Genomic DNA, 56,875 nt, shown 5'->3' on the forward strand with positions numbered 1-56,875 from the left:
CATGGCGGCTACCACGCAGATGGGTTACGTCGAGCATGCGGCGTGCTCCTCGGGGGATTTCCTCAAGCCTACCGCGAACAGCGTTGAAGTGCAGGTGGGGGCTTGAGTATGCAGGCTCACGGATTTAGCCCTTGATGATCGACACCTGGATCCCGTGCCTTATTCAATGTTTGAGGAAAGTGCGTCGCTGACAGATACCAAAGGGCATCAGGCCTAAATACGTCAGAGATAGCGTGAGGTGAACAAAGGGGGATAAAGGATGGATAATAGAGTGTTACAAAAGGGGGCAGATAAATGCTGCTTTTCATAATTTGCCGTCCCATTGCTGAAAGCAGTTACCCTATTCGTCCCCTTATACTGTTTTCATTCCTTTACCCCACTGGAGGTAGCGTCCCATGAGCCACACCCCAAGCCGTCAGGATTTCGATCACTATATGGCACCCAATTACGCCCCGCAGCAGGTCATCCCGGTGCGAGGTGAGGGGAGCCGCTTGTGGGACCAGCAGGGGCGCGAATATATCGATTTTGCCGGGGGCATCGCGGTCAACTCCCTGGGGCACTGCCATCCGGTACTGGTCGAGGCGCTAAAGGACCAGGGTGAAAAGCTGTGGCACCTTTCCAATGTGTTTACCAACGAGCCAGCGCTGAACCTGGCCAAGGCGCTGGTCGATCGCACCTTCGCCGATAAGGTCTTCCTGTGCTCCTCCGGCGGTGAAGCCAATGAGGCTGCATTGAAGCTGGCTCGCCGCTGGGCAGTGGATCACCACGGTGAACATAAAGATAAAATCATCTCGTTTTATCAGTCGTTCCATGGCCGCACTTTTTTCACCGTGAGCGTGGGGGGGCAGCCCAAGTATTCACAGGGCTTTGGCCCGGTGCCCGGTGGTATCCTGCATGCCGACTACAATGACCTGGAAAGCGTGCGCAAGCTGGTCGGCGATGACACCTGCGCGATCATGGTCGAACCGATGCAGGGCGAGGGCGGTATCGTGCCTGGCAAGCAGGACTTCCTCCAGGGGCTGCGCGATCTGTGCGACGAGCACAATGCGCTGCTGATTTTTGACGAAGTGCAGACCGGTGTTGGCCGTAGCGGCGAACTCTACGCCTACAAGAATTACGGCATTACGCCGGATATCCTCACTAGCGCCAAATCGCTGGGCGGTGGTTTCCCTGTGGGGGCAATGCTGGCGACGGATGCGGTGGCAAAATCATTGGTCATTGGTACCCACGGTTCCACCTACGGCGGCAACGCGCTGGCATCGGCTGTTGCCCTGGCGGCGGTCGAGTTTATCGATACCCCCGAGGTGCTTGAAGGCGTCAAAAAGCGTCATGACCTGTTTCGCGAGCACCTTGAAACCATCAATCGCAAGCACGGCGTGTTTAAAGAGATTCGCGGCATGGGCCTGCTGATGGGCGCCCAAATGTCCGATGCCTATGAAGGGCGTGCCAAAGATATCCTCCCGCTGGCGATTGAAGAGGGATTGATGGCGTTGATTGCCGGGCCCAATGTGCTGCGCATGGCGCCTTCCCTGGTCATTCCGGAAGCGGACATTGCCGAAGGCATGGCCCGCCTGGAACGTGCGATTGAACGGTTAGTTGCCGCCGCATGAGTGAAGCCGCAGCAACAACCGTCTCAAATGCTGAGGGAGCGTTGAGGATGCTGGTAATTCGACCGGTGAAAATGGCCGACCTGTCGGCGCTGGAACAGCTAGCCGAGCACGCCGTGCCCAAGCTTACTAATCTACCCGCCAACCGCGAGCGTCTTGAAGAGCGCATTGTGCGCTCCGAGGCCGCCTTCAGCGGCGAGGTGGAGTTCCCCGGCAACGAGCACTATACGTTCGTGCTGGCGGACGACGCCAGTGGCGAGGTGCTGGGAACGGCGACCATTCGCGCTCAGGCAGGCGCTAATGAGGCCTATTACACCTATCGCCAGGAAACGCTGATTCACGCCTCCCAGCAGCTCAACGTGCGTCGGGAAGTGCAAACCCTGGCGCTTTCCCATGAAGTCTCGGATGCCACCCTGCTGTGTGCCTTTTCGCTCAATCCGCGCTACAAGGGCACCAGTGCCGAAAGCTTGCTACGCCGTGCACGGCTGATGTTTATCGCCCAGTACCCTGAGCGCTTTTCGCGCATTCTGGCGGTGGCATTCCCTGGCTATCTGGATACGTGCAGCGAGTCGCCGTTCTGGGAGAGCGTGGGGCGGCACTTTTTTGCCCGCAGCTTTCAGGAGATGAATCATATTGCCGGGGTGCGCTCGAAAAGCTTTATTGCCGAAGTCATGCCCCAGTTTCCTCTCTATTTACCGCTGTTAACGCCCCAGGCGCGGGCGGCGATTGGCCGTGAACACCCGGCCCACGAAGAGGCCCTGGAAGAAATGCTGGCGGAAGGCTTTGTGCGCTCGCGGCATGTGGATATTTTCGACGCCGGGCCGATTGTCAAAACCGAACGCGAGCGGCTGGAAACCTTCCGCTCGGCAGCGTGGCACCCGGTCCGGGTTCGCCCCGAGCACGCCTTGCCCGATGCGGAACCGGCGATGATTGCCAACCAGAAGCTGGGGGGCTTTCGCTGCATTGTGGCGCGCTATGCGCTGTCGCCCACCGGTCAGTTGATGCTGTCCCCCGAGCACGCCGAACGCCTGGGCGTGGAAGAGGGCCGCGCGGTGCTCGCCGCGCCGTTAACCCTGCCCAGCGCGGTAGATGCGCTCGATGAAGGAGAAATGTAATGCGCATTCGACCCATTGCCCGGGATGATCTGGATGGTCTCCAGGCGCTTGCGCAGCAGGCCGGTGTGGGCTTTACCTCGTTGCCGGATAACCGCGAGTTCCTGGCTGGCAAGATTGAAGCGGCCGCCCGCGCCTTTGAAGAGCGCACCCCGGTGGATGACCGGCTGTATTTCTTCGTTCTGGAAGACGAAGACAACGGCGAGCTCGCTGGCTGCTGCGCGATTGAGGGCCAGGTCGGTCGCGAAGTGCCGTTCTACAATTACCGGCTGGGCACGCTGGCGCATTCCTCCATACAGCTGGACTTGCACCGCACCATCGACACGCTGTTTTTAAGCTCCGACCATACCGGCGATGCCGAGGTGTGCTCGCTGTTTCTGCGCCCGGAATACCGCGGCGAAGCCAACAAGCATCTGCGCAACGGTGCACTGCTCTCCAAGGCGCGCTGGCTGTTTATCGCCCAGTTCCGCGACCGTTTCCCCGATAAAGTGCTGGCGGAAATGCGCGGCGTTTTTGATGAGCACAACACCAGCCCCTTCTGGGAAAGCCTGGGCAAGCACTTTTTTCCCATGGATTTCAACGAGGCCGACCGCCTGACCGGCCTGGGGCAGAAGAGCTTTATCGGCGAGCTGATGCCCAAGTTTCCGATCTATACCACCTTTATGTCGGAAGAGGCGCGGGCCTGCATCGGCCAGGTGCATCGGCATACCCGTCCGGCCATGGAAATGCTCAGAAAAGAGGGGCTGCGTTGGGAAGGTTATATCGATATTTTCGACGGTGGCCCCACGGTGGAAGCCTACATTGACGATGTGCGCGCCATCCGCAACTCGCGGCTCTGCCAGGTGGAAGTGGCCAATAGCGCGCCGCAAGAGAGCGTCAGCCGCTGGCTTGCCGCGACCACCGACATGCTCAGCTTTACCGCCAGCTGGATAGGCCGTGCACCCAGCGACGACAACACCATCGTGCTTGGCGAACAAGAAGCGCAGCGCCTAGGCGTTGCCACCGGCGATACCCTACGGCTACTCGAGACCTAGGCGACGTTTACAGGAGAGTTTTTTATGCACGCCCAACAGCAGCAACTGATCAATGGCGCCTGGGTAGCTGGCGAAGCAGCCATCTTGACCAAGGTCGACCCGGTGGCCGGGTCGCTGCTTTGGCAGGGGGCAGAAGCCTCCGGTGAACAGGTCGCCTCGGCCGTCAGCGCCGCACGGAGCGCCTTCCCCGACTGGGCGCGTACGCCGTTTGCCGAACGCCAGGCGCTGGTCGAGCGCTTTGTCGAGGTGCTGACCGCCCGCCGCGAAGCCTTGGCCGTCGCCATTGCCTCCGAGACCGGCAAGCCGCTCTGGGAAGCGCGCACCGAAGTGGGCGCAATGATCGGTAAAGTGGCGCTTTCCCTCAAGGCCTACCATGAGCGCACCGGCGAAAGGGAAAAGGACGTCGGCAGCGCCAAAGCCGTGTTGCGCCACCGCCCCCACGGCGTGATGGCGGTTTTCGGCCCCTACAATTTCCCTGGCCACCTGCCCAACGGCCACATGGTACCCGCGCTGTTGGCGGGAAACTGTGTGGTCTTCAAGCCCAGCGACCAGACACCGCTGACCGCGGATTTGACCCTGCAGTGCTGGCTGGAAGCCGGTCTGCCCGCCGGCGTCATCAATCTGGTGCAGGGTGGCGTGCCGGTCGGCCAGGCGCTGGCGGGCAGCCCCGATATCGATGGACTGCTGTTTACCGGCAGTGCCAAGGTGGGCGGCATGCTCCACCAGCAGTTTGCCGGTCAACTGGATAAAATCCTCGCGCTTGAGCTGGGTGGTAACAACCCGCTGGTGGTGAAAGATGTGGAAGATGAGCGCGCCGCGGTGCTGAGCATTTTGCAGTCGGCGTTTCTATCCGGTGGCCAGCGCTGCACCTGTGCGCGGCGCTTGATGGTGCCAAAGGGGGAAATCGGTGACAGGCTGATCGACGCGCTGTCTGACGCGATCGGCAAGCTGCACGTGGCGGGCCAGTTCGAGGAAGAGCCCGCGCCGTTCTTCGGCGGGTTGGTCAGCGTGGCGGCGGCAGATGGCCTGCTCAAGGCCCAGGATGAGCTGGAGTCCATGGGCGGCACGGTGATCAATCGTATGCAGCGTCTACAGGACAATACCAGCCTGCTCAGCCCCGCGCTGATCGATGTGACCGGCTTGGACGTGCCCGACGAGGAGCACTTCGGCCCGCTGCTGAAAATCCATCGTTATAGCGACTGGGATGAAGCGCTACGGCTTGCCAACAACACCCGTTACGGTCTCTCGGCCGGGCTTATTGGCGGCGAGCAGGCCGACTGGGACGACTTCCTGCTGCGCATCCGCGCCGGGATCGTCAACTGGAACCGCCAGACCACCGGCGCGTCCGGCGATGCGCCTTTCGGCGGCGTGGGTGACAGCGGTAACCACCGTCCCAGCGCCTACTATGCGGCGGATTACTGTGCCTACCCGGTGGCCTCCATGGAAGCCGACAGCCTGGAAATGCCCGATACGCTGCCGCCAGGAGTCAACCTGTGAGTACCCTCGATATCAGCAGCGTCAGGGAAGTCAATTTCGACGGCCTGGTCGGCCCGACCCATAACTACTCGGGCCTGGCGGTGGGTAACGTGGCCTCCATGAGTCACGGCGGCCTGGTGTCCAGCCCCAAAGAGGGCGCCTTGCAGGGGCTTTTAAAGATGAAGTCGCTGATGGACGCGGGCTATGCCCAGGGCGTTCTGCCACCCCAGCAACGGCCGGATATCAGTGCGCTACGCGATCTGGGCTTTAGCGGCAGCAATAGCGACGTGCTGGCCCGCGCCGCCAAAGAGGCGCCTCAACTGCTGCGAGCGGTCTGCTCGGCGTCCAGTATGTGGACGGCTAACGCGGGTACGATTACGCCAAGCCTGGACGCGCAGGATAGCCGGGTGCATTTCACCCCGGCCAATCTTCAGTCCAGCTTTCACCGCTACCTGGAACCGCAAACCACGGGGCGCGTTCTAAGGGCGATTTTCCGCAACGAACAGCACTTTGCCCACCACCCGGTGCTGCCCGCCACCCCCACCTTTGCCGACGAAGGCGCGGCCAACCATACCCGTCTATGCGGTGAGCACGGCGAGCCGGGCGTTCACCTGTTCGTGTATGGCCGCCAGGCGTTTGGCGGTGAAAAAGAGCCAAAACGCTATCCTGCAAGGCAGACCCTGGAAGCCAGCCAGGCGGTGGCGCGCCAGCATGGGCTGACGGACGCACAAACGGTGTTTGCCCAACAGCACCCGGATGCCATCGACGCGGGTGTTTTCCACAACGACGTCATCGCCGTGGGTAACGGCCCCGTGCTGCTTTACCACGAAATGGCCTTTCTGGATGAAGAGGGCACGCTCGATGAGCTGCGCGCCAAAATGGCCACACCACTCATTCCTGTGCGAGTGCCTCAGGAAGCAGTGAGTATGGAAGACGCCGTGGCGTCTTATCTGTTCAACTCGCAGCTGCTTTCCAACCCGGACGGCACCATGACCCTGGTGGTGCCCGGCGAATGCCAGGAGCGCGAAGCGGTCTGGCGCACCATTCAGGATTCGCTGCTAGCGGGCAATAACCCCATCAGCGACGTGATCGTCAAAGACGTCAAGCAGAGCATGCGCAACGGCGGCGGCCCCGCCTGCCTGCGACTGCGCGTGGTTCTTTCCGAGGCAGAGCGAGCAGCGCTAACCGGCCGCGTGCTGCTCACCGATGCGCTCTATGATGAGCTGACCGCTTGGGTGAACCGCCACTACCGCGACCGCCTTGCTGTGGACGACCTCAAAGACCCGCAGCTCGCAGAAGAGTCGCTGACAGCACTGGATGAACTCACCCAGCTGTTAAAGATCGGGTCTGTTTATCCGTTTCAGTTGGGGTAGGGGCTTAAGCTAAGCTAGCAACCAAAACGCCAAGGCAATGCCTTGGCGTTTTGCATACTATAAGTCCAAGATATCTCAGGTAACTAAAGCCTAGAGATACGCATATGGAAGCCATCATTCGTCGAACTGACGACAAGGCGTTCGCGGAAAGCATCATTCGTCAGAACATGTCGGCCTACTATAAGCAGTTGGATATGCACTGGGATACAGCCCTGTTTGATAAACAGTGGGATGAGTTCGAAAGCTACGAGTTAGTCATAAATGCTTCACGAGTGGGGCTGCTATGCATAAATCACGATGAAAATGCTTACTATATTCGCGAACTACAAATTGATCAGCAGTGGCAGCGTCAAGGCGTAGGTACAGCGGCAATCCGCTACACGGAGGCAATTGCTAAACAAGCAGGCATTCACTTACTTCGGTTACGTGTATTTTGTATCAACCCCGCAAGTGCTTTATACGAGCGAATGGGATTTCGCGTGCGTAAAACCGAGGGCGGGACTCACTATATGGAGCGGAGTATCCTTTAACGATAAAACCGACCAGGAAAAGGCGCCACCATCCAAATGTCTACCTCGAACCCTCCTTTTTCCGATGCTGAGCGGCGTGGCCTCTACCGCGCCATATATGAGCGGCGCGATGTGCGCTCGCAGTTTCTGCCCGACCCGATTCCCCCTGAAGTACTAACACGACTGTTGGAGGCCGCGCATCATGCGCCTTCCGTGGGATTCATGCAGCCCTGGGATTTCATCGTGATTGAAAGTCGCGACGTCAGGGAAACGGTGCTGGCGATGTTCGAGCAGGAGAACCAGAAGGCCGCCGAGCGCTTTGAAGGCGAGCGAAAAGAGCATTATCGCAGCCTCAAGCTGCAAGGGATTATGGAAAGCCCGTTGAATCTTTGCATTACCTGCGACCGTAGCCGTGGCGGGCCCCATGTGCTGGGACGCAATAGCATTGTGGAAACCGACCTCTTTAGCACTTGTCTGGCGGTGCAAAACCTCTGGTTGGCTGCGAGGGTAGAAGGTATCGGTGTTGGCTGGGTGAGCATTCTTGACCAGGAACAGCTGAGCACGGCGTTAAACCTGCCTGAGCATGTTTACCCGCTGGCGTATCTCTGCCTTGGCTACGTGAGCGAGTTTTTAGATCAGCCAGAGCTTGAAGCCAAAGGCTGGCGCTCCCGCTTGCCATTAAGTGAACTCGTTCATGGTGATAAATGGGGGCAGCCGCTTGCCGGTCCCTGGTTTGACGCGCTATAGCGCTATACCTTATTTGTCGCTAATGTATTCGCTCATGCTGAATAAGAGCGTCATTTATGCAAAGTGATATCACCCTCAAGCGGCTAAGAGCCGACAATCCTAATGCTGAAATAGTCGCGGGCTGGACATATGAATCCTGGGGGCATTTGCATCCAGGCTTAACGCTGGAACAGGCTATTAAACGATTGAAAGCCGAGTGTGGGCAGGGCGGTGTGCCTTCAATCTTTGTGGCGATGCAGGGCGAAACCCCGGTGGGAACCGCCAGCCTGATTGCCGATGACATGAGCATACGCCGTGAACTTACCCCCTGGCTGGCCTCTGTCTTTGTCGTGCCCGAGTGGCGCGGGCAGGGCATTGCCTCTGCATTGGTGCGCCGGGTAAAAGCAGAAGCCGTTGAGAACGGCTTTGAGCACTTCTATCTCTACACCCCCGACCAGCAGGCGCTTTATCGGCGTTTGGGGTGGCAAGATGTAGAAAGCCTTGAGTACCGGGGCGAAACCGTCACGGTGATGTCACGACAGTTGGGGCTTTAAAGGCGTATTGTGGCTCCTGTGACTTAATCTCTTAACGTTTGTCGCCTACGCTTAGACAAGACAGCATTTATGCACCCACAAAGGCATCGCAATGAGTCATGCACTAACGGGACACAACCGCCCCCAGCAAGTGATTGAAGCCATCCAGCAAGCCAACGCGCCCTTGGACGCGGCGACCCGCCAGGCCAAATATGCCAAGATGGCGGCATCGACATATCGTTTCTTCCGCGGTACCAATCATATGTACTGGCAAGACGTATGGTACGACTGGCGCTTTTCGCTGTTTGGGGGGTGGCCCAATACCCAAACCTGGTTGCAGGGTGACGCCCATGTCTACAATTTTGGTGCTTACGGTCATCATGATGACCAGGTGCGCTACGGCATGGACGACTTTGACGATGCGCTAATCGGCGATTATCAATACGACCTGTGGAGGCTGGCCATCAGCGTGGTATTGGATGGTCGTGAAAATGCCGAGCTTAGCCCCAAAGCCATTGATAAAGCCCTTGGCAAGCTACTAGAGGGTTACTATTACACGCTGGCGGATTATACCGACGATGTGCCCATCGAGGCAGTCACGCTGGATAGTGCCAAAGGTCAGTTGAAGCCTTTCATGAGCAAGGTGGCGGATAAGCAGAGCCGTGCGCGCATGTTGGAAAAATGGACCACGCTTGACGACCAGCGAGGTCGGCAGTTTGCGGAGCGCCCCGGTAAGCTCGCTAACTTGCCCGCTGATATGGCCAGTCAACTGCGTCGACTGATAGAGCAGGAATACCAGCAAACCCTTCAAGACGCTGCAAAAGAGAGCGACCCCCGCCATTTCCGCGTCAAAGACACCGCGCGTCGGCTGGACGCAGGTACCGGTTCGCTCGGGGTAGAGCGCTACTATGTACTGATTGAAGGCGGGGTCGACCACGAGCACGACGACATCATTCTGGATGTCAAAGAGCAGGTAACCCCGGAAGCCTATCACTTCATGAGCAAGGCCCAACAGCAGGCGTGGCGCAAGCTATTTCCCAATGAAGGTATTCGCCATGCGGCGGCGTTTCATGCCATTGCGGAACACCCGGATGCCTACCTTGGCTGGTTAACCATGAATGACAAGGTGTTTTCGGTCCGCGAGCGCTCTCCTTTCAAGAAGGACTTCCCTACCCATAAACTTTCCAGCGGAAAGCCGTATCGCAAGCTCGCACGCCAGTGGGGGCAGATTCTCGCCCGGGAACACCTGCGGGGGGCAAAAGCGCTGAATAGCGGGGATCATAGACCTTTTGCCATGGCGATCTGCCAGCGACTTAAAGGGCGTGAAGAACAGTTTGTGGAGGTGCTATCGACCCTCGCGGTGGCTTACGCGGATTGCGTCGAACAGGACTATGGTGTGTTCATTGATCATTTTCTGGCGACCGATTCCCCCTAAGCCTCAGGCGCTGCTTGGATGAACGGAACACAGGTTAATGTGGTTGCCGTCGGCCAAGTATAAAGCCATGTTCCTCGAATGACGCAGACCATACAACGCAGCGGTTACGGCCGCTGCGTTTGGCGTGATAAAGCGCTTCGTCAGCGAGTCGAAGAAGCTTATGCGGGTTTGGAGCATGATCGGGGTAGGTGGCAATGCCGCAAGACAGCGTGATTGGCCTGAGCGGGACGCCTTGGTGAGCACAGGCGCATTGTGCGACGGCGTCTAACAGCGCATTGGCACTGGACTCGGCCGTATCGGCCGAGGCTTCCGGGAGCAGGGCAACAAACTCTTCGCCTCCGATTCGGCAGACCACCCCTAATTCCATAAAATGCTGGCTGAGTAACGCGGCCATTTTAACCAGCACCGCATCGCCTGCATCGTGGCCAAAGTGATCGTTGATGTCTTTGAAATGGTCCAGGTCCAACATGAGCAGAGAAAGCTGGCTGCCATGCTGTTGAGCGCGGCGGCACTCATGGTCGAATACCGTATTGAAATGGCGTCGGTTGTGAAGGCCGGTGAGAGGGTCTTCAAACGAAAGCCCCTCCAGTTCCTGAACAAGCTGGCCAAGTTCTGCTGTGCGTTCGGTAACTTGCTGTTCAAGGGTTTCGTTGGCCGTTGCCAGTTGCTGCTGGGTGCGTCGGTAGTGCCATAGAAATATAGTCGCAATTGCCAGAGAAAAAGCTAAGCTGCCATAGCTTAATGGCACCGTTCGCCAGGCCACGAAGCCATGGGCGACAACCATGTCGGCGAGCAGCAGGGGAGCAAAAAAGGTGAAGCTTAGCACCAGCAAGCGCTGTTCGAGATTGAGCCTGCGGAAGCGAAATAGCGCGAGCAGCAGCATGAACGGCATGGTCACGGCGAGCAAGACATCAAACACAGGGAAGGTTATCGATAGGCTGATAAAGCCTAACTGCACCAGGCCCATGGCCATCACCAGGTAGGCCAGGTGTAAGGCCCAGAGTCGCTTGATCCAGCGCTTGGCGGTGCCTTCAAGCCAATGGCTGAGCAACATCCCCAGCGCGATCGGAAGGGTATAGTAGCTGCCTGCTCTGAGCATATCCCAGGCCAGGGGGCCATCGGCGATCAATTGGCGGGCGGGTGCCTCGGCGAGCAGCATCAGCCCGGAGGCGTAGGCAAACAGCGCGATGGCCAGGAAGCCACGCCGTTCAGGCCCGATAAGGGCGAAAAGGGTGGCCAGAATGCCCAGCACCAATACGAGCGCACTGACGCCAAGATCCTGGGCGGACTCATGGATGACGTGTTTGAGTACATCGATACGCTCCATTATCTGCACTTCGCCCCAAAGCCCAATGCTGGTGTAGTAGGAATAGAGCCGGAAAGTGAGTACCTGGCCAGCCGCCCCTTCAGGCAGGTCGATCATATGCCAGGGCCAGCCAGCAAAATCGCCTCGCCCCTGGTCGTCAAATTCGCCGTACTGATAAATCAGCTCATCGCCGAGGTAGGCCTGGCCGATTAAATTGATACTGGTGATATAAAGGACGGGGTCATTCCAATCGCCCTCAGGCAAGGTTGTGCGTAACCAAAGGTGCTGATGCCCTTCACGGCCTGGTGGGTTGGAAGGGGAGGCTGTTGATTGCCAGTCGGCGGATTCATCATCTAACCACTCGGGCTCGCCGTTCGCATTCAGGGGGGAGTCGCCCCAACGGTACTCCCAGTCCATTAGCGGCTGGGGCAGGGCTTCCGCTTTGAGGCCATCAGAGAGTATCGCCAACACAATAAATGAGACGATCAGCAGAATGCGATGTCGTATGGCGAACCCACGGCGCAGCATGGCGAACGTCCTCGTATTATAGCGATCATTCCGCTGATGAAAGGCATCAACAAGATACGGCGAGAGGCTGATGCAGCGAGGTACAGTAGCGTTAGTACATTGGTCCCAATCTTAACTAAAAAGCGAGCCAAGGTGGTGCTGTTTCTTCAACGATTTTTTTGTCCCGGCCCCATGAAAAGGCCATAAAAAAACCGGACTGTCGCCAGCCCGGTCGGAACGCGTTGCTTCGGGGGCGCAAGGACCATCATCAGGCGCCTCCTTTTCTAATACCTACTGGCCGCTGGCAGCCCCGCCAACGACACCGCTCTGGAAGCCGCTTTCGCGAGTGCCGTTACGGTTTTTAAGGTGGCTGGCCACGGTGTCTTCCGGCGACCCCGCCATTTCGCGGAACATCCCCATGGAGCCAAGCAGGGCAGAGGACTCGTAGGGCACGAAAACCCGTTCGCCGTCTTTAGCCATGTTGGGCAGCCCCTTGATATAGCTCTGGCCCAGCAGATAGCCCACCACGGTGCGCTTGTTCTCTTCGCTATCGCCAATCGCGCTGAGCACCAGCTTGATCGATTCCTGCTCGCCCTGGGCACGCAAAATCGCAGATTCTTTATCGCCCTCGGCATTCAGGATTGAGGATTCACGCTGGCCCTGCGCCATGGCGATGGCGGCGGATTTTTCGCCTTCTGCCTCGGTAACGGTGGCACGACGCTTACGCTCGGCGGCCATCTGTAGACGCATGGCGGACTCGACTTCATCCGGCATGGCGATATCCTGCACTTCAACGCGGGAGATTTTGACGCCCCACTTGGAGGCAGGCTCTTCCATGGCCGCCTGAATCTCGTTGTTGACCTCTGCGCGGGACTCGAACAGCTTATCCAGCTCCATCTTGCCGACCACCGAACGCAGCGTGGTCTTGGCCAGTACTTCCACGGCCTGACTCATGTTCTCGACTTCATAGACCGCACGTTTCGGGTCGATAATCTGATAGTAGAGCGCGCCATTGATGCGCACGGTGACATTATCGGTGGTCACCACCGGCTGGCCGGGGAAATCCATCACCGTTTCGCGGCGGTCGATACGGGTCTCATCGGTGGTAATGGCCGTGTAGTCCTCGCCCATCTTGCGGTAGCGCAGCATGGTAATGGCGCGCGGCTGCTCGATAAACGGCACAATAATGTTGATGCCGCTTTCGAGCACGCGATGAAACGAACCGAGTCGCTCGATGACCATCACCTCGGATTGGCGAACGATCACCAGGCCTTTCGAAATGATCAGTATGCCGATCACGACAATGATCAGGCTTATCAGTAGGCCTGGGCTAATGGGTAAATCCATTTTAAGTTTCCTTGTGTTGATTCGTATCAGCCGAAGATGCTGAACTGGCTGACGTGTGGAGCTGTACAAGGGCCGTTGTGCCCTCGAAGCGTTTAAATACCACCGGAGTATCCGGGGGTAATTCGGTCTGGTCACTTTTGATAACGCGTAGGCGATAGAAATCCCCGTTGACCTTGATGCCGGTAGCGTTATCGAAGTCGCGTTTTAACGTGGTGTAGTGCTTGCCTTTTTCCACACCGGTGCCAGTGGTGCCGTAGTGTACGCCCTTGGGTGAGAAATGCGGGCGAATGACCATCACCCCCAGGGGCACCAGCACACCGGAAAATATCCCCATGCTGATCAACTGCCAGGGAAGTGTCAGACCAAGTGCTGTGACCGCTGCCGTGAACGCCGCGGCCACCCCCAGGGCAAGCAGCAACATCGCGCCAGAGGTTAGCTCCGCCAAGCTCAGTAGCAGGGCGAGTACCAACCAGCTATAAGCAGGGTTCCAGTCCATGGGCACTCCGTTGTCAATCGATAAAGGTATTACGACGACAGCCTAACCTAATGTGTATTAACACGCCTATCATAGGCGTTTTTATATTCGTGTTTGGCCCGGCAAGGCGGGGGCTATTCTGCCCGCATTGAAGGGCCGTGGATAAAAAGGAGCATCGCGTGTCGGGTATCGTTTATTGGTTGGATATGGCGGGGGTGATCGTGTTTGCCCTGTCCGGGGTTGTCCTGGCATGTCGCTCGCGGATGGATCCGTTTGGCATGCTGGTGCTGGCCGCCGTCACGGGGATAGGTGGCGGTACGCTGCGCGACTTGGTGTTGGGGGTGAGGCCGGTGTTCTGGGTGGCTGATCCAACCTACCTGTGGGTCATTTTTGCCACCGTGGGTGTCTCGCTGGTGGGGTTTCACTATATCCATCGCCTGTCACGCGGCTTTTTACCGATTGCGGACGCCTTTGGTCTGGCGTTATTTACCGTGATTGGCGCTCACAAAGCGCTATTGTTGGGGACATCCGGCGTTGTGGCGGTGCTGATGGGCATGATGACAGGGGTGGCGGGTGGCATGATCCGCGATGTGCTGGCCCAGCGTGTCCCCATGGTGCTGCGCGAGGAAGTCTACGCCACGGCGGCGATGGCGGGTGGCACTGCTTACGTGGTGCTAGATGCCCTGCAAGCGCCGCTGCCCCTGACCATTGCCGCCTCGTTGACGGTGACGCTGGGATTGCGAATCGCGGCGATTCACTGGCAATTGGCGCTACCGGTATTTGCCTGGGTGACCCTGCCTCCGAAAACTGCCGATGATTCGGCCGCTCCCCTTTCCACGCCGCAAAAAGCCAAACAGCGGGTCAGGATGATTCGCCGTGAGCGAAATCGCCGTTAAGGCCTGGGAAAACGCTTTGCCTCCCGCCAGCGGTCGAACCAGCGCCTGGGTTGCAGGACTTTCAGCTCAGGTTCGCTGTCGATCAGCTCGACGCCTGTTCCCAGGGCGCCGATACGGGCATAAAGCGCGCCGTTGGCCTGTTTCTCGGCCAGGGTGACATCGGCAAGCAGCAGAAGGGGCCCGCCGGTTAGCGTCAGGTCGTAAAGACGAATGCGCTCGCCGTCGATGTGCAACTGCGCATCACCGCTGATATTGCGCACGTTCAACAGTCTACCCAACCAGCCGCTTTCCCGGGCGCGCGCTAAAAAGAGGCGGGCGAGTAAGCCAGTATCTCGCATGCCAAGGCGGAGTTGACTGGTCAGGCTGATAGGGTCGCGCCATTCGAGTACTGCGTCGTCAAGGCTCAATTGAACCCACCACCCGGCATCCTGCGTGCCTTCTTCGCTCTGTCGAAACACGTTTTCCAGCCGCAGGAATGAGTCGTCGGCGTTAAAGCGCCGCGCTTCCAGGTCACCTTTGTCGAGTTGCAGATGGAGTTCGACATCGCCCCTGATACGTTGGTCGAGCAACGCCAGGTCGGCACCAAAGGCGCGCAGGTTGATCTCGCCCTGAGCGGTCAGGCCCTCCAGCAGCCATTCGCTGGTCAGGCTTGCCTGGCCCCCGAGCAGACGGATGCCTGCTTCTTCGGGGAGATAGTGGTTATAACGGGTGAAGTCAGGAACCTGGGTAGTGGGCAGCGCAATACGCGTAGTGAAGAAGGCAGGTTCGGGGGCTGCCAGCACCTCGCTGAAACGTTCGGTCTGGGTCGTCAGGGCAAAGTGGCGACCCTCCAGGTGGGGTCGGTCGTCGTCCCGGCGCGTGAGCGTAAAGTGCGGTATGCCCAGCGAAAGCTGGGCGTGCTCGGCGCTATCCAATTGAGCCGTCAACTCGCCGCGGCCCGTGGCCAGATAGTCCAGAAAACCGACCTCCAGCTGGTTGGCGTTGACCCTCAGGCGTGTGGGCGCCAGCAGGCGGTCATCGCGGAATGCCCCTTGAACAAATAGCTGGCCGTTTCCTGCGAGCTTTAATCCGTGGGCCTCGGGCAGGAAAGCATTCAAAAAGCCCAGCTGCTGTACGCTGCCCTCCATGGAAAACTCACCGCTGACGCGACTGGCGTCAGTGATTTTCTCTCGCTTGAAACGGCCTTCATTGAGTACCAGGGTACTCTGTAACGTCTCAGAGGTAGCGTTCGTATCCGCAACTTGCCAACGCAAACGCGATCCGCTGATATCCAGCGCGGAGCCGTCGAGCGCTGCCCGACGCATCGCCAGGCTGAGCTGGGCGCTGCTTTCCAGCGTGCCGTCCTCATCGCCGTACTGCCAGCGCGTGGTCAACTGCTCCCCGGCTAAATAGATCTCGCCGCTCATCTCCTCCGTCGTGAACGCCAGCTGGCCGTTGCTGGTGGCTTGGCCGTCAAGCAACTGCAGCGGGCGGGGGTCGGGTAATATTGCGCCCAGGTAGGGTTGCAGCACGCTGATGTCCGGCAGGCGGGCAGACTGCCAGGCCAGCCGGGCGGTGGCGTCCTCCCGGGCTTGCACAGGGTCAACCGGGCTGCGCGCGTTGAGGGTGATCGCGGCATCCGCCAGCAGCGTTTGCTCATGGTGGCTCAGGGTCCCATCAATGAACGTATGTGTCGCATCGATGACCTCGTCGGGGGTTAGCTGTGCCGTCAGGGAACCGCTTCCCCTGGCGTTGAAATCCAGCAGTTCCGCGGCCAGTTCGGGGGCCTGAATCGACAACGAGGCACGGTGAGGCTGGGCGTCACGTAGCGTTATGCTGGCGTCGACTTGACCCTTCCCGGCCAGGCGAACACCCTGACCGTCAAAGGTATCTGCCAGGTAGCGGTCAAGCATATCCAGTCGGGTCACCTGGCCTTGCAGCTCAAGGGTGGCGCTCGTCGGTAGGTCCAACTGGTCCAGGCGCTGGTTGGGAATGCCGGTCACCAGGCCCAGTTGGGTATCGTCAGCGTAAGGATGGCTGTCAGCCAACACCACGTTGTTTAACTGAGTGGAAAAGGTCAGCGTATTGTCCTGTGCTGCCAGACGGACGTGCCCTTCGCCGACGGCGGTATGAAGCGGCGGAGAAGAGTCGGGAGTCATCCAGCGCGGTGAGTCACTGGCATCGGGCGTCAGACGTTGCTCATCCACCGATAAGCGTAAGGCCGACGCCACCAGGGTGAGCTGGCTACCGTGCCGTAACCTGCCAGCATCAAGCGCAAGCTCGCCCGTCAGTGCCCCGCTGCCATCAAGCGTTAACCAGGGCAGTGCTTTCAGATAGGGCATGAAGACGTCCCAGGCGTCGGCCTGGGCATTGATGCTCAGCTGTGCTGAAAGGGCACCGAGCAGGCTGGCGATAAGCTCATCGCGGGGGACCTGTGCGGTGGTTACGCTTTCCAGATTGGCACTGGCGGCTAACCTGATATCGCGCGCCAGGGTGGCTTGGTCGCTTAGCCGTACCAAACGCCCTTGGTTAATATCCAGCGATACATGGGGCACGGCCAAGGCGTCACGACTGAACTGGGTGTCCGTTATCTGGAGTTGGCCCTCGGCTTCAAGCGCAATATCGCCAACGGTCAGGCGGCGGAGCCCACTGGCCTCCAGCGCCTTGATATGCAATTCGCCGCGCAGTAGGTCGAGCAAGGACAGCGAAAGGGTGGCTTGTCGGGCGTCAACGGTGACGGGCATCCGATCGTCTTCACGGGCGAGGTAGAGATTCTCGACTTCCCAGCGCCCAGGGTGCAGGCTTTGGGCATTTGACCAGCGCACCTCGACACCTTCGATCTTTGAAAGCTGCTGCGGCAACCATTGGCTATTGAGCAGCCAGGCACTACCGAGTAGCCAGATGAGCGCCACTGTCAAAACGCCTGCCAGGGTGATGAGCAGAGTGTGTGAAAGACGTTTTGATCTGGGACGCTGATTTGGCATACGGCTTCCTTGCAGGTGGCTCCTGTTGATCGACGTTTTATGGCATTATGCGCGTCGTAAGCCCACCTTCGACTTTTGATTTCAACGCTGAGCAGACAACCTAAGCCATGTTCAAGGAATTTTACACGCAGCGCGGAGAGTATGTGGTGATCTCCGCTGAGCAGGCCAGCCGCTTCGCTAAGGGCGTCGCAGGTGACTATAACCCGATCCATAATCCGGATGCGCGGCGTTTCTGTGTGCCGGGGGATCTCCTTTTTGCGCTGGTATTGGCAAAGTTTGGTTTGTCGCGGCACATGGAGTTTCGTTTTACCAGCATGGTGGGGGCCGATACTCCGCTTGTGTTCAGCGAATCTGAAAATGGTGAGCTGCACGTATACGATGAAGACGGTAAATGTTACCTACAGGTTAAACGGCGCGGGGACTGGACCGACGATGCCTCGGTGATAGAAGCCTTTGCTCACTGCTACGTGGCATTTTCGGGTAAGAACTTTCCTCACTACCTCAAGCCGCTGATGGAGGAGCACGGGGTGATGTTCAACCCCAAGCGCCCGCTGGTGATCTACGACAGCATGGGGTTCTCGCTTTCGCGCCTGAACGCTGTGTCGCCTGGGTTGACGCTCAGCCATTCGTCGTTGGATGTGCAGGGAAAGCGCGCCGACGCCCTGCTTGAGTTTGCCATTGAGTCAGCAGGTGAATCGGTGGGGGTTGGCTCCAAAAAGCTGGTTGTCAGCGGGCTGTGCCCCTATGATGCGGATGAAATGGCGGCGATTGTGGATGAGTTTTATCGGCTCAAGGCGGCCTACCTTGCGTCAGTCTGAACGGGGTTAATCGGAACGGCCTGGCTGGATGCGACGTTGGTGGTGATAGCTGCCCTCAACGCTTGGTGTAGGGTATTCTTAGCCTCATTCATCATAATGCGGTCCTGCGAAGCGACCGCGCCAATGACAAGAGGCGAGTTATGAATCACTGCAAACGGTTGACCCTTGCACTTACTGCCACCGCGTTGGCCGTAACGTCCTTCAATGCCCAGGCGCGTGATTTTCGTTTAGGCCTGATCACCCCCGCCCAGCACCTTTGGTCAACCGAAGCGGAAGCCTTTGCCGAAACGCTGAATGAGCGTTCCGGTGGCGAGCATAGCGTGTCGGTTTTTCCTGCTCAGCAGTTGGGTAATGAAGCGCAGATGGTCCAGCAGTTGCAGAGCGGCGCGCTGGACATGGCGTTCCTGACCATTGCCGAAATCTCCAATCGGATTCCCGACTTCGGTGCGCTTTATGCGCCTTATCTGGTTGATGACGTCAACCACGCCGCCCGCTTGCTGCGTTCGGACGCCGCCGGCGAGCTGCTCGACCTGATGCCGCAAGGTGTCGGTCTGGTCGGCGTCGGTTACGGTATGGTGGGCATGCGCCAGGTGCTCAGCCGTGACCCCATCGAAAGCGCCGATGACCTGGAAGGTCAGCGCCTGCGGATCACCCCCTTCGAGCCGATTCGTGATTTCTATACCGCCACCGGTGCAGCCCCTGCGCCCATGCCGTTGCTGGAAGTGTACGACGCTCTGGCCAACGGCCAGGTAGACGCCATCGACATGGATTTCGACTCCATCCTGATTCTCAAATTCTACGAACAGGCCGATAACCTGCTGATTTCCAATCACATGATGTTCCCCATGGTGGGAGTGGTGTCGGGTCGCGTATGGCGGGAGCTCTCCGAGGAAGATCGTGAGCTGATCGACACGACCATGGCCGAGCATCTGGAGAACGTGCTGGCAGGCTTTGAAGAAAAAGACGCTGCTCAGGAAGAAGAGATCCGCGCCCTGGATATCAACATCGTCGAAGCGGATGCCGAATTCTTCTCAGACGCGATAGCCGAGTGGGAAGCCATCTGGGCACCCAGGGCACCGATGCTGGAAACCCTGCGCGAAGAAGCCGAGCGTCTGCGCGAGTAACCCGCTGACAAGTCAACCACTCGACCACTGACGAGGATTCTCCACGATCATGTTGCAACGCCTTTCCTCGGGGCTTGCCCGCTTTGAAGAGACCGCCGCTGCCGCCCTGGCTGCGGCGGTAACGTGTTTGATCCTGATCAATATTGTCTTTCGTGTGCTGGGTAACCCACTTTACTGGATAAGCGAGTTATCGATTTACGCCATGATCTGGATGACGTTTTTGATTGCGGGGGCGGTGTTCAAGCGTCGCCAGGGAGTGGCAGTGACCTTGTTGAGCGATGGGCTGCCCCGTGCCGGACGACAACTGATAGGCCTCTGGGTCGACGTCATGGTGCTGGTATTTGCCCTGCTACTCGTTTGGCTTTGCTGGCGCTGGTATCAGCCATTCACGCTTGCTCGATTAGGCTTCGACACGGGGGCTTTTCAGGGGCAGACCTTCAACTTCATTTACGCCGAGAACACCTCGACGCTGGGTGTGAAAAAGTTCTGGGTGTGGCTGATCGTGCCGTGGTTTGCGCTATCCCTCAGCCTGCATGGGCTGGCCAACGTCTGGCAGTCGGTCACCCAGTGGCGCCACCCTGGCGACGAGACGACGGCCGAAACACTGCCATGAGGTGGGCGCGCTTATGACCATTGCCGTATTTTTACTGTTACTGCTGAGCGCTGTCCCGATTGCCCTGGTGCTCGCACTGACGGCGATGGTGTACATCTACGTGTCGGGCAATAGCGTGCTGTTCGAGTCTTATCCGCAGCAATTATTCAGCGCCATCGAGAGCTATGGGTTGCTGGCGATCCCGTTATTCATGCTGGCCGGCGAGCTGATGAACGAAGGCGGTCTCACCAGGCGTTTGATCGCCCTGGCACGAATTCTGGTGGGCGGTTTCCGCGGTGGTCTTGCGTATATCAATCTGGTGGCCAACATGATGATGGCGGCCATCATCGGCTCGGCGGCGTCGCAAATCGCGATCATGTCCCGGGCCATGGTGCCCGCTATGGAAGAAGAGGGCTACGATACCCCTTACAGCGCGGCGATTACCGCCGCAGGTGGCCTGCTGTCGCCGATTATTCCGCCCTCGATGCTGTTCGTGCTGTTTGGGGTGATGGCTCAGGTGCCTATCGCCGAGATGTTTATTGCCGGATTGCTGCCGGGGTTATTGCTGGGAGGGAGTTTCTTCGTCGTGATCGCGCTGGTCGGGCTGGTGCAGCAATACCCCAAGGGCCAGTGGCCCAGTCGCCGTCAGGCAGCGCACGACGCACTCTGGGGACTGCCAGCACTGCTGATTCCGGTCATCATTATTGGTGGCATTTTATTGGGCATTGCCACGCCCACCGAGTCGGCGGCGCTGGCCTCGCTTGCGGCCTTGATCATGGGGCGTTTTGTGTATGGCGAGCTGCGCCTGGTTCAAATGCCTCAGGTGCTCAAGCGCACGGCGGTCAATGCCGGTTTGGTCATCATGTTGATTGCCGCCGCCGGGGTATTTGGCTGGGTGGTGATCTACGAGCAGTTGCCGCAAATGGCGGCCGAGTGGATCGCCGCCCTCACGGCCGACCCCTTTGTGTTTCTGCTGATGATGATTGGCGCATTGCTGCTGGTGGGCATGGTCATCGACGGCATCGCCGCGCTGATTCTGGTGGTGCCTATCCTGATGCCGATTGCCGAGACGCAATTTGCCATTAGTCCTTACCAGTTCGGCGTCGTGGTATGTCTGACCCTGGTATTGGGGCTGTTAACGCCGCCTGTGGGGGCCGGGCTGTTTATTGCCTCATCCATGACCGGCGCACCGCCGCTGAAAATCTTCCGTGCCCTGCTGCCGTTTTTGCTGGCGACATTGGTCACCCTGGTCTTGCTAGCCTGGTTTCCCTGGCTCACCAACGCCTTGATTCAGCGTTAACCAACGCGTGTTAGACATGGTCTCCATCCTTTACTTTCCTGGTGGCTAACTTGGTGGCTAATCCATGCATCGGACAGGTAAAGGCTTGTCCCCATGGAAGGGCTAATTGACGCCGCCCGATAGATTCTGTTTACTCTTGCGTTAGCTCGTTGACGTTTACGTCAACTTTCTAATACAACGACAAATACAATGACAACAGGAGCAACGCCATGCCCATTCGCGATATCCCCATGTTTATCGATGGCCAGCCGGTCACGTCCCAGAGCCAGGAGTGGCGTGATGTGGTGAACCCAGCCACCCAGGAAGTCGTCGCCAGGGTGCCTTTCTGCACCGCCGACGAAGTCGAGCGCGCCATTGCCAGCGCCGCAACGGCTTTCAAGGAGTGGCGCAAGGTCCCCCTGGGCAAACGCATGCGCATCATGCTCAAGCTTCAGGCGCTGATTCGCGAGCACACGCCTGAACTGGCGGCGCTGATTACAGAAGAGCACGGCAAAACCCTGCCGGATGCTGAAGGCGAGGTTGGGCGCGGGCTGGAGGTGGTCGAGCATGCCTGCTCCATTACCTCGCTACAGCTTGGCGAGCTGGCCAATAATGCCGCCAACGAGGTCGATGTCTACACCATGCACCATCCGCTGGGCGTCGGGGCGGGCATTACCGCCTTCAATTTCCCGATCATGCTGCCTTGCTTCATGTTCCCGCTGGCCATTGCCACCGGCAATACGTTTGTCCTGAAGCCATCGGAGCAGGATCCCAGCTCGACCATGCGGCTGGTGGAGCTTGCCCATGAAGCAGGCATTCCGGCGGGGGTATTGAATGTGGTTCACGGCGGCCCCGAGGTGGCGAACCAGATTGCCGATCACCCGTCGATCAAGGCGCTGTCGTTCATTGGCTCATCCCACGTAGGCTCGCTCCTGTATAACCGCGCCGCCGCGGCGGGTAAACGCATGCAGGCAATGATGGGCGCCAAGAACCATTGCGTGGTCATGCCCGACGCCAATCGCAGTCAGGCCATCGACAGCCTGCTGGGCTCGGCATTTGGGGCGGCCGGGCAGCGCTGCATGGCCAACTCGGTGGTGGTGCTGGTGGGCGAAGCCCGTGAATGGTTAGACGATATTGTGGAAGGCGCTCGCGGCATGAAGGTCGGGCCTGGCACTCAACGCGATGCCGACCTGGGCCCGCTGGTATCCCCCCAGGCCAAGGAACGTGTCGAACGCTTGATTGGCGCAGGCGAGAAAGAGGGCGCCAAACTGATGGTCGACGGCCGCGGTTGCTCGGTTGATGGCTTTCCGAACGGGAATTTTGTGGGGCCGACACTGTTTTCCGACGTGACGGCCGACATGACCATCTACCGTGAAGAGATCTTTGGCCCGGTACTCTGCGTGGTCAACGTGGAGACGCTGGACGACGCGGTCGCATTCATCAATGCCAACCCCAACGGCAACGGCACCTCGATCTTTACCAACTCGGGCTGGGTGGCACGGCGCTTTGAAAACGACATTGACGTGGGCCAGATCGGTATCAACGTACCGATCCCTGTGCCGGTTGCCTATTTCAGCTTTACCGGCTCGCGAGGCTCAAAGCTCGGCGACCTGGGGCCTAACGGTAAGCAGGCGATTGCCTTCTGGACGCAGACCAAGACGGTGACCGCCCGCTGGTTTGAGCCCGAAAACGTCTCCAGCGGGATCAACAGCACCATTTCGCTTGGCTGATGTCACTCGCCGGGTGGTAGCTTCCTCGGCCTGAAGGGGCCGAGGGAGCGTCAATGCGGGGACTAAAAATCCTGAAACAGCGGTAAGCTTTCTTCCAGCAGCCGTTCAATCGGATCAAGCTGACTTTCGTGCAGCACCAGCATCGAGGGCTCTGAGGCAAAATGCTTGCCGGTCGGCACCAGCAGCGCAAACTCACCTTCTTCAAGATGAAATTCGTGCATCTCACGTAGTCCATCGGCGGTATAGCACTGTGTACAGCGGTATGCTTCGTCCTCGCCGTATACCAGGCGGTGGTACATCTTGAACAGTGTATAGAGGGCCAAACCGCCTTCAAAAGCAGGCCAGCGGGCCGGGATCGTGCGCGTTTCTGCATCCAGTGTTTGCCCGTCTGCCTCGGCATTGGCGATCGCATCGTCAAGCGGGGCTTCCAGCAGGGCGTCTTCATCGGCGGGGAAGGCAACGTTGTCTTTTGAGGCCTGGGTGAAGTCCTTTACGGCGCGCTTGAAGTCGGCCACGGTCTTAATGGCGTAGTCGACATGCTGCAAATCAGCTGGCTCGAAGCCACCATTTTCCCAGCCGTGTATGACACGCAGCGTCATCAAGCTGCGCTCCATGGGGCGTGCCAGCAGCAAATACAGCGCAATATGCAGATGCAGTTGCCGCTCGTCGGTATCGTTTTCAAACGCATTGTAAGGGTCAGCAAACAACGCATGTAGCCTGCCCGGCGTATGTTCCTTGGCTTCTGTATAGCGCATTAGAGATTTCCCTTTGAGCGAACCGTGTCGCTCCGGGCGCACGGTTTCTATAACGTTATTAGATTACCTACTGAGTATGGCCAGCGATAACGTGGATTAAAAGCCCCGGGCGTTTGAAGCGCCGGGTACTTGCGCGTAATGGCATATACTCGCCACTTTACGCTGGTGCGATTCTCGTTGAGAATAATACCTGTTCATAAAGTTATTTCACACACTGTCGCCAGGGGAGCCTCCAAGAGGCTGAGAGTGCGCTTGCGCTAACCCTGGAACCTGATCCGGATGATACCGGCGGAGGAAGCGCGACATGCCCTACCTGACATCCGCTGCGCTGGCCGCGGCACTCGGCATTTTTATCATACTTGGCCTGCGGGCTCGCTGGGCCGGTGGCACGGTCGATGATTACATTACGGCCCGCAATTCCCAGTCCGGGGCGACCCTCGGGTTATCGTTCCTTGCCTCCGGGATGGGCGCATGGATTCTGTTTGCGCCGCCGGAGATCGGCGCCTTCGTTGGCCCAGTGGCCCTTTCCGGTTATGCCATCGGTTCCGCGCTGCCGTTTATCGTACTCGGTCTTTACGGACCGGCCATTCGCCGCGCGTTGCCCGAAGGCAGAAGCATCGCCGAGTTTGCCCAGGCGTGTTACGGCACCAGCGTGCGCCGCTGGGTGTCACTGGTGTCGGTGGCCTACATGGCTTGCTTTTTGGCCGCAGAGCTGACGGCCATTGGGGCGATTACCGCATTACTCTCCGATGTGCCGCCTGCTCTGGTTGTTCTTGGCGTCGCCTTGAGCACGCTTGCCTATACCGTGCTCGGCGGGCTAAGGGCGAGCCTTGCCACCGACCGCTGGCAGGCCTGGCTGTTGATCGCTCTGCTGCTGATCGTCAGCAGTGTTGCCTTCACCTATTTACCCACCCTGCCAGAGGCATCGTCGATGCCGAGCGCCCCGCTGGGCGACGCACTGAGTGTGGCGGTGACACTGGTCATTGCCGTCACGGCGGCGAACCTTTTCCATCAGGGTTACTGGCAGCGGGTGTGGGCCGCGCAGGATTCACGCAGCCTGGGCCTAGGTGCCTGGCTGGGGGGTGGGTTGACCGTCGCTGTAGTGATGGTGATCGGCGGCCTGGGGATGCTTGCTGCGATGAGTGGCGTGGCGCTGGGTGAACCGCCTATCCCGTTTTTTGCTCTCCTGGGCAGCGCACCGTCGTGGCTCGCCCTGCTGGCCCTGGTGCTGGCGGTGACACTGGTGGCATCCAGTGTCGATACGCTGCAGAACGCGATTGCCTCGCTGATCGTCTCCCAGCATGAGCAGCGGGGCAGGTCGCTGACCACGGCCCGCTGGTGGACCGTCGCGCTGATGGTGCCGGTGGTAATCATCGGCCTGCAGGGGCTTTCCGTACTGCGGCTATTCCTGATCGCGGACTTGCTGTGTGCCGCGATCGTGGTACCGGTATTGCTGGGGTTATGGAAACGGATGTCCACCGCGGCGGCGATCGGCGGCGGCATTGCGGGGCTATTAGGCGCCGTGTTACCCGGCTGGATCGCCAGCGGCAGCCTTGCAGCGGGGCTCATGGCGGCGACCTTCCCTGCGGGCATTCCCACCCTGGGGCCTTTCCTCGGTGCGCTATTGGCTTCTTCACTGGTGAGTATCGGCTGGGCGAAAGTAGTCGGTCATCGGGCGTCTTGGGCAAAGCATGGCTGATCACGTTATGATGGTAGGTTATCGTCTACCATCATGGGCCACAGTCAATGAACTACCCTATTCTTCCCGACGAAGAGGCTCGGCTGGCGGCGCTTTACGAATTGGCGCTGCTGGATACGCCGGAAGAACCTGCATTCGATCGGGTGACCCGCCTGGTCACCCAATTACTGAATGTGCCCACCTCGACCGTCACGCTGATTGATGCAAAACGCCAGTGGATAAAGTCGCGGGTGGGGACAGAGCTGAGTGAAACGACCCGCGACGTGGCCTTCTGCGCCCATACCATTGCGGAAACCACGCCGCTGGTGGTCGAGGATGCCCGTGAGGACCCGCGCTTTGCGGATAATCCGCTGGTGGCCCAGCCTGGCGGGGTGCGCTTTTACGCGGGCATTCCGCTGCGCACGTCAAAGGGGCTGGCGTTGGGGTCGCTGTGTGCTGTGGATACAAGACCCCGTCAGCTTAGCGACGCCGAGCTCAACGCGCTTAAGGACCTTGGCGCGATTGTTACCGATGAAATTCACCTGCGCGAGCGCTTTCTGTTTGAAAGGCAGCGCCGGGAAGCGTCCCAGTCCTCCCTTGAAGCGCTGCATCTGGATCTCGAGAACCAGATTGAGCGGCGCACCCGGGAGCTGAACCTGGTGATCGAGTCGGCCTATGATGCCTACATCAGCATTGACGATAATGACATAGTGCTTGACTGGAATCGCGCCGCGACGACGATGTTCGGCTGGACGCGCAGGGAAGCGCTGGCGCGCCCCATTCAGCAGCTGATTTTCCCCGATGGCGTGCCGGAAGGCGACCAGCAGACGCCCGTCACCTACTACGCCGCGCGTCGTGATGGCAGCTCGTTGCCGGTGGAAATACGCATCAAGTCGCTCGATATTGAGGGACGCAATCAGCGTAGCCTTTTTCTCCACGATGTTACCGAGCGCATACAGCTTGAGCGCCTGCGCGACCTGGAAGCCCGTGAAGACGCCCTTACCCAACTGCCCAACAGGCGGGCCCTGGATGAACGGTTGCCAGAGGCGATGGCGCGCACCCGGCGCCAGCAGACCGCGCTTGCCGTGCTGTTCATGGATCTCGATGGCTTCAAGGCCGTCAACGACCTGCACGGCCATGCGGCCGGTGACGAGCTGCTGCGTGAAATTGCCAAACGTCTCGGCGCCGCCGTGCGCGAAACCGACTATGTCGCCCGCTGGGCCGGAGATGAGTTTGTCGTGCTGCTGGAAAACATCGCCCTCGATGCCGCCGAGCGGCTTGCCCGGCAGTTGGTTGATACCCTCGAGCAGCCGGTACAGTTGCAGGAAGCGAAGGTGCATGTCAGTGCCAGCATTGGCGTGGCGCTGTATAAGCCAGACGTAGGCGAAACGGCGCTGGAGTTGCTCAAGCGCGCCGATGTTGCCATGTATAACGCCAAACACGCTGGTAAAGCACAGGTCTATATGGCAGACGCGCCCGAGTGAACATGCCTGCCAAAACGTCATCCGTTAACCTTCAAGGACGATCATGATTCGGACACTGCTAACGACGCCCGAGGGGGACGTACACGAAGGCGACGAACAGCTCATCGATCTGTGGCGACAAACGCCGGGCAGCCATATCTGGGTGGATATGCAGGGCGAAAGCCAGGCCGTCGAGCAGCGTTTTCTGGAAGACTTCGAATGCCATCCGATGGCGATTCAGGATGCTCAAAAAGAGCGTCATCCACCCAAAATCGAAGAGTTTGAGCACCATACGCTGATCATTTACCGCGGTATTTCCTCGTTCGATGCCCAGTTGAACTTCGTGCCCCAGCAGGTAAGCTTTTTTGTCGGCGAGCGCTTCCTGGTTACCCTGCACCCGGGTGAGGCGTTAAGCATCAAGCGTCTGTTCAACGAGCAGGGCAGTGCACTGCTGGCTCACTCCCCAGAGCACGTGGCATTGCGGGTGATGTACCTGTCGGCCGGGTATTACATCGACAGCCTGCTGGAATTCGAAGTCGCCCTCAGCGATCTGGAAGATGAACTGCTGGATAACGGCAATGATGTCTTGATGCGGCGTATCACCGCCTACCGTTCGCGGCTGGTGAAAATGCGTCGAATCTTCAGCTACCACAAGGGCATTACCCAGGAGCTGACCGCCTACGACTATGCCCACCTGCCGCGGGATAAAAACGACACCCTCCACGCGATTACCGATGTGGACGAGCGCTTTGAACGGCTCTATACCCTCACGCAAATGTATTACGACATCTGCGGCGATCTGGTCGATGGCTACATTTCGATTTCATCGCATCAACTGAACATCACCATGCGCGTTCTGACGGTGATTACCGCTATCTTTGTGCCGCTCACCTTCATTGCCGGTATCTACGGCATGAATTTCGAGTACATGCCCGAGCTTGGCTATCGCTACGGTTATTTCTTTGTCTGGGGCGTGATGCTGGGAATCGGCGGGATGCTGATCTGGCTATTCAAGCGCAAGCACTGGTTTTGACACCCTCGGTGGCCTGATGGAGACGGCGCAAAAGTTTGTTATGGTCATTATCAGGCAGATCATCTTGTCTCTTAGTTAGGAGGAGCCCAGCGAATGGCAGACGCGACTACTCGTTCAACGCCGCCGACCATGGCGGCCATGCTGCTAACCGGGCATGGCGGTATTGAAAAGCTCGAGTACCGTCAGGATGTGGCGACCCCCGAACCCCAAGCGGGTGAGGTGCTGGTGCAGGTAACGGCGACGGCGAAGAACAATACCGACCGTAAAGCCCGCGAGGGTCTGTACCCCACCAAGGACAAGGGCGACGTGACCTCCTTTGCCATGGGCGGCGAGCCCACGCTGACGTTCCCACGCATTCAGGGCGCCGATGTGGCAGGCCGTGTCGTGGCAGTGGGCGAGGGCGTTGATACCTCGCGAATCGGCGAGCGGGGGCTTCTGGATTTCAATCTGTATGCCGATGATCGCCGCGATATCAACCTGACCCCGGACTACTATGGCCACGGGGCAGATGGCGGCTATGCCGAGTACATCGCCGTACCGTCTGATCAGTTCCACCACGTGCCCAACCCGGAACTGCACGATGCCGAGCTGGCCGCCATGGGGATGTGCTCCTACCAGACGGCCTACCACATGATGACATCCGCCGGGGTCGGCGCCGGTGAGCGCGTGCTGGTCACCGGTGCCAGCGGCGGGGTAGGCACGGCGCTGATTCAGCTTTGCCGGGTGGTCGGCGCGATTCCCTACGCCGTCAGCCAGCCCGATAAAGCCAATGCGTTGATCGCGTTGGGGGCCGAGGCCGTGATTGACCGCGGCGACTTGCCAACCTTTGTCGATCGCGTACTGGCCACCACCGACGGTCAGCCCATCGACGCGGTGATGGACCTGGTCGGCGGGGAGATGACCAACCTGTTTATCGACACCATGATTGTCGATATGCAACACCGCAAACGCTACCCGCGGCTTTCCATCGCCGGGGCCAGCGGTGGCAACCTCAGCGAGATCATGTGGACGCGTATCTACCTCTACCAGGTGCAGATCTTTGGGGTTTCCCACGGCACGCGGGAAGAGGCCCAACAGCTCATTGCGTGGATTCGTAGCGGCGAGTTGAAGCCCGTCTTGCATGCCGCCTTCAAGCTGTCCGAACTCCATGACGCCGAGCGCTATTTCGTCAATCGTGGCAGTAACTATCTAGGCAAGATCGTGATTGTCCCGGATAGCCAGTGGGAATCCCACGGCGCTCCGTTTGCCCTTAACGCTTCCTAATCCCAAAGAGTCCGGCGAATGAATACTCAGCATACTATCCAGTTAATGGACACCCATGCGGGAGGCGATGTCAGCCGTATTGTCACGGGGGGCATCGATCATCTCCCAGGCAAGAACGTCCGCGAGCAGATGGAATACCTGCGTGATGATGCCGACGGTCTGCGTCGGCTGTTGCTTGAAGAGCCCTACGGCATCCCCGAGATGTCCGTGGACCTGCTGGTGCCACCCTGCGACCCGGAAGCCGTCGCCGGTTACATCATCATGGAGGTCATGGGCTATCCGATTTATTCGGGGTCCAACACCTTGTGTACCGCCACCGCGGTGCTGGAAAGCGGTATCGTTCCCAAGCAGGAAGGTCTTCAGCGCTTCAAGCTCGAAGCCCCCGCGGGTCTGGTGCAGGTAGAGGCCCGGGTGCATAACGGCGTGGTGGAGTCGGTCACCTGTGGCGGACTGCCGAGCTACATCGACACCTACCGTGAGACGATCGACGTGCCCGGCATCGGCCAGGTGACCTATTCGGTCGCTTACAGTGGCGGCTTTTATGCGCTGGTGGATGCCGCTGAATTAGGCTTCAAGCTGACCCTGGAAGAAGAGTCGGCGCTGGCGCTGTGCGCGCATAAAATCGTCGAAGCCATCAAGGCGGAGCGCGGTTTTTCCCACTACACCCTGGGGGATGTCGGGCCGCTGCCGTTCCTGCATTTCATGGGGCCTGAAGAACAGGTCGCTGAAGGTTATGTACGTTCTCGCTCAACGACCTACGTGCATCCTGGCGTTATTTGCCGCAGCACCACCGGTACGGGGACGTCCGCGCGGCTGGCGCTGATGCATTACGAAGGGCGGCTCAGGCAGGGCGACAAGCTGGAAACCGTATCGCTGCGCGACACCGGCTTTATCGGCACCTTCATCGATACCCACCAGGAAGGCGCTTATCAGGTGGTGGAAAACACCATTACCGGGCGCAGCTATGTGCTAGCCCACTCGGATATCGTGATCAACTGCGATGACCCCTTGGTGAACTGCGGCGAGCTTCACCACATCCTGAGCGACCGCCATCACCCGCCCCGCGCTGAATTACTTTCAGAGACGACATAGCCTTCGGCCTCGATGCGTTCCCACACCGGGGCCTTGTCGGCCTCGGTCATCTGCCCCCAGCGAGCGATTTCATCCAGGCTTCTCCCGCAACCTTCACAAAGTGATTGGGTCGGTTCCATGCGGCATATCTGACGACAGGGGGAGAGCGGACGGTCAGGGAGCGATGAAGTCACAGGTATCGTTTTACCTCTTGGCTGTCACAAAACGGCGGTTAAAACCGAAATGCCAAGGGTACCATGTCTTTGCGTATTCGCTGGGTGTGGTAGCGTGGTAATTTCTCCTGTCTGCAATGAGGAAAGGCCATGCACTATTTGCTCGACGAAACGCCGCTGGAAGCAGGCACCCTGTATCGGCTGCTATCCGGCTCGGTTTGCCCACGCCCGATTGCCTGGGTAGCGACCCAGGACCGCCAGGGCAATGCCAATCTTGCCCCTTTTTCGTTCTTCAATGTGGTCAGCGTCGACCCGCCCGTGCTGGGATTTTCACCGTTACAGAATGGCCAGGGCCGCAGCAAGGATACCGTGCGCAACCTGGAAGAAAATCCCGAATGTGTGGTGCATGTCGGTAGCGAAGCGTTGGTCGAGGCGCTCAATACCACCAGCGCAAGCCTGCCTCCCGGCGAGGATGAATTCACCCTGGCAGGGCTCGAAAAAGCCGCCATGCCCGGTGTATCGGTCCCGCGCATTGCCAAGGCCCCGATCGCGTTTGGTTGCCGTCTGCGCGACATCATTCGCTTTGGCGACCAGCCCATGTCAGGCAACCTGGTGCTTGCCAACGTGATTTCCCTGCATCTTGATGACGATGTCTGGGACGGTCGACACGTCAGCCTGGAAGTCCTCAACCCCGTGGGTCGACTGGCAGGTAGTGACTATGTTCGCACCACCGACCGTTTCGCGCTGCAGCGCCCCCGCTAAGCTGGCAAAGGTTGGCCAGCGCCTGCGTAACGAACGTTTGTTTACATACTTCGCGACAATGTTTACTTAGAAATTAAGGATAATTGTCCTTTAGTCCTATATTCTGCGGCCGATAGAATTGCTAGGCGTGATCACGATGTTTTCCGCGCTGGTAAAGGTGTAGTGCTACAACTCTGTTCTAAAAGCGTTTTTTTAAAACGTTTCAAAAAAGTGTATTGGCAAGGTGTGTTTAAAAAGCGCCGAGACAGGCCATGTGTGGTAGGCAGACAGAACTCGGTAATAAAAAGGGCAAGCAGATCAGAGGAAGGAGAGGGCAATGCGACGATTTTGGATAGCGTTACTGGCGAGTGTGGTGTCGATTTCGACAGCCCACGCGGAACTCAAGTTTGCCATTGTAGCACCTGACAGCGGGCCGGCCGCCTCGCTTGGGCAGGGCATGAAAAAAGGGATCGACACCTACTTTGCTGAAGTCAACGCGTCCGGCGGCGTCAATGGCGAAACGCTGACACTTGCCGCCTTTGACGACCGGTATGACCCGCTCACCGCTGCTCGCCATACCCGCGACGTGGTCCAGGACGAGGATGTCCTGGCAGCCATCGGCAATGTGGGCACCCCCACCGCGACCGTCACCATTCCGATTTACAACGAAGCCGAAACGCTGCTGTTTGGCGCCTTTACCGGCGCGGGGGTGCTACGCAAATCGCCACCCGACCGTTACATCATCAACTACCGCGCAAGCTATGTGCAGGAAACCGCCGCCATGGTGGATGGCCTGATAGAGGCGGGCATCGAGCCGCAAGAGATCGCCTTTTTTACCCAAAACGACAGTTTTGGCGACGCGGGCTATAACGGCGCGAAGCAAGCGCTCGAGGCGCAGGGCTTCACCGGCACCGATAACCTGGCCCATGGCCGCTTTTCTCGCGGTACCCGCAATGTCCACCAGGGGCTGGCCACCATACTGCAAGCCGCTGAAACGCCCAAGGCGGTGATTATCGTGGGTACCTATGGCCCCGCCGCCGACTTTATTCGCGAAGCGCGCCAGGACATGCCCGACGCGGTGTTCCTCAATGTGTCCTTCGTCGGCAGTCAGGCGCTGTTGAACGAGTTGGGTGACCAGGCAGACGGCGTGATCGTGACGCAGGTTGTGCCGCCCCTGGATTCGGACCTACCGGCGGTCGACGAATATCGCCAGGCGCTTGACGCCTATGCCGATGGCAGTGAACCTGACTTTGTTTCCCTGGAAGGTTATCTGGCGGCAAAACTGTTTGTGGAAGGGGTTAAGGCGGCAGGTGATTCGCCGGATCGAGAAGCCATTGTTGACGGCCTGCTCGGGCTTGGCGAGATCGATATCGGCCTGGAGGAGCCGCTGCATCTGGGGCCTGACGATCACCAGGCCAGTGACAGTGTCTGGCCGACGATTATTGCCGATGGTCAATTTGAGTTAGTCGAGTGGTCAACGCTGCTGCGCTAACGCTCATACCCGCTGCTGTTACGCCATTTACCCTGATACGAGCGAAGCTAGTCCAATGAAAAAAACACTCAGTTTACGTGCCATGTTGATTGGCCTGTTTCTGGCCGCCGTTATCGGTGCCGTCGTGTTGGCCGTCACTGGCTGGACAACCAATCAACGCCTGATCGACTCGCAGCGTTACATCACCAATGATGTGATGCCATTGCAGAATGCCAGCCGTGAAATGGTCTCGACGATGGGCGCTTTTGGCCAGCGTCATGCTGATCTGCTGGTGGCTGAAAGCAATGCTGACCTGGCAGACATTACGCCACGCGAAACGCTTGATGAGCGTTTCAGCCAGGCGCGCAATGACCTGGCCGCCGACGATGCCGAAACCCGATCAAGCCACTTGACCGCCCTTGATGAGCACTACCAAGCCTTGCTTGAAAGCGATACCTCGCTGCAAAACGTCCGCCAGGAAGAGCTTGCCCTGCAAGCACGGATGAATGAGCAGCTAGCCGAGATGCAGGCGTTGATCGGTGAGGTCATGAACAGTGCTGGGGATATCGCCGGGCGAACCGCGCTGGTTCAGGTACGTGAACAGCGTGCGCTGGAAGACCGCCTGAATGCCTGGCGCGAAGACGGAATGACCACATTGCCTACCGGCCTGCTGGATAATCTGTTCAGCAATGAAGCGGATGTCACCCGGCTCAGCAGTGAAGTGCGCATCGCTGTGGCGTTGCTCGCCGACCTGGGGCGACGCCTGATGCAGGTCGAAAGTGAAGATGAACTGGTCAATCTGCGCCACAACCAGATCGGTCAGCAGATTGGCCTGGCGCGACAGTCGCTGGCGGGGATCATGCGCGCACCAAGCACCGACACCGAGCAGATGGCGTTGGTAAACGCGCTGGACGACATTATTGTCGAGCTGGAAAGCTTGATGATCAGCGACGAAAACTCGGTGTATGCACTGCGCCAACAGCAGTTGGACCGCCATGCCCAAGTCCAGAACGAGCTGAATAACGTCAGCCAGGCAATGGCACAAATGGGCGACGCCTTGACCGACGTGGAAGCCTACGCGGTCGAACAGGCCGATACCGCTGCAGTGCGGGCAGAAACGCTGGCCAATGCCGGTCGCACGTTATTGATCGTCGTGACCCTGGTAGTGATCGCGCTGTTGGCAATCTTCGGCTGGCGTACCATGGTCCGCGTGCTGGGGCCGCTGACGACCATGCGGCGTCAGATGGAAAGTATCAGCGGAGCTGCCGGTGAAAACGCCGACCTTTCCATGCGCCTGGACCTGCAGCGTAATGACGAAGTCGGGCAAACGGCCCAGGCTTTCAACCGCATGATGGATACCTTTGAGGGTATGGTGGCGCAGATTCGTGAAAGTGCCGAGGCGATTGCCGCGAGCAGCCGTCAGATTGCCACCGGCAATGAAAACCTTTCCCAGCGTACCGATCAACAGGCGGCTTCGCTGGCGGAAACTGCCTCCAGCCTTGAGCAGATTACCGCGACGGTCAAGCAAACCGCCGATTATGCTGATCATGCCAAAGGCGCGAGCACCAGCGTTGACCAGCGCGCCCGTTCTGCGGGCGACGTTGCTCAACGTACGACCGAGGCGATGGGCAACATCCGCGAATCCAGCGAAAAAATCACCAGCATCATCAAGGCCATTGACGATATTGCCTTCCAGACCAACCTGCTGGCGCTGAACGCCTCGGTGGAAGCGGCGAGGGCAGGCGAACAAGGTCGCGGTTTTGCCGTAGTGGCCCAGGAAGTCCGCAAGCTGGCGGGGCGAAGTGCTGAAGAAGCGGCACAAATTCGCCATCTGGTCGACGACAGCGTGGCCAAGGTCAGCGAAGGCGAGCATTTGGTCAACGCCTCCAGTACCCACCTGCAGGAAATCGTCGAGAGCCTGGGTGAAGTCACGCGCTACGTGACGGAAATCGCGCAGGCGACCCATGAGCAGTCTTCCGGCATCGAGCAGATCAACCAGGCGATTGCCCAGTTGGATCAGGTGACCCACCAGAATGCCCGCCTGGTGCAGGAAGCCTCCACCGAAAGCCAGACCCTCGACGAGCGAGCCGGCGACATGAACCTGCTGGTAAGCCGATTCCGGGTTGGTGAAGACGCCGGTCAGCGGCATTTATCGCTACCGGAGCAAAAAGCCGCCCCCCGTCTTAACTAGAAAGCCTGTGTACCCGCCGCATCACGCAAGGTGATGTGGCGGGTGTAGTAATGGCCTACTACCCGTCTTTTACCTACGCTTGCTACGCTCAATACACACGCGACTCCGCGTGGTAATGCTATCTTGAGCAATGCGGTTGTTGATCGCTGATTGATAACCTCGTTGCTGATAACAAGGAGACTTGAGATGAGCAGCAAGCGCATTTTAATGATTACCGGCGACTTCACCGAAGATTACGAAACCATGGTGCCGTTCCAGGCGCTGATGGCGGTGGGCCACCAGGTAGACGCGGTATGCCCCGACAAAAAGGCGGGGGATAGCGTGGCGACGGCGATCCATGATTTCGAAGGCGACCAGACCTATACTGAAAAACCCGGCCACCGGTTCGCGCTCAACGCGACCTTCGCAGATATCGATCCGGCAGATTACGATGCATTGGTGGTGCCCGGTGGTCGCGCGCCGGAATATCTTCGCCTGAACAAGCAAGTGCTCACCATGGTGCAGCACTTTTTCGAGGCCGATAAACCGGTAGCAGCGATCTGTCACGGGGCGCAGCTGTTAGCCGCTGCCAAGGTGCTGGATGGCAGGCAGTGCTCCGCTTACCCGGCCTGCCAGCCTGAGGTAGAGCTTGCCGGGGGGCGCTTCGCCAACCTGGAGGTGACCGATGCAGTGACCGATGGCAATCTGGTGACCGCGCCCGCTTGGCCTGCACATCCCGCCTGGCTCGCCCAGTTCATGGCGGTACTGGATCGCTGACATCATCGCCGCTAAACGATTACGCCCAGGTGATCTGGGCGTAGTCCTCCATGGCGGCTATGCTGGACATATGAATCACGGTGAAGAGACGTTGCGATGTGCAAACTGTTTATCGATGCAGACCCGACGCTTTGGCAAAGCGCTAGCCACTCGCTGCGCATTGACGGCATGGTGACCAGCGTACGGCTGGAAAATTATTTCTGGCAGATACTCGGTGAAATTGCCCGGCGTGACGGTATGAACACGGCGCAAATGATCACGCGGCTGTATCACGAATCCATCGCCGCCGGGCATGATGCGGGCAACTTCACATCGTTCTTGCGCGTATGTGCGCTGCGCTACCAGGCCTTACAGCTAAGCGGTGATATACCGCAAAATCTGGAGGTGCCGATAGCCTCGCTGGATGCCGAGCCGATGGTTCGTCGCGACACTATCCCGCAGGCAAAGCAGATCCACTGACGTTCTATTCAAGTCGTTCACGCAGGCGATCAAGGAAGGTGTCAATGCGTAATGCGTTGGTGCCGACATCGCTTGCGCCCAGCCGCGACGCCGAGCGCATATCCACCCTTACGCCGTTTTCCTGCTCGGTCAGGCGAATCACCACGTCATCCTTGAAGCCAAACCAGGGGGTGGTGGCCGTTGCCTCAATGGTATTGTTAGTCACCGTTTCAATCTGCCAGCCAGCGGCTTCCACCTCCGCCTGAGCCGCGCCAAGAACGCTCGGCGCCGGTGCCGATACCACCAGAGGCGCCACCTCAGGGTAAGCTTCCTGTTGTTGGCGAGCGGTTTCTTCACCGGGATAATCAACGGCGTTGGGCGCGGCTTCTCTGGTATCGCGCAAGGCATCAAAGGCCGGTGGGTTCTGCGTGTCGGTGGTAATATCATGAATCACCGGTGCCTGCTGAGCACGCTGCCAATGCTGCCACGGCAAATAAAGCAGCGCGACGGTGCCGGAAAGGACGACAATCGCCACGACACCCGCGCCAAAGCGGCGGGTTATCGCGCCGAGGATCAGCAGTAGTAGGCTCAGGGCCCCGGCAGCGGCGGCCAGGTAGACGCCATAACGCAGCAGGCTGAAGGCATCGCCGAGTGGGATGAACTCCCAGCGGTAAGCGGGGCCTGCAAGGCCCATCAGTATGGCGGCCCCGAGCAGAGCAAGCACGCTCAACCATGCCAATAGGGCGGGCCATTTGCCCCCTTTCGGGTGCTGAGCGCTTGATGGTGTTGCCATGCCTTTCTCCCTGGGTTTAAAGCGTTAACATGTTCAAGTTATCTTCAGCATAACCAGCTATTGATCGGTATGCCTGTTTTCCCTGATAAGAGAGCCTCTGACCACGATGCCCCAACGCGATAACCACTCCGCCATAGCAAAACAGGTGCGCGCATTGATGGCAAACGCGCCTCGCGATGCATTGCCCATGACCTATCAGCAGGTGGCAAATGCGCTAGGGCTTACGCCACCCCGCACGATCCAGCGTGTTGCTCAGGCACTCGAGCAGCTCATGGAAGAGGATGTGGCCGCCGGTCGGCCAATGGTCGCGGCATTGGTCGTCAGCCGCCAAGGTGCGGGGCTTCCCGCCGCGGGCTTTTTTGAACAGGCGGTGGCCCTGGGGCGTTTCCCTGCTGAGGCCCGCCAGCATGAAGCGCTTTATATCGCTGAGCGTGACAAGGCGCTTGAATCGCGACACGCTTGAATCTCGAAAGGGGCCGTTGCAACCACGCTATCCTTTGCGCAGTGGATCGAGCAGGCCGCTCAGGCCGTTATGGTCGATCTCATGCATTAAGTGCAGCAGTCGACCGATTTCGCCGGTTGGGAAACCCTCTCTGGCAAACCAGTTCAGGTAGGGGCCGGGCAAGTCGGCAATCAGCCAGCCTTCATATTTGCCGAAGGGCATTTTACGCGTCACCAGTTTTTCCAGGTCTTCCGGGTTCATCTGTTGATTCCTTGCACGCTCGATTGAAGCACCTTTTAGCGTTTCAAAACGCTATTATCAACGCGGAATGGATTTTATTTTTGCGCGGCGCGCTCTAGGATAAGGCAATCCGGCCTGGCTGGCGCAAGGCGTTGGCCAACCCAAAAGTGCCATAAACACCATTCATGCTTCAGGAGATAACCATGAGCCTTTCCCCGTTCCATCTGGCAATTCCCGTCTACGATCTGAATGCCGCGCGTGCGTTTTATAACGACGTCTTTGGCTTGTCTGAGGGTCGCTCAAGCGATCATTGGGTCGACTTCAACTTCTTCGGTCATCAGCTGGTGATACATGAACACCCCAAAACGCCAGGCCAGGAAGAAGTCCACACCAATCCGGTCGATGGTCACAATGTACCGGTACCGCATTTTGGTGTGGTGCTTGGCTGGGACGAGTGGGAGGCGCTGGCAGAACGCCTCAAGGCCCGTGACACCGACTTCGTGATCGAGCCTTACGTACGTTTCAAGGGTGAAGTGGGCGAGCAGGCCACCATGTTCCTGCTCGACCCGTGTGGCAATGCGCTGGAGTTCAAGGCCTTCAAGGACATGAGCCAGTTATTCGCTAAATAGCCCTTTTTTCGAGATAACATAGTCTCAAGAGCGCATGCTCAAGAGCGCATGGCCTGTTCCTGGCGACGATGCTGCAACGGCGCGTCGCCAAAATAGCGCTTATAGTCGCGGCTGAATTGCGGCACGCTGCGGTAGCCCACCGCCTGTGCCGCCTGGCTGACGTTATGGGCGTCCTGCAGCAATAGTTGCTGGGCCTTGATCAACCGCAGTTGCTTGATGTACTGGGTCGGCGATGCCCGGGTGATTTGTTTGAAGTGCTGATGAAAGGTCGAAGGGCTCATATTCGCCTGCCGGGCTAGCTGATCAACGCTGTAATCGTTGGCGAAATCACGATGCAGCAACGACAGCACTTGAACGATGCGAGCGTAATGGCCGTGCCCGCGCACCAAGGCCTTGAGCGCTGGCCCCTGTTCGCCTTTCAATGCTTCAAAGACCACATCGCGTATCCGAGCCGTGCCCATTGTGTTGAGTTCTGCAGGCTCATGAAGGGCGCTCACCAGGCGGGATACAGCCGCTTGCATGCCCGGCGTCATGGCCACCGATGCCATGGGCAGCGTGGCGTGGCTGTGGTTGGGTGCATCGCCCATGGTGGTGACCATCTCGCTGAGCAGAGCGGGCTCCAGTTGGATAGAGACACCAAGCAAGGGCGCTTCAGGCGAGCCGTAGGTTTCACATTCAAACGGCAAGGGCAGGGTCTGCACCAGGTACTGGCCCGGGTTGTAATGAATTTCCCTATCGCCCAGATAGCCGATCTTTCGCCCCTGGGCGATGATAATCAGGCTAGGCTGATAAAGCAGAGGCGTCCGCGGTTGGTGGCGGTCAAGGCTGAGGAGCGATACGCCGCTCAATGGGGTAGGCGTCATGCCTTGTTGACCCACCAATGGGGTGATGGCTTCGGCCAGCTCGCTGATGACCGGCGTTTCGTCGACGCCTGGGCTGGCGATGTCGTTTTGCATAGCGGCCTCATGGTATTATTTCCATTAATGGAAATAATCGTGACATATTTTTAGGCATATTTTGTTATTTTATAGCAATTATGTGGAGGATCGTGCAAAAGTTTCGTAGCTTCATTCATCGCTAAAAGTGTCTATGGGGTCAATACTGGATATCAGTCCCTAGTTATCAGGGAATCACCTCAACAAGGAGCCTTATTTGATGAGTGAAGCAAAAGCCTACGCCGCCTTTTCTGCTGAAAAACCGCTAGCCCCGTTTACCTTTGACCGCCGCGAGCCCCGCCAGGACGATGTCGCTATAGATATCATGTATTGCGGCGTTTGCCACAGTGACCTGCACTTCGCTAAAAACGATTGGGGGATGACCCAATATCCGATTGTCCCCGGGCATGAAATCGTCGGCCGCGTGACGTCCGTTGGTGACAAGGTAACCCGCTTCAAAGAGGGGGATATTGTCGGCGTTGGTTGCATGGTGGATTCCTGCCGTACCTGCTCGGCCTGCCAGGATGGCGTGGAACAGTACTGCCTGAACGGCTTTACCATGACTTATGGCAGCGAAGACCGCCAGGATGGCACCATGACCCAAGGGGGTTACTCCAACAAGATCGTGGTCAGCGATCACTTTGTGATGAAAATGCCCGATGGCATTGACCTGGCGTCTGCTGCGCCGATCTTGTGCGCCGGTATTACCACCTACTCGCCCCTCAAGCACCACGGTGTGGGTGAAGGCCACAAGATTGGTATTATCGGCATGGGTGGCCTGGGCCATATGGGCGTCAAACTGGCCAAAGCGCTGGGTGCCGAAGTCACCGTATTTACCCGCTCGGATGCCAAGGTGGAAGAAGCCAAGCGTAACGGTGCCGACCACGTTGTGGTATCCAGCGACCAGGCGCAGATGGACGCCGTAGCAGAAACCTTCGACTTCATGCTCGATACCGTGCCGGTCCAGCACGACATTAACCCTTACCTGGCGTCTCTCAAGTATGACGGTACACACATTATTGTGGGTCTGCTGGAGCCGATTGAACCGGCCATTGAAGGGTTCAACCTGGTCTTCAAGCGCCGTGTGGTCGCCGGGTCGCTGATTGGTGGTATTGCAGAAACCGAGGAAGTGCTGAAGCTGTGCGCCGACCAGGGGATTACCTGCGATGTTGAAATGCTGGATATCAACAACATCAATGAAGGTTTCGAGCGGATGGAGAAAGGCGATGTTCGCTACCGTTTCGTCATCGACATGGCAACTATCTAACGTTTTAAAGCCAATCCCTAACGTTTTAAAGCCAATCCAACGCTAGCTTAGGTGACTGCCCGATGACGAGCCGACCGCTCGTCATCGGGTTTTTTATTAGACCAAAGTCTATATTTCTCTAGCGCGACTTCATTTTCTGCGTTCCTTGCCGATAGGCGTTGATACCTATTTTTAAAAAAGCCAAGGGATCAACAGGATGAAGCACCTCTCGATTAAATGGAGCCTGACCGCCGCGCTGGTTATCTTACTGCTGATGATCGGGCTGATTGGCGGGCTGGGCTTCTACTCGAATACCACCAGCGAAAACGCGCTGCACGAACTGGCCATCAACAACGGAGAGCTGGCCAACGCTGCCAACCGCACCCAGGTCAACGCACTGCGTGCCCAGACGTTTCTTGATCGCTATGCCAGTTTCAGCATGCAAGGGAACCCGGAAAAAGGTCAGGAGAGCCAGGCGATGGCCCAGGCCGCCGTTGAAGCCGCCGACGAGCGTTTTGAGCAGTTCCGACAGGTCGAGCTTGCCGAGGATGATCCCCGCACGGAATACGTTAACGACATGGTGGCGACCTACGATGCGTTCGTGACCGAGGGTATTAAACCTCTGCTGGAGGCGGCGCCGTTCCAGGTTCAACGCAGTCAGGAAGAGTTAAGCGAGCAGGGTATGGCCTTTGACGAGGCCATGCAGGCGTTCACCCATTATGCCAATCAGCGCAGCGATGCCATGCTGGTCGAGGTCTCTTCGCTGAACCGTATCGTCGGTATCATCGCCATTGTCCTGTTGGTTGCGGCCGTGCTGGCGACGCTGATCATGCGCATGGTAATCGTGCGTGGGCTGGTCACGCCGCTGCGCGAGGCGGTGGGGCACTTCGAACGTATCGCCAACGGCGACTTAACTGCCAACATCGAAGACCGGGGACGCAATGAGGTAGGTCAACTTTATAAAGGGTTGGCTTATATGCAGACCAAGCTTAAATCGCTGGTGGTCTCGCTGCGCGAAAGCAGCGATAGCGTATTCAGCGGTACCGGCGATATTTCCGCGGGGAGCCAGGACCTCTCCGCGCGTACGGAGCAGCAGGCCTCCGCGCTTCAGCAAACCGCCTCCAGCATGGAGCAAATGGCCACCGCGGTGAGCCGTAATACCGAAACCGCACAAGAGGCGGATCAGCTGTCGGTGTCGGCGTCGCAATCAGCGGAAAGTGGTGGCAAGGAAGTGGCCCACACAGTGCAATTGATGCGTGATATTGCCACCAGTGCAGAGCGCGTCAACGATATCATTGGCGTGATCGACTCGATTGCCTTTCAAACCAATATTCTGGCGTTGAACGCCTCGGTGGAAGCGGCGCGTGCTGGCGAGCAGGGGCGCGGGTTTGCCGTGGTTGCCAGCGAAGTGCGCCAGTTGGCAAGCCGCAGTGCCGAGTCGGCCAAAGAGATTCGCCAATTGATCGAGGCCACCACCGGCCAGATTCATCAGGGCGCGCAACAGGCCGAGAGAAGCGGTGAAACGATCAATGACACTGTGGATTCCATCCGTCAGGTCACCACGCTGGTCAGTGAAATCTCCACCGCCACGCGGGAACAGAACAACGGCATCGAACAGATAAACGCCGCCTTGACGGAAATGGACTCGGTGACCCAGCAAAATGCCGCGCTGGTGCAGCAAACCAATGTGGCCGCTGCCTCGCTGGAAGGTCAGGCAAAACAGCTTGCCGCCCTGATGGCCACCTTCCGCCTGGAAGAAGGCGATGCCGCCCAGCCCAGCACGGATACTCACAAGCCTGACGCCTCGCCCTCGCAGCCCAACGCCACACTGGCGGCGCCGGGTGCAGAACGTCCGCGCAGCAAGCAGCAACCGGCTACCGCGCAGCAGGATAACGATGAGTGGGATGAGTTCTAGCAAGGTGTAAAGCGTGGCCCCGCCTCAAGGGAGGCGGGGCCACGCGGGTCAGACGCTAGCCGATACCCTTAAACGGACGTAATCGGCGGTCCAGTTGCCCTGTGCATCGCGCAGGCTGTGGGCCAATAGCAGTTGGGTGTTGTCGATCACTGATTCACGCAAATCATCCTCCAGGCCATGAAAGAAAGGGCTGGCGAAGGTATTCAGCCAGCCGGTCATGCCGGTGGGGAGACGCGTTGGACGGGGGATAAGCTCAATCGACTGGACCTTGAACCCGGCGGTTTCCAGCAGGTGGCGATAATCTTCCGCCGTGGGGAAATACCAGGGGTAGCGGCCGCGGGCGCTGATACCGCGGAACTGCAGCGCGCCAATCAACGCGGTGCAAATAGCGGCGACATTGCCATGCCCACCAAATTCGGCGACAAAACGCCCGCCCGGTTTCAGGGCGCGTTTGATACTGGCCAGTACCGCTTGAGGGTCGAGCATCCAGTGCAGCGCCGCGTTGCTGAACACCGCGTCGAATTCCTGATCGAACGGCATCTGGTAGGCATCCATGACGCGTGCATTGATCCCGCGCTCCTGGGCGGCGCGGACCATCTCTTGCGAGGCATCGATCCCCACCACCTTAGCCCCGCTCTTGGCGATGCGTTCGGTTAACACACCATCGCCGCAACCCAGATCCAGAATCCGCTCACCCTGCTTGGGGGCAAGCAACGCAAGCACCTCACTGCCCATGTCGGGGACGAAGTGGGCATGCTGGGCATATCCTTCGGGATTCCAGGATTGCCGAGTCGACTGGCGTGATGTATCGGTCATAAGTGCATCCAAGCGTCGTTTTTCGTTGAAACCACTATCTAAGTATAGCGTGACACATGGTTTAGTGCGTTGTGCAACAAGCTTTTTACTGCAACTCAAGGGTTGGTTTTTGTATCTGCAGTGATCTGATGATTGACGTTTGACCAAGAAACCGGTCGCTATCCGGTTTCAGGGGGGCAACACCCTCCGAGAGGCCGCCGGGCATGCTCGGGTGAATTGGCTATACTCGACTGTGAAGACCCCGCATAACAACAATCTGGCTCAGGAGGTTCTAATGACCCTAAAGCGTGCCTACTGCCTGCTGGCAGCCTTTTATAGTCTGTTACTGGTAATCGGTATTATTGCCGTGCTGATGGGGGGCGGTACGCTGCTCGCGGCGGTGTATCTGGTCGTCGGTTTTTTTGCCGTGCTGGGGCTATGGGGGATAAGCCTTCAGCGCAGCATGATGAATCCGCGCATGTGGCGACCGTTGGCGGTTGCCCTGGCCGTCGGTGCGGTCGTGCAATTCGTGGTGATGCTGCAAATGTCGGTGTCAGGCGTCACGCTGACATGGGTGCTGACCAGCAGCATCTTTGCCATTCTGCTGGCGATTATGCTCTATCACTACGGTAACCGTGATCAGCCTCTGTGGGCCACGGAAGACGAGAGAAGTGATGCCAACCGATTGAGGGTCATGCTTCAGCAGCAAACAGCGCTCACCGCGGTTCACCGCGAAGGCGAGCGTGAAAACCATGCCAATGTGTTCAAGGTAGGTAACGAGTACGAGGCCAATATCACTCGCCACTCGCCGGAGGGTCAGGAGGCTTTCAGCGAACGCTTCCGCCATCCCGAGTCCTTGGTGTTCTTCCTGGAAAAGTTTGCCAGTATCACCATCAACGACTTTCAGCGGCCTGCGACGCCCGGCTAATTCGGGCGTCTTATACGGACGGCTGGTGGGTGTTTATTCCACCAGTTCCAGCAGGCGGTCAGGGTAGTCGGTGAACAGGCCGTTGACGCCCATGTCCATCAGACGCTCCATTTCCTCGGTTTCGTTGATGGTATAGACGTGTACCGGCAAGCCGTTTTCCTGGGCTTGCTGGATAAAGTCGGCGTCAATGACTTCCCGGCCGTCATAAATGTAGTTCGTGCCGATACCCACGGCATAATCGGCGACTGCCTGGAAGTCTTCATCGGTAATCTCGGCGGGCCCCGGCGTCACGCCTGTCCACTCCACCAGTTTCGAATCCTCTGCTTCGCTCGGGTAATACCACACCAACTGGATCAGCGGCACGTCAGCGTTTAATGCCTGCACTTTCAACAGGCTGTCCTGCTCGAAGGACTGCACCAGTACGCGGCCGCTCTCGATCATGTCGTGTTCTTCCAGCTTTTCCACCAGGGCTTCTTCCAGGCCCGGGTTCAACTGGGGCGACTTGGTCTCGATATAGTAGCGGGCATCGTGGCCAAAGTGCTCGAACAGCTCATCCAGGGTGAGCATCTCTGCCCCTGCAAAGTCATCGCTTGCGCTATCGGGGTTTGCCTCGTTGAACCAGGTGCCGGTGTCCAGCGCTTTCAACTCTTCCAGGGTGTAGTCGTTGATCGCACCTTCGCCGTCGCTGGTACGGTCTATGGTGTCATCATGAAACACCACCACTTCACCATCGGACGATAGCTGGGCGTCCAGCTCCAGGTAATCGACGCCCCACTCATGGGCCAGTTCATAGGCTGCCATGGTGCTCTCCGGCGCGTGGCCGCTGGCGCCCCGGTGGGCGATGACCTGGAATTCTTCCAGATCTTTTAGCTGCTGCTCCAACGGCGAGGTATCCGCCAATACGGCGGTCGTGGCAGCACCCGCGAAAAGACCTAGCGATACGGCAGACACTAGCGGAAGACGTTGCATAATTGTTTCCCTTTATTGAATGTTTGTTCAATAAGCGTACATGGATTGCTGCGTTAAAGCCAAAGGGCATGCCACCTGGATAAGCGTATTGATGACACCGTTGTGCCATTGGGCTGGTTTGCATCTATCACTAGAAGTATCGAGAAAAACCAAGGCTCGCTTCGGTAGCCGATTGGTCACGCTGAAGTTCAAGCCGGATATCCCACTCGGTGGATAGCGCTACCCGATGCTGTAGTTGCCACTCCGTCCGCTGACGGTCATCGTAACCAAGGTTACGGCGATGGGTCAGCTGTAAGTGGGTGCGCTGGCGCGACGACCAGCTACTGATAATGCCCGCTTTGATCATCGGTACGGCGACCCCCTCGTAATGCCGTTGAGTGCGCAACTGGGCACCCGCCAAGGCATACGGCAGGTGGGAGCCTAGCGACCATGATTTTCCACCCAGCAGATTGGCCACACCATCGAAGCAGCGGCGGCAGCTTAAGCGGTTTCGGTGGATACCCGCCGATATTTGCCAAGCGGTTTGTGGCAGGGTGGGCAACGTAATGGCGTTGGTGTGAAGGTTGGTAATGTTAAAAAGATCAAAACGCTGCAATGACACGCCTTGTTCGTCGGCGTTGATTTCGACGTTGGCAATTTCAACCGCCGAGTTGGGCATGCGTGCCCGATTGGTATCCAGTAAATCGTACTGAAGCGGTCGAAATTTCATGCGTAGCGCATGATGAGAGTGGCTGTTATGGACGCCGCTGACGTTAACCAATGCGGGTGGCGCTACTTCGTGTATCGCAGGCGGTTTGGGGTGGTTCGCCTGCGTATCTCCTTGCGGAAGGCGCAATCGCGCTTGCAGCAGTTGCCGTTCAATTTCCGGCAGTTGCTCTGTATCGCCGGTTTGGCGCAGAAAAGAGGCATGACTGAGCAGCGTGTCCAGCACGTCACTGCGTTGAGCAGCAGGCAGCTTGGTAAATTCAGGCGCCTGCAGCCGCAGGTCATCTTCCTCTTGCCATACGGCATTCGCCGCTCTTTGCTGGCGTTCATTCAGCGCAGTGAACTGGCGCTGGGTCGTGAGCCGTCGTGATGGGATGTGGCGCGTGTCGGCGAGCAAAGGCTGGCCATGATGCTCTGCGGTACTCAAGGTTCTTAACAGGTCTTCAGGCGCAACCCATGGAGAGATACCAGGCGTCAGATCCTCATCGATAACCAGTTCAAGGGTGCGCGCGATTCGCGACGCGCAGTTCTGGGATAAAAAAAGATACTCGTAATCCTGCCCCACAATTTCGAAAAGATGTGCTGTCAACAGCGATGCTTCCTGATCCGTCAGGCGTAATTGGTAATGCCATAAATCACGCATCTCTCGTTCGGAATAAAGCGTGGCATTGCGATAGAAGGATGCATTGGAAAAGGTTGCGTTATAGCCGCCAAAAAGGCCCTTGGCCATGTAGGTAATCATGCCGTCATTGCTTGGCACATCCGCGCCAAAGTTCAAGCTGGTATCCAAAAGGTGCTGTGGATCCGACGACGCGCCAATGCTCTGGCCGGAAGCCGAGTGCAGCATGATGTGGCCAAAAAAGGAGGCGGGGTTACCAAGATACCCGGTTGCAAACATCAGGCCTAGGCCGGCGCCATGATGCGTTGACTGCCACTCGCTGAACTCAGGGCAGTCAGCGCTTGGCCACTGCTCGCCCGTTTTGGACGAGAGCCACATTGCCCGCGCGGGAAACTGACAGCTTGCATGCGTCCCCGTCGCGCTGGGGGGCTCGCGCAAGGCAGCAAGCGTCGCGTCCAGTTCGGCATGAGGATCGTAGCGGCCATTTTCAGCAAGAAAGAAAGCGTCATCGATCACGGCGCTACGCGGCGGGGAAAATGGCGTATGGCGGTCGAAATGCAGTAGCGAAAGCCATTGGGGATGTTGCGAGAGGGTCGATTCTTCTGCGTGTAACAGGGTGCTAGACAGTGAACAAAGCAACAGGGTCGTCAGCCAAAGCCGCCGCATGCGCGAAATATCCTTTAGAGAAGCGGAGTGGGCTGGCGGAAGGCCAGCCCACAGGAGGCATCAGCTGGCTGAACAGTTCGTCGCCGCTTGATTCAGGCTGTTGTAGAAACGGTAAGCTTTGTCTTCATGGCTCATGGAAGAATAGCTGGCGTCCGCGCTGACGGTGCTCAGGTCGTTACGCAGCTGGGCAACGCTTGCTGAGTTGCTGGCGTCACAGCCGACAAGCCCCAGGGCAGCGGTCAGGTGCTCACCTTCGCCGATGGCTGCTTCCATAGCCAGCTGGTCGTAGGTTTCATCGATAAACTGAGCGACTTTGACTTCTTCACTTTCACAGGTATCGGGAGAGATTGTGGCTGACGTGACGGCGGTAGTGCCTGAATCCCAGATAACATTCGAGATGGCAGCCGCAGTGGTGTTGTCATCAAAAATAGCGGCACCGATACCGCAATGTTGCCAAGGATTGATATCGCCTCGATGATCGTTGGCGAAGGTGGTGGTGCTCAAGGTCAGTACAGTCGTAGCGCCTAACAGTGCAACAGCAGCAGTCAAAGAACGTTTCAGCATGGTATTCCCTAATGATTTATTTTGTCGGTTTGAGTTTTTTATCGAGAGGTACCGACAAGCCTCAAGATTCGTCAATACGCTAGAGGCAAGCTACGTATAAAGTCTTCTTAATATTACCAGTTTTGTAATGCTTTTTTTGTAAGCCAAAAGCTATAGCCATGTAAGATATGGCTTACATGGCGCTCCGCATTGCGACGTCATTCGATCCCTGAAACAGCACCGTCAGGAAAAGTCATTTGAATAAAACAACCTGTCAACGCAATACTGAAGCAACTATTCCCATGAAATTACCCGCCGTAAGAGACTGCTAATGATCCGCCAACACCGCTGGGCACTGACCGGGATCTACTTTGTCATCGCGCTGCTGGTGGGCGTGGTGTTGGGTAGCGTGGTGCAGACCCAGTTCAATCTTGCCGCGCTTCAGGCGCTGGGCGTCGAGATTCCACCAGGGACGCGTATCGCCACGACCCTGCATGACCTGGCCAGCTTTGCGCCGCTGTATGCGGTGCTGTTTTCGGTGGGCTTCGTCGTGTCGCAAACCGTGGCGGTGGCACTGTCACGCTGGCTGGGCGGCCGGTTTTTGGCGCTGTTATGCACAGGCGGTGCGGTCGTGGGGTTGTGGGCGACACTTTGGCTGGTCGATACCCTGGCGCCGCCGCCGACCTTGATTGCGGCCACCCGCGGCGTCGCCGGGTTTATTGCCATGCTGGCAACGGCGGGCGTGGCGGGCTGGCTGTTTGCGCGGCTGCGAAAACGCATGGCCAATGCCAACCGCCCGCGCGGGTTCTCCGGCATGGCGCTGGTCCTGGGGGTAGGCAGTCTGGCTGCCGCGTTGGGCACGGGTCAGCAAGCCCAGGCACAGCAAGCCCAGGCCCAGGAAGGTGAGGAGAGCCAGGCTGAAGGCGCCTATCAAATCGAGACCTTAGCCGAGGGGCTGGAGCATCCCTGGTCGCTGGCCTTTCTGCCGGACGGGCGCATGCTGGTCACCGAACGCCCCGGGCGGTTGCGGCTGTTGAGCGCCGAAGGCGACACGCTCGAGGCATCGCTTAGCGGCGTGCCCGAGGTGTTTGACTCGGGCCAGGCGGGGCTGTTTGGCGTGCTGCTGTCGCCACGGTTTGAAGACGACCAGCAGCTTTATCTCAGCTACGCCTGCGGGAATGAACTTGCCAACCGCACCTGCCTGGCCAGCGCCACGCTCGAGGACAACGGCCTGGCAGACGTCAGCGAAATCTTTCGCGCCCAGCCCGCCAAGCAGGGCGCGGCTCACTTCGGCGGGCGTTTGGCCTGGCTGGCGGACGATACCCTGATCCTCACCCTCGGTGATGGCTTTGACTATCGCGAACAGGCGCAACAGCTGGAAAGCCACATCGGCAGCATTGTGCGCCTGAACTCCGACGGCAGCGTGCCGGCTGACAACCCCTTCGTGGAGCACGACGACGCCCAGCCGGAAATCTTCAGCTATGGCCACCGCAACGTTCAGGGGCTGGTTTTTGACGCCGACAATAACCGGCTGATCGCCCACGAACACGGCCCGCGCGGCGGTGACGAGATTAACATCATCGAAGCAGGGGCTAACTACGGCTGGCCGATCGCCACGGGCGGGCTGGACTACACCGGTGCACGGGTAACGCCGTTCGAAGACTACCCGGGTACCGAACCGCCTGCACTCGAATGGACACCCTCGATTGCGCCCTCCGGCATGGCGCTCTACAGCGGTGATCTGTTTCCCGAATGGCAGGGCGACTTGCTGGTCGGCGCACTGGTCAATAAAGAAGTGCGCCGCGTGCGGTTATCCGATGACGCTGCAAATGCTGAAGACGTAGAAGGGCTGTTCGGCGAGCTGGAGGCGCGTATCCGCGACGTTCGCCAGGGGCCGGAAGGGGCGATCTACCTGCTCACCGACAGCCCGCAAGGCAGGCTGCTGCGGGTAACGCCCCAGTAACGGCCCTTCGCCGACTGTGCGGGCTATCACCTGCTTGAGACGAGCTGTTCGTTGATGTCATTGCCGTCGGCAAACGTAATAAAGGCAAGGTCTGTGCGTCGCTTGAGCGTCGCCTCTGGACCCAACCGCTCGATTCGGGCGTCAGGTTTACCATCCAGGCACAGCAAAAGCTTGGCAGGGTCGGATGTAACGGCTCACTAAGCGGGTAGCGGAGCCGCTCCGGCGGCGCGCAGCTGGCTAACATCGGCACGCGGTGGCGCGCCGAACATGCGGCTGTATTCGCGGCTGAAGTGGGAAGGGCTTTCATACCCCACCCGGTAACTGGCGGTAGCCGCCTCAAGCCCCTCGGCGAGCATTAAACGCCGGGCTTCGTGCAGGCGTAGCTTCTTCTGGTACTGCAGGGGCGACATCCGGGTGACCTGGCGGAAGCTGTGATAAAGCGTCGATTCGCTCATATTGGCGCTCGCCGCCAGCTCGCGGATCTTGAGTGGCTGCGCATAATGCTCTTTGAGTGCATAGATGACCTGTGCAATCCGATTGGCCTGGGAGTCCGAGGCGGCAAAGCGGCGCATATGCGGCCCCATCTCGCCCATCAGCGCCCGGTAGATCAGTTCCCGCCGGGCCAGGGGCGAAAGCACCGGTATATCTTCCGGAGCATCGAGCAGGCTTAACAAGCGGTAAAGCGCTCCCTGCATGCGGGCATCCATTGGGGCTGATTTCAAGCCGCAGTCCATCTCTGAGGAGATGGCATCGTGGCCCGTGGGCGGTGCCTTGTCGCCCAGTTCCAGTATCAGCCCGGCCACCTCTTGGGGATCCACCGAGACTTTGACCGCCAGGAAGGGCTTCTCCGGGGTGGCATGATCGATCCTGCCAACCACGGGCAGGTGAACGGCGCTTGCCATATAGCTCGGACCGCAGTATACGATCTCCTTGTCCCCCAGCAGCACCGTCTTGCTGCCCTGAATGACAAAACACAGGCAGGGGTCATACACCGCGCAGTGAAAGCTGGTGGGAGCATCAACCCGCACCAGTTGAACCTCGGCAATCGCCGTATCCTGAATATCTTCCAGGGGCGACCAGCGGCGGACGACCTGGCCCAGCTGGGGCAGGCTGTCACTGCAATGGGTGATCTGCTCAGGTGCAATAACGGTCAATGGCTTTCCTCCCTAACAGCTTCCAGTATATGCCTTCGCCCCACTAATCGAAGGTATTTTCATTGTATATTGCAGAATCAGGCAAGCACCCCGCAGAAACCGACAACCCATGCGGTATGTCATCATATCGTCATCAAGCCCATAGTGAGAAGCGGACCGATGTGCTGACGCGATCTTCCTGTATCGCCTTTCATACGCCTCGACAGAATTAGGCAATCATCCCGCAGGAACCCGCTACCCCGAACGCGTACGCCTCGCCTATGGTGAGTAACGTCGGATAGACAGTACCAACGGCTCGACCATGCCAGCTCCTTAATCCCTCCTGATGACAATAAATGACTGTCGATTCTGACGGCGCTTAAACGACTAGTTAATCGTCAACCGCCTGCGCGGTGCGAAATCCATAACGAACGCTGCTACCGGTTACGGGTAGCCACTGGAGCAAATCATCATGGGAAGTTTGTCTCAAAGCGTCCGCCTGGCAAGCCGCCGGGCAGTGATCCCGTTTCTGCTGCTGACGGCCTTGCTGACCGGGTGCGAGGCCCAGAGCGAGGAGGCGGCAGCGCCTGCAGCGCCGCCGCCGCCGGAAGTCGACGTGGCGGAAATCGTCGCCCAGCCGGTGGTGTTGAGAGAGTCATTCACCGGTCGGGTGGAAGCCGCCGAAACGGTCGAGCTAAGAGCCCGGGTGAGCGGCTATATCCAGGAAGTGGCATTTGAAGAGGGCGAACTGGTCGAGCAGGGGGATCTGCTGTTCCAGATCGATCAGCGGCCCTATCAGGCGCGGGTCGGCGCCGCCCAGGCGGACCTTGCCCAGGCCAGAAGCCAACTCGCCCAGGCTGGAAGCGAAGCCGAGCGAGCCCGTGTGTTACTGGGGCGCCAGGCCATTTCTCAGGAGGTGCATGACCAGCGTCAAGCGGCGCTGAACAATGCCCGCGCCATGGTGGATGCCGCCCAGGCCGCCCTGGATACCGCCGAGCTTGATCTGGAGTATACCCGAATCACGGCGCCCGTCAGCGGCCGAGCCGGTCGGGCCATGGTGACCCTGGGCAATCTCGCCAGCGCCGATCAGAGCCTGCTGACCACGCTGGTGAGCATCGATCCAATACACGTCTACTTCGAGGCGGACGAGCAGGCCGCCTTTGCCAGCCAGACACTTCTCACCAGTGACGCGTCGAACAGCCTGAATATCGAGCTTGGCGGTGACCCGCAGCGCCAGTACAAAGGCACCCTGGACTTTATCGACAACCGTTTGAATCCCAACACGGGCACCCTGCAGTTCAGGGCGGTGCTGGCCAACCCGGACGGCCGCATTCGGCCCGGGGAGTTTGCGCGGGTCGAAATGCCGGTCGCGCGGTTGGAGCAAGCATTGCTGGTGGATGGCAAGGCGGTTCTGACCGACCAGGATCGCCGCTACGTCTACGTGGTGGATGAGAACAATCTGGCCCAGCGGCGCCCGGTCGCCACAGGGCGCCAGGTGGATGAACGCACGGTTATCAGCGAAGGGCTCGCTGCTGGCGATCGGGTAATCGTCAACGGGGTGCAAAAAGTCTTTATGCCGGGCATGGAAGTGAGCCCTCAAACGGTGTCCGCCGCCCCGGCGGCTGACGCTCAACCCGCCATTGCTGCCAGGGAGGACTAAACCGCCATGAATTTCTCGCGTTTCTTCGTGGACCGACCGATATTTGCGGCGGTGCTGTCGATCATTATTCTAGCGGTGGGGCTGATCTCGATTCCCAACCTGCCGATCAGCGAGTACCCGGATGTCGTGCCGCCCTCCGTGGTGGTGCGCACGGTTTACCCCGGCGCCAACCCGAAGGAGATCGCCGAAACGGTCGCCACGCCCTTGGAAGAAGCCATCAATGGCGTCGAGGACATGATGTATCTCAAGTCCGTCGCTGGCTCCGATGGCGTGCTGCAGATGACCGTTACCTTCCGCCCCGGTACCGATGCCGAGCAGGCCGCCGTCCGGGTGCAAAACAGAGTTAGTCAGGCCGAGGCAAGGCTGCCGGAAGCCGTGCGCCGTCAAGGCGTCACCACCCAGAAGCAGTCGCCAACGTTTCTGATGGTCGTTCACCTGACCTCGCCCAGCGGTGAGTACGACACCCTCTACCTGCGCAACTATGTACGACTGAATGTCCGCGACCGTCTGGCCCGGCTCGAAGGGATCGGGGATGCACAGATATTCGGCGGGGGAGACTATGCCATGCGCGCGTGGCTCGATCCCGAACGAATAGCCGCCCGCGGCCTGACAGCCAGTGACGTGGTTGGCGCCATGAGAGAGCAGAACGTGCAGGCCTCCGCCGGGCAGTTGGGAGCCGAACCCATTGAAGAGAGTGACTTTCTCACCCTGATCAACGCCCGAGGGCGGCTGGAAACGGTGGAGGAGTTTGGCGACATCGTGCTGAAGCGCGGTGAGGGCGGCGAGATCCTCAGGCTTGCGGATGTGGCCCGGCTAGAAATGGGCGCCGGAGACTATACGCTGCGCTCGCAGTTGGACGGCAACAACGCCGTGGGTGTAGGGATATTCCAGGCACCGGGGGCTAATGCGCTGGAGATTCGCGAGCAGGTCATCGCCACCATGGACGAGCTATCCGAACAGTTCCCGGACGGCGTGGAGTATGAAGCGGTCTACGACACCACCATCTTCGTCAATGACTCGATAAAGTCGGTGATCGCCACCCTGCTGGAAGCCGTGCTGCTGGTGGTGCTGGTCGTCACGCTGTTCCTACAGACCTGGCGTGCCTCCATTATCCCACTGCTGGCGGTGCCGGTATCGGTGATAGGCACCTTCGCGGCGCTCTACCTGCTGGGCTACTCCATTAACACGCTGACCCTGTTTGGCCTGGTGTTGGCCATCGGTATCGTGGTGGACGACGCCATCGTGGTGGTGGAAAACGTGGAGCGGAATATCGAGGAGGGCCTAAAACCTCAGGCCGCCGCGCATCAGGCCATGAGAGAAGTCTCCGGGCCTATTATCGCGGTGGGGCTGGTACTGTGTGCGGTGTTTATCCCCATGGCCTTCCTGTCGGGGGTGACCGGTCAATTCTATAGCCAGTTTGCGGTGACGATTGCCATCTCCACGGTGATCTCCACCATCAACTCGCTGACCCTGTCGCCCGCGCTGGCCGCGATGCTGCTCAAGCCCCATGACGCGCCCAAGGATCGGCTCACCCGCGTGATTGATACGCTGTTTGGCTGGATTTTTCGGCCCTTCAACCGCTTCTTTAATGCCAGCTCCAATAAATATCAGGGCGGCGTGGCTCGCTCCCTGAAGCATCGTGGCGCGGTGTTTGTGGTCTATGCGCTGTTGCTGCTGGGCACTGGCGTGATGTTCAAGGCGGTGCCGCCCGGGTTTATCCCGGTGCAGGACAAGCTTTACCTGATTGCCGGCGTCATCCTGCCGGAAGGGGCGTCGCTGGAGAGAACCGACCAGATGCTTCAGGACGTCGTGGACATCGCCATGGAGACCGAGGGCGTGGAGCACGCCATCGCCTTTCCTGGCCTGAACGCGCTGCAGTTCACCAACACCTCCAACACCGGGGTGGCCTTTCTAACCCTCAGCGCCTTTGGTGAGCGCAGCCTCAGCGCTGCGGAGATAAACGCCCGCATCAACCAGGGCATTGGTGGCTTGAAAGAAGGCTTTGCGTTCTCCTTTATGCCGCCGCCGATTCTGGGCCTGGGCAACGGGTCTGGCTTCCAGCTGTTTATCGAGGATCGCGGTAACCTTGGCTATGGGGCATTGCAGCAGGCGGTGAACCAGCTCCAGGGCGCGATTGCGCAAACGCCGGGGATGGGATTCCCGATCAGCAGCTATCAATCCAACGTCCCGCAGCTGGATGCCGAAGTGGATCGTCTGAGAGCCAAGGCCCAGGGCGTACCCTTGACCGAACTGTTCGACACACTGCAGACCTATCTGGGTTCGACCTATGTGAATGACTTCAACCGCTTTGGCCGCACTTGGCAGGTGATCGCCCAGGCGGACGCTCCTTATCGGGCCAGCGTGGAAGACATCGCCCGGCTGCGCACCCGTAACGACCAGGGCGAAATGGTGCCCATCGGCACCATGGTGGATATCCGCCAGACCTTCGGCCCCGACCCGGTATTGCGCTACAACGGCTACCCGGCGGCGGACCTAGCCGGTGAGTTCGACCCCCGCGTGCTCTCTTCCGCCCAGGCGATGGATACCATCAACGCCCTTGCTGAAGTGGTGCTGCCGCCGGGCATGGCGCTTGAGTGGACTGACCTGAGTTACCAGCAATCCACCCAGGGTAACGCGGCGCTGGTGGTCTTCCCGCTGTCGATCCTGCTGGTATTACTGGTGCTGGCGGCGCTTTACGAGAGCTGGACGCTGCCGCTGGCGGTGATTCTGATCGTGCCGATGTCGATGCTCGCGGCGCTGATTGGCGTCTGGTTTGGCGGGGGCGATAACAACATCTTCGTGCAGGTGGGGCTGGTGGTGCTGATTGGTCTGGCGTGTAAGAACGCCATCCTGATCGTGGAGTTCGCCCGGGAACTGGAACTGCAGGGCAAGGGCACGGTGGAGGCCGCTCTGGAAGCCTGTCGGTTGCGGCTGCGGCCGATCATCATGACCTCGATCGCCTTCACGGCGGCGGTGTTACCTTCGGTCGTTGCCACCGGCGCGGGCGCCGAGGTACGGGCGGCGCTGGGTACCGCGGTGTTTGCCGGCATGATCGGCGTCACCCTGTTCGGCCTGTTCCTCACGCCGGTGTTCTACGTGGCGCTGCGCAAGCTGGCGGGCCCCTTGACCAGTCAGCACGGCTCGACCCTGGCCACCGATGACGGCTCGGCGCAGGGCGGGCTGCCCGACCCCAACCGCGCCTGACGCGCTGATGGCGAGGTGGTGAAGCCGTTTGCCCACCACCTCTCCTCACGTAACGGATGTTCATGGTGTAAGACGCGTACGGTTGAATTACCCCAATTGTGCCTACACTGATGAACTATCAGCTCACCATAAGGAGATGCTATGACCACGCTAGTGATTGGCGCGAACGGACAGATTGGCAAGCAGTTCTGCGAGTTGGCTCAGCAGGCAGGTACGCCCATCAAGGCGATGATTCGCAGCGACGAGCAGGTGCCGTGGTTCAAAGAGAGAGGCATCGACACCGTGATTGCCGACCTGGAAGGCGACTTCGAGCACGCCTTTGAAGGCTGTGACCAAGTGGTCTTCACCGCCGGTTCGGGGCCGCACACCGGGCCCGACAAGACCCTGTTGATCGACCTGTACGGGGCTATTCGTGCCGCCGATATTGCCAAGCAGAAAGGTATTTCCCGCTACCTGATGATCAGCGCGATACGCGCCGAAAACCCCATGGAAGCGCCCGAAAAACTGCGCCCCTACATGGCCGCAAAATTCGCCGCCGATGCCCATCTGCGCAACAGCGACGTCCCCTACGTGATTCTCAAGCCAGGGCGTTTGACGGATGACGCGGCCAGCCAGCAGTTTGCAAGCTCAATCGACGAGGCCGGTGACAATCAAATCTCCCGCGCCAATGTCGCCCATGCGTTGCACTTCGCGCTGCAAAGCAGTGTTAGCAACCAGGAGTTCGCGTTGCTTGACGGTGAGCGGTCGATTGAAGAAGTTATTAAATGATCATTTGGAAGGGGTAGCGTATTACTCTTTATAAAATCAATAGTATCAGGGCTGATCGTAGTGCCCGCCGATGGCAAAAATATAAATAGCGTTGTCATCGAACCTGTAGATCAGCCTGTCTTTTTGTGAAATTCGCCTCGACCACAATCCAGAAAGATTATGTTTGAGCGGCTCAGGTTTTCCGATACCCGTCGTTGGATCGTCAGAGCGGAGCATTTCTTTCAAGAGTTTGCAGAGTGCTTTATGCAGCTTCTTATCTGTTTCACGCATTTTTTCATAGGCTTCCCACGTGCGGCCCTCAAATACCAGTGATCTCATTCATCTGCTCATTGTCAGGTTGGTATCCTTGGCCGCGGCTATGAGTATCGAGAGACGCCGCAATTTGCTCCATGAGGTTTCGGTTCTGAAGAACATAGAGTGTTTCTTGCTCTCTTTCCCAATCCTCGGCGCTAATCACCACGAACGCTTCTCCAGCACGACGGGTTACTTTTAAGGGTTCGTGCTTGTTAATCACTTGTTCTACAACGTTTTTCAGGTTGTCCCTGAATTTGTTAACGCTAATAATATCCATAACGCCACCAATATGTACGGAAATGCCGTACGATTATAGCTTATGCGCGTTGATCTTACCAAGGTGAGTCGCTGCTATTCATTTGATGCCCCAACTCCCGCTATAGCTACTCTGACAACGGTGCGCTGGGTTTGGCTGGTTGAACGGTTGAAAGCCGAAGCGAGTCACAAGCTTCCAGATAACACGCAGCCTCACTAACGCCTTCGCATTTATCTCCCAAGCTCCCCCTTAAGCCATTCCGCCAGCGGCTCGCTTCGGTGAGGGTGAGTGAGTAAG

At 58.7% G+C, this 56,875-nt stretch carries 52 protein-coding genes and 1 riboswitch (2 of these 53 cut by a window edge); of the genes, 34 read left to right on the forward strand and 18 right to left on the reverse strand.

Annotated elements, in window-relative coordinates; genetic code table 11:
- On the reverse strand, positions 1-37 hold the start of the coding sequence (locus BMX75_RS07255; RefSeq protein WP_092826635.1) for a C45 family autoproteolytic acyltransferase/hydrolase. It extends 998 nt beyond the left edge of the window; 37 of the gene's 1,035 nt are visible here — the first part of the coding sequence; it begins with the start codon at positions 35-37; the stop codon falls past the left edge of the window.
- Between the two features lie 358 nt (positions 38-395).
- On the opposite strand from BMX75_RS07255, the gene BMX75_RS07260 reads away from it, so the two are divergent.
- The 9 genes from BMX75_RS07260 (at position 396) to BMX75_RS07300 (ending at position 9,805) form a co-directional block, all read left to right on the forward strand.
- Positions 396-1,610, forward strand: a complete 1,215-nt coding sequence (locus BMX75_RS07260) for an aspartate aminotransferase family protein (RefSeq protein ID WP_066321535.1) — start codon at positions 396-398, stop codon at positions 1,608-1,610.
- A gap of 47 nt (positions 1,611-1,657) precedes the next feature.
- On the forward strand, positions 1,658-2,722 hold the full coding sequence (locus BMX75_RS07265) for an arginine N-succinyltransferase (RefSeq protein ID WP_092826637.1): 1,065 nt from the start codon (positions 1,658-1,660) through the stop codon (positions 2,720-2,722).
- A complete protein-coding gene (gene astA, locus BMX75_RS07270) occupies positions 2,722-3,753 on the forward strand; it encodes an arginine N-succinyltransferase (protein WP_092826639.1) in 1,032 nt (343 codons plus the stop codon). Before BMX75_RS07265 ends, astA begins: the two co-directional genes overlap by 1 nt.
- Positions 3,754-3,777: 24 nt before the next feature.
- Positions 3,778-5,250 carry a succinylglutamate-semialdehyde dehydrogenase gene (gene astD / locus BMX75_RS07275; protein WP_092826641.1) on the forward strand — a complete coding sequence of 491 codons (1,473 nt, stop codon included), beginning with the start codon at positions 3,778-3,780 and terminating at the stop codon, positions 5,248-5,250.
- Entirely contained in the window at positions 5,247-6,602 is a 1,356-nt protein-coding gene (gene astB / locus BMX75_RS07280) for an N-succinylarginine dihydrolase (protein WP_092826642.1), read from the forward strand. The genes astD and astB overlap by 4 nt, the downstream gene beginning before the upstream one ends.
- Before the next feature lie 104 nt (positions 6,603-6,706).
- A complete protein-coding gene (locus BMX75_RS07285) occupies positions 6,707-7,132 on the forward strand; it encodes a GNAT family N-acetyltransferase (protein ID WP_092826643.1) in 426 nt (141 codons plus the stop codon).
- Positions 7,133-7,168: 36 nt separating this feature from the next.
- The gene (gene bluB, locus BMX75_RS07290; protein WP_092826645.1) at positions 7,169-7,858 is read left to right on the forward strand and encodes a 5,6-dimethylbenzimidazole synthase; all 690 of its coding nucleotides are present in this window, start codon (positions 7,169-7,171) and stop codon (positions 7,856-7,858) included.
- Between the two features lie 56 nt (positions 7,859-7,914).
- The gene (locus BMX75_RS07295) at positions 7,915-8,391 is read left to right on the forward strand and encodes a GNAT family N-acetyltransferase (RefSeq protein ID WP_092826646.1); all 477 of its coding nucleotides are present in this window, start codon (positions 7,915-7,917) and stop codon (positions 8,389-8,391) included.
- Positions 8,392-8,482: 91 nt separating this feature from the next.
- Positions 8,483-9,805 (forward strand): DUF2252 domain-containing protein, encoded by a 1,323-nt coding sequence (locus tag BMX75_RS07300; protein ID WP_092826648.1) that lies wholly within the window; start codon positions 8,483-8,485, stop codon positions 9,803-9,805.
- Between the two features lie 34 nt (positions 9,806-9,839).
- On the opposite strand, the gene BMX75_RS07305 is transcribed toward BMX75_RS07300, so the two are convergent.
- The 3 genes from BMX75_RS07305 to BMX75_RS07315 all read right to left on the reverse strand — a co-directional run bounded on the left by BMX75_RS07305 (position 9,840) and on the right by BMX75_RS07315 (position 13,461).
- Positions 9,840-11,639 carry a GGDEF domain-containing protein gene (locus BMX75_RS07305; protein WP_092826650.1) on the reverse strand — a complete coding sequence of 600 codons (1,800 nt, stop codon included), beginning with the start codon at positions 11,637-11,639 and terminating at the stop codon, positions 9,840-9,842.
- Between the two features lie 270 nt (positions 11,640-11,909).
- Positions 11,910-12,965, reverse strand: coding sequence for an SPFH domain-containing protein (locus BMX75_RS07310; protein WP_092826652.1), 1,056 nt, complete (start codon positions 12,963-12,965; stop codon positions 11,910-11,912).
- Between the two features lies 1 nt (position 12,966).
- The gene (locus BMX75_RS07315) at positions 12,967-13,461 is read right to left on the reverse strand and encodes an NfeD family protein (RefSeq protein ID WP_092826654.1); all 495 of its coding nucleotides are present in this window, start codon (positions 13,459-13,461) and stop codon (positions 12,967-12,969) included.
- A 158-nt stretch (positions 13,462-13,619) separates the two neighbouring features.
- Between BMX75_RS07315 and BMX75_RS07320 the strand changes: the two genes are divergently transcribed.
- Positions 13,620-14,336, forward strand: coding sequence for a trimeric intracellular cation channel family protein (locus BMX75_RS07320; RefSeq protein ID WP_092826656.1), 717 nt, complete (start codon positions 13,620-13,622; stop codon positions 14,334-14,336).
- On the opposite strand, the gene BMX75_RS07325 is transcribed toward BMX75_RS07320, so the two are convergent.
- Positions 14,333-17,299, reverse strand: a complete 2,967-nt coding sequence (locus tag BMX75_RS07325) for a translocation/assembly module TamB domain-containing protein (RefSeq protein ID WP_092826658.1) — start codon at positions 17,297-17,299, stop codon at positions 14,333-14,335. The genes BMX75_RS07320 and BMX75_RS07325 overlap by 4 nt on opposite strands.
- Positions 17,300-17,406: 107 nt before the next feature.
- Between BMX75_RS07325 and BMX75_RS07330 the strand changes: the two genes are divergently transcribed.
- The 5 genes from BMX75_RS07330 (at position 17,407) to BMX75_RS07350 (ending at position 22,842) form a co-directional block, all read left to right on the forward strand.
- Positions 17,407-18,117, forward strand: coding sequence for a DUF3581 family protein (locus tag BMX75_RS07330; RefSeq protein WP_092826660.1), 711 nt, complete (start codon positions 17,407-17,409; stop codon positions 18,115-18,117).
- 140 nt (positions 18,118-18,257) lie between these two features.
- Positions 18,258-19,241, forward strand: a complete 984-nt coding sequence (locus BMX75_RS07335; RefSeq protein WP_092826662.1) for a TRAP transporter substrate-binding protein — start codon at positions 18,258-18,260, stop codon at positions 19,239-19,241.
- A 49-nt stretch (positions 19,242-19,290) separates the two neighbouring features.
- Positions 19,291-19,854, forward strand: coding sequence for a TRAP transporter small permease (locus BMX75_RS07340; protein WP_092826664.1), 564 nt, complete (start codon positions 19,291-19,293; stop codon positions 19,852-19,854).
- Positions 19,855-19,867: 13 nt separating this feature from the next.
- Positions 19,868-21,133 (forward strand): TRAP transporter large permease, encoded by a 1,266-nt coding sequence (locus BMX75_RS07345; RefSeq protein WP_092826666.1) that lies wholly within the window; start codon positions 19,868-19,870, stop codon positions 21,131-21,133.
- A gap of 209 nt (positions 21,134-21,342) precedes the next feature.
- Positions 21,343-22,842, forward strand: coding sequence for a CoA-acylating methylmalonate-semialdehyde dehydrogenase (locus BMX75_RS07350; RefSeq protein ID WP_092826668.1), 1,500 nt, complete (start codon positions 21,343-21,345; stop codon positions 22,840-22,842).
- A 62-nt stretch (positions 22,843-22,904) separates the two neighbouring features.
- Here the strand turns inward: BMX75_RS07350 and BMX75_RS07355 are convergent, their stop codons facing one another.
- The gene (locus BMX75_RS07355; RefSeq protein WP_092826670.1) at positions 22,905-23,597 is read right to left on the reverse strand and encodes a hypothetical protein; all 693 of its coding nucleotides are present in this window, start codon (positions 23,595-23,597) and stop codon (positions 22,905-22,907) included.
- A 212-nt stretch (positions 23,598-23,809) separates the two neighbouring features.
- Positions 23,810-23,912, forward strand: a riboswitch (TPP riboswitch).
- On the opposite strand from BMX75_RS07355, the gene BMX75_RS07360 reads away from it, so the two are divergent.
- The 5 genes from BMX75_RS07360 (at position 23,902) to BMX75_RS07380 (ending at position 30,126) form a co-directional block, all read left to right on the forward strand.
- The gene (locus BMX75_RS07360) at positions 23,902-25,296 is read left to right on the forward strand and encodes a sodium:solute symporter family transporter (RefSeq protein ID WP_092826672.1); all 1,395 of its coding nucleotides are present in this window, start codon (positions 23,902-23,904) and stop codon (positions 25,294-25,296) included. It overlaps the preceding riboswitch by 11 nt.
- Before the next feature lie 47 nt (positions 25,297-25,343).
- Positions 25,344-26,759, forward strand: a complete 1,416-nt coding sequence (locus BMX75_RS07365; RefSeq protein WP_092826674.1) for a diguanylate cyclase domain-containing protein — start codon at positions 25,344-25,346, stop codon at positions 26,757-26,759.
- Between the two features lie 43 nt (positions 26,760-26,802).
- The gene (locus BMX75_RS07370) at positions 26,803-27,771 is read left to right on the forward strand and encodes a magnesium transporter CorA family protein (RefSeq protein ID WP_092826676.1); all 969 of its coding nucleotides are present in this window, start codon (positions 26,803-26,805) and stop codon (positions 27,769-27,771) included.
- A gap of 93 nt (positions 27,772-27,864) precedes the next feature.
- The gene (locus BMX75_RS07375; protein ID WP_092826678.1) at positions 27,865-29,034 is read left to right on the forward strand and encodes an alcohol dehydrogenase catalytic domain-containing protein; all 1,170 of its coding nucleotides are present in this window, start codon (positions 27,865-27,867) and stop codon (positions 29,032-29,034) included.
- An 18-nt stretch (positions 29,035-29,052) separates the two neighbouring features.
- A complete protein-coding gene (locus BMX75_RS07380) occupies positions 29,053-30,126 on the forward strand; it encodes a proline racemase family protein (protein ID WP_092826680.1) in 1,074 nt (357 codons plus the stop codon).
- Here the strand turns inward: BMX75_RS07380 and BMX75_RS07385 are convergent.
- On the reverse strand, positions 30,087-30,299 hold the full coding sequence (locus tag BMX75_RS07385) for a DUF1289 domain-containing protein (protein ID WP_092826682.1): 213 nt from the start codon (positions 30,297-30,299) through the stop codon (positions 30,087-30,089). The two genes, BMX75_RS07380 and BMX75_RS07385, sit on opposite strands and share 40 nt — an antisense overlap.
- Before the next feature lie 129 nt (positions 30,300-30,428).
- On the opposite strand from BMX75_RS07385, the gene BMX75_RS07390 reads away from it, so the two are divergent.
- The 5 genes from BMX75_RS07390 to BMX75_RS07410 all read left to right on the forward strand — a co-directional run bounded on the left by BMX75_RS07390 (position 30,429) and on the right by BMX75_RS07410 (position 35,896).
- Positions 30,429-31,040 (forward strand): flavin reductase family protein, encoded by a 612-nt coding sequence (locus BMX75_RS07390; protein ID WP_092826684.1) that lies wholly within the window; start codon positions 30,429-30,431, stop codon positions 31,038-31,040.
- A 316-nt stretch (positions 31,041-31,356) separates the two neighbouring features.
- Positions 31,357-32,511 (forward strand): ABC transporter substrate-binding protein, encoded by a 1,155-nt coding sequence (locus BMX75_RS07395; RefSeq protein WP_092826686.1) that lies wholly within the window; start codon positions 31,357-31,359, stop codon positions 32,509-32,511.
- Between the two features lie 55 nt (positions 32,512-32,566).
- The gene (locus tag BMX75_RS07400) at positions 32,567-34,681 is read left to right on the forward strand and encodes a methyl-accepting chemotaxis protein (RefSeq protein ID WP_092826688.1); all 2,115 of its coding nucleotides are present in this window, start codon (positions 32,567-32,569) and stop codon (positions 34,679-34,681) included.
- Positions 34,682-34,867: 186 nt separating this feature from the next.
- The gene (locus BMX75_RS07405) at positions 34,868-35,437 is read left to right on the forward strand and encodes a DJ-1/PfpI family protein (RefSeq protein ID WP_085917837.1); all 570 of its coding nucleotides are present in this window, start codon (positions 34,868-34,870) and stop codon (positions 35,435-35,437) included.
- A 96-nt stretch (positions 35,438-35,533) separates the two neighbouring features.
- Positions 35,534-35,896, forward strand: a complete 363-nt coding sequence (locus tag BMX75_RS07410; RefSeq protein WP_092826690.1) for a ribbon-helix-helix domain-containing protein — start codon at positions 35,534-35,536, stop codon at positions 35,894-35,896.
- 4 nt (positions 35,897-35,900) lie between these two features.
- Here the strand turns inward: BMX75_RS07410 and BMX75_RS07415 are convergent, their stop codons facing one another.
- Positions 35,901-36,668: a DUF1499 domain-containing protein gene (locus BMX75_RS07415; protein WP_092826692.1), complete on the reverse strand. Its 768-nt coding sequence runs from the start codon at positions 36,666-36,668 to the stop codon at positions 35,901-35,903.
- A 157-nt stretch (positions 36,669-36,825) separates the two neighbouring features.
- Here BMX75_RS07415 and BMX75_RS07420 point away from each other — a divergent pair, with 157 nt between their 5' ends.
- Positions 36,826-37,131 (forward strand): hypothetical protein, encoded by a 306-nt coding sequence (locus BMX75_RS07420; RefSeq protein WP_245748431.1) that lies wholly within the window; start codon positions 36,826-36,828, stop codon positions 37,129-37,131.
- A gap of 27 nt (positions 37,132-37,158) precedes the next feature.
- On the opposite strand, the gene BMX75_RS07425 is transcribed toward BMX75_RS07420, so the two are convergent.
- The gene (locus tag BMX75_RS07425; protein WP_092826696.1) at positions 37,159-37,371 is read right to left on the reverse strand and encodes a DUF3820 family protein; all 213 of its coding nucleotides are present in this window, start codon (positions 37,369-37,371) and stop codon (positions 37,159-37,161) included.
- A gap of 182 nt (positions 37,372-37,553) precedes the next feature.
- Between BMX75_RS07425 and BMX75_RS07430 the strand changes: the two genes are divergently transcribed.
- On the forward strand, positions 37,554-37,979 hold the full coding sequence (locus tag BMX75_RS07430; RefSeq protein ID WP_066321605.1) for a VOC family protein: 426 nt from the start codon (positions 37,554-37,556) through the stop codon (positions 37,977-37,979).
- A gap of 38 nt (positions 37,980-38,017) precedes the next feature.
- Here the strand turns inward: BMX75_RS07430 and BMX75_RS07435 are convergent, their stop codons facing one another.
- The gene (locus tag BMX75_RS07435; protein WP_092826698.1) at positions 38,018-38,935 is read right to left on the reverse strand and encodes an AraC family transcriptional regulator; all 918 of its coding nucleotides are present in this window, start codon (positions 38,933-38,935) and stop codon (positions 38,018-38,020) included.
- Positions 38,936-39,134: 199 nt separating this feature from the next.
- Here BMX75_RS07435 and BMX75_RS07440 point away from each other — a divergent pair, with 199 nt between their 5' ends.
- Both BMX75_RS07440 and BMX75_RS07445 read left to right on the forward strand, forming a co-directional pair.
- Entirely contained in the window at positions 39,135-40,181 is a 1,047-nt protein-coding gene (locus BMX75_RS07440) for an NAD(P)-dependent alcohol dehydrogenase (protein ID WP_092826700.1), read from the forward strand.
- Positions 40,182-40,377: 196 nt separating this feature from the next.
- Positions 40,378-42,075 carry a methyl-accepting chemotaxis protein gene (locus BMX75_RS07445; protein WP_092826702.1) on the forward strand — a complete coding sequence of 566 codons (1,698 nt, stop codon included), beginning with the start codon at positions 40,378-40,380 and terminating at the stop codon, positions 42,073-42,075.
- Between the two features lie 48 nt (positions 42,076-42,123).
- On the opposite strand, the gene BMX75_RS07450 is transcribed toward BMX75_RS07445, so the two are convergent.
- The gene (locus BMX75_RS07450) at positions 42,124-42,891 is read right to left on the reverse strand and encodes a class I SAM-dependent methyltransferase (RefSeq protein ID WP_092826704.1); all 768 of its coding nucleotides are present in this window, start codon (positions 42,889-42,891) and stop codon (positions 42,124-42,126) included.
- 274 nt (positions 42,892-43,165) lie between these two features.
- Here BMX75_RS07450 and BMX75_RS07455 point away from each other — a divergent pair, with 274 nt between their 5' ends.
- On the forward strand, positions 43,166-43,798 hold the full coding sequence (locus tag BMX75_RS07455; protein WP_066321611.1) for a hypothetical protein: 633 nt from the start codon (positions 43,166-43,168) through the stop codon (positions 43,796-43,798).
- Between the two features lie 33 nt (positions 43,799-43,831).
- Here the strand turns inward: BMX75_RS07455 and BMX75_RS07460 are convergent, their stop codons facing one another.
- From BMX75_RS07460 to BMX75_RS07470, 3 genes are all read right to left on the reverse strand, one after another.
- On the reverse strand, positions 43,832-44,767 hold the full coding sequence (locus tag BMX75_RS07460; protein WP_092826706.1) for a glycerophosphodiester phosphodiesterase: 936 nt from the start codon (positions 44,765-44,767) through the stop codon (positions 43,832-43,834).
- A 130-nt stretch (positions 44,768-44,897) separates the two neighbouring features.
- Positions 44,898-46,757, reverse strand: coding sequence for an Lnb N-terminal periplasmic domain-containing protein (locus tag BMX75_RS07465; protein ID WP_092826708.1), 1,860 nt, complete (start codon positions 46,755-46,757; stop codon positions 44,898-44,900).
- Between the two features lie 60 nt (positions 46,758-46,817).
- Complete coding sequence (locus BMX75_RS07470) at positions 46,818-47,321, reverse strand: DUF3015 family protein (protein ID WP_092826710.1); 504 nt, start codon at positions 47,319-47,321, stop codon at positions 46,818-46,820.
- Positions 47,322-47,631: 310 nt separating this feature from the next.
- Here BMX75_RS07470 and BMX75_RS07475 point away from each other — a divergent pair, with 310 nt between their 5' ends.
- Positions 47,632-49,263, forward strand: a complete 1,632-nt coding sequence (locus BMX75_RS07475) for a PQQ-dependent sugar dehydrogenase (protein ID WP_092826712.1) — start codon at positions 47,632-47,634, stop codon at positions 49,261-49,263.
- 197 nt (positions 49,264-49,460) lie between these two features.
- Here the strand turns inward: BMX75_RS07475 and BMX75_RS07480 are convergent, their stop codons facing one another.
- On the reverse strand, positions 49,461-50,417 hold the full coding sequence (locus BMX75_RS07480; protein ID WP_092826714.1) for an AraC family transcriptional regulator: 957 nt from the start codon (positions 50,415-50,417) through the stop codon (positions 49,461-49,463).
- 451 nt (positions 50,418-50,868) lie between these two features.
- On the opposite strand from BMX75_RS07480, the gene BMX75_RS07485 reads away from it, so the two are divergent.
- The 3 genes from BMX75_RS07485 (at position 50,869) to BMX75_RS07495 (ending at position 56,028) form a co-directional block, all read left to right on the forward strand.
- Positions 50,869-52,056, forward strand: a complete 1,188-nt coding sequence (locus BMX75_RS07485; RefSeq protein ID WP_092826716.1) for an efflux RND transporter periplasmic adaptor subunit — start codon at positions 50,869-50,871, stop codon at positions 52,054-52,056.
- A gap of 6 nt (positions 52,057-52,062) precedes the next feature.
- On the forward strand, positions 52,063-55,260 hold the full coding sequence (locus BMX75_RS07490; RefSeq protein WP_092826719.1) for an efflux RND transporter permease subunit: 3,198 nt from the start codon (positions 52,063-52,065) through the stop codon (positions 55,258-55,260).
- 141 nt (positions 55,261-55,401) lie between these two features.
- Positions 55,402-56,028, forward strand: coding sequence for an SDR family oxidoreductase (locus BMX75_RS07495; RefSeq protein WP_092826721.1), 627 nt, complete (start codon positions 55,402-55,404; stop codon positions 56,026-56,028).
- A 45-nt stretch (positions 56,029-56,073) separates the two neighbouring features.
- Here BMX75_RS07495 and BMX75_RS07500 read toward each other — a convergent pair whose 3' ends face one another.
- The 3 genes from BMX75_RS07500 to BMX75_RS07510 all read right to left on the reverse strand — a co-directional run.
- The gene (locus BMX75_RS07500) at positions 56,074-56,346 is read right to left on the reverse strand and encodes a Txe/YoeB family addiction module toxin (RefSeq protein WP_092826723.1); all 273 of its coding nucleotides are present in this window, start codon (positions 56,344-56,346) and stop codon (positions 56,074-56,076) included.
- Positions 56,327-56,599: a type II toxin-antitoxin system Phd/YefM family antitoxin gene (locus tag BMX75_RS07505; RefSeq protein WP_092826725.1), complete on the reverse strand. Its 273-nt coding sequence runs from the start codon at positions 56,597-56,599 to the stop codon at positions 56,327-56,329. Before BMX75_RS07505 ends, BMX75_RS07500 begins: the two co-directional genes overlap by 20 nt.
- 209 nt (positions 56,600-56,808) lie before the next feature.
- Positions 56,809-56,875: the end of a LysR family transcriptional regulator gene (locus BMX75_RS07510; RefSeq protein WP_092826727.1), read on the reverse strand. Its footprint extends 839 nt past the window's final position; only the last 67 of its 906 coding nucleotides appear in the window; the start codon falls outside the window, past its right edge; it ends in the stop codon at positions 56,809-56,811.

It is taken from the genome of Vreelandella subterranea, from assembly GCF_900111305.1.
Classification (GTDB): domain Bacteria; phylum Pseudomonadota; class Gammaproteobacteria; order Pseudomonadales; family Halomonadaceae; genus Vreelandella; species Vreelandella subterranea.

Excerpts from the sequence above, each read along its gene's own strand:
- BMX75_RS07265 (WP_092826637.1), top strand. The coding sequence starts at position 1,658 with ATGCTGGTAATTCGACCGGTGAAAATGGCCGACCTGTCGGCGCTGGAA.
- BMX75_RS07335 (WP_092826662.1), top strand. The coding sequence starts at position 18,258 with ATGAATCACTGCAAACGGTTGACCCTTGCACTTACTGCCACCGCGTTG.
- BMX75_RS07325 (WP_092826658.1), bottom strand. The coding sequence starts at position 17,299 with ATGCCAAATCAGCGTCCCAGATCAAAACGTCTTTCACACACTCTGCTC.
- BMX75_RS07370 (WP_092826676.1), top strand. The coding sequence starts at position 26,803 with ATGATTCGGACACTGCTAACGACGCCCGAGGGGGACGTACACGAAGGC.
- BMX75_RS07410 (WP_092826690.1), top strand. The coding sequence starts at position 35,534 with ATGTGCAAACTGTTTATCGATGCAGACCCGACGCTTTGGCAAAGCGCT.
- BMX75_RS07300 (WP_092826648.1), top strand. The coding sequence starts at position 8,483 with ATGAGTCATGCACTAACGGGACACAACCGCCCCCAGCAAGTGATTGAA.
- BMX75_RS07415 (WP_092826692.1), bottom strand. The coding sequence starts at position 36,668 with ATGGCAACACCATCAAGCGCTCAGCACCCGAAAGGGGGCAAATGGCCC.
- BMX75_RS07440 (WP_092826700.1), top strand. The coding sequence starts at position 39,135 with ATGAGTGAAGCAAAAGCCTACGCCGCCTTTTCTGCTGAAAAACCGCTA.
- bluB (WP_092826645.1), top strand. The coding sequence starts at position 7,169 with ATGTCTACCTCGAACCCTCCTTTTTCCGATGCTGAGCGGCGTGGCCTC.
- BMX75_RS07430 (WP_066321605.1), top strand. The coding sequence starts at position 37,554 with ATGAGCCTTTCCCCGTTCCATCTGGCAATTCCCGTCTACGATCTGAAT.
- BMX75_RS07505 (WP_092826725.1), bottom strand. The coding sequence starts at position 56,599 with ATGGATATTATTAGCGTTAACAAATTCAGGGACAACCTGAAAAACGTT.
- BMX75_RS07465 (WP_092826708.1), bottom strand. The coding sequence starts at position 46,757 with ATGCGGCGGCTTTGGCTGACGACCCTGTTGCTTTGTTCACTGTCTAGC.
- BMX75_RS07470 (WP_092826710.1), bottom strand. The coding sequence starts at position 47,321 with ATGCTGAAACGTTCTTTGACTGCTGCTGTTGCACTGTTAGGCGCTACG.
- BMX75_RS07475 (WP_092826712.1), top strand. The coding sequence starts at position 47,632 with ATGATCCGCCAACACCGCTGGGCACTGACCGGGATCTACTTTGTCATC.
- BMX75_RS07495 (WP_092826721.1), top strand. The coding sequence starts at position 55,402 with ATGACCACGCTAGTGATTGGCGCGAACGGACAGATTGGCAAGCAGTTC.
- BMX75_RS07460 (WP_092826706.1), bottom strand. The coding sequence starts at position 44,767 with ATGCAACGTCTTCCGCTAGTGTCTGCCGTATCGCTAGGTCTTTTCGCG.
- BMX75_RS07500 (WP_092826723.1), bottom strand. The coding sequence starts at position 56,346 with ATGAGATCACTGGTATTTGAGGGCCGCACGTGGGAAGCCTATGAAAAA.
- BMX75_RS07355 (WP_092826670.1), bottom strand. The coding sequence starts at position 23,597 with ATGCGCTATACAGAAGCCAAGGAACATACGCCGGGCAGGCTACATGCG.
- BMX75_RS07375 (WP_092826678.1), top strand. The coding sequence starts at position 27,865 with ATGGCAGACGCGACTACTCGTTCAACGCCGCCGACCATGGCGGCCATG.
- BMX75_RS07365 (WP_092826674.1), top strand. The coding sequence starts at position 25,344 with ATGAACTACCCTATTCTTCCCGACGAAGAGGCTCGGCTGGCGGCGCTT.
- BMX75_RS07445 (WP_092826702.1), top strand. The coding sequence starts at position 40,378 with ATGAAGCACCTCTCGATTAAATGGAGCCTGACCGCCGCGCTGGTTATC.
- BMX75_RS07390 (WP_092826684.1), top strand. The coding sequence starts at position 30,429 with ATGCACTATTTGCTCGACGAAACGCCGCTGGAAGCAGGCACCCTGTAT.
- BMX75_RS07380 (WP_092826680.1), top strand. The coding sequence starts at position 29,053 with ATGAATACTCAGCATACTATCCAGTTAATGGACACCCATGCGGGAGGC.
- BMX75_RS07420 (WP_245748431.1), top strand. The coding sequence starts at position 36,826 with ATGGCAAACGCGCCTCGCGATGCATTGCCCATGACCTATCAGCAGGTG.
- BMX75_RS07400 (WP_092826688.1), top strand. The coding sequence starts at position 32,567 with ATGAAAAAAACACTCAGTTTACGTGCCATGTTGATTGGCCTGTTTCTG.
- BMX75_RS07425 (WP_092826696.1), bottom strand. The coding sequence starts at position 37,371 with ATGAACCCGGAAGACCTGGAAAAACTGGTGACGCGTAAAATGCCCTTC.
- astD (WP_092826641.1), top strand. The coding sequence starts at position 3,778 with ATGCACGCCCAACAGCAGCAACTGATCAATGGCGCCTGGGTAGCTGGC.
- BMX75_RS07330 (WP_092826660.1), top strand. The coding sequence starts at position 17,407 with ATGTTCAAGGAATTTTACACGCAGCGCGGAGAGTATGTGGTGATCTCC.
- BMX75_RS07315 (WP_092826654.1), bottom strand. The coding sequence starts at position 13,461 with ATGGACTGGAACCCTGCTTATAGCTGGTTGGTACTCGCCCTGCTACTG.
- BMX75_RS07450 (WP_092826704.1), bottom strand. The coding sequence starts at position 42,891 with ATGACCGATACATCACGCCAGTCGACTCGGCAATCCTGGAATCCCGAA.
- BMX75_RS07295 (WP_092826646.1), top strand. The coding sequence starts at position 7,915 with ATGCAAAGTGATATCACCCTCAAGCGGCTAAGAGCCGACAATCCTAAT.
- BMX75_RS07435 (WP_092826698.1), bottom strand. The coding sequence starts at position 38,935 with ATGCAAAACGACATCGCCAGCCCAGGCGTCGACGAAACGCCGGTCATC.
- astA (WP_092826639.1), top strand. The coding sequence starts at position 2,722 with ATGCGCATTCGACCCATTGCCCGGGATGATCTGGATGGTCTCCAGGCG.
- BMX75_RS07490 (WP_092826719.1), top strand. The coding sequence starts at position 52,063 with ATGAATTTCTCGCGTTTCTTCGTGGACCGACCGATATTTGCGGCGGTG.
- BMX75_RS07455 (WP_066321611.1), top strand. The coding sequence starts at position 43,166 with ATGACCCTAAAGCGTGCCTACTGCCTGCTGGCAGCCTTTTATAGTCTG.
- BMX75_RS07285 (WP_092826643.1), top strand. The coding sequence starts at position 6,707 with ATGGAAGCCATCATTCGTCGAACTGACGACAAGGCGTTCGCGGAAAGC.
- BMX75_RS07305 (WP_092826650.1), bottom strand. The coding sequence starts at position 11,639 with ATGCTGCGCCGTGGGTTCGCCATACGACATCGCATTCTGCTGATCGTC.
- BMX75_RS07345 (WP_092826666.1), top strand. The coding sequence starts at position 19,868 with ATGACCATTGCCGTATTTTTACTGTTACTGCTGAGCGCTGTCCCGATT.
- BMX75_RS07310 (WP_092826652.1), bottom strand. The coding sequence starts at position 12,965 with ATGGATTTACCCATTAGCCCAGGCCTACTGATAAGCCTGATCATTGTC.
- BMX75_RS07350 (WP_092826668.1), top strand. The coding sequence starts at position 21,343 with ATGCCCATTCGCGATATCCCCATGTTTATCGATGGCCAGCCGGTCACG.
- BMX75_RS07485 (WP_092826716.1), top strand. The coding sequence starts at position 50,869 with ATGGGAAGTTTGTCTCAAAGCGTCCGCCTGGCAAGCCGCCGGGCAGTG.
- BMX75_RS07340 (WP_092826664.1), top strand. The coding sequence starts at position 19,291 with ATGTTGCAACGCCTTTCCTCGGGGCTTGCCCGCTTTGAAGAGACCGCC.
- BMX75_RS07395 (WP_092826686.1), top strand. The coding sequence starts at position 31,357 with ATGCGACGATTTTGGATAGCGTTACTGGCGAGTGTGGTGTCGATTTCG.
- BMX75_RS07405 (WP_085917837.1), top strand. The coding sequence starts at position 34,868 with ATGAGCAGCAAGCGCATTTTAATGATTACCGGCGACTTCACCGAAGAT.
- BMX75_RS07360 (WP_092826672.1), top strand. The coding sequence starts at position 23,902 with ATGCCCTACCTGACATCCGCTGCGCTGGCCGCGGCACTCGGCATTTTT.
- BMX75_RS07260 (WP_066321535.1), top strand. The coding sequence starts at position 396 with ATGAGCCACACCCCAAGCCGTCAGGATTTCGATCACTATATGGCACCC.